Here is a 52,372-nt window from a genome sequence, read left to right on the forward strand (position 1 = left end):
TGAAGTTAAATAATTTTATACATATTAAATTTGTTGTTGGAGCTGCAAAACAAAGCCATTTGTAGGGTGTTTGTTCAAAAAATTTATTTAGTATAACTAAATTTTATAAAAAATAAATAGAAATTTAATAGAACTAAACTTATTTAGTTAATATTATTCATTTTTTTACGTATACAGGGAATTCTTGTCTTACAAGATCAAACAAGCATTAAACTTTTCCTTAAAATATAGGAAAAAAACAAATAGAAAGCATGGTTTTACGCAGAAAACTCTCGGAAAAATGCATTGACGGAATTCCACCAAATGTAGTAACTTTAGCATAAGCTTTTTGGTTTGTATTTATTTAAGTACAAACTTCGGTTTTTCTCCATTTTGAGTAGAGGGAAAAGGGAGAAAATGGAACTTATACTTTAGTGAAGGAGAGGATTATTTATGGAGAAAAAGAGTTTTTTTGAAGGCAATTTTGGCAAGTATCTCCTTCCCGGTGTTGTGTTACAGTCGGTATTAATTGGCGGTGGATATGCAACGGGGCGTGAGATCGTTGAGTATGGTGCAAAATTTGGTGCGATGGGTTGGCTTGCAGGTATTGGTACATTTATTGGGTTTGCCCTTGTGGCAATTTTGTCTTTTGAGCTGATTCGCTTATATAAGGCATATGACTATAAGTCTTTTATCAAAGAGATTGCTGGCCCTCTTTGGGTGGTTTTTGATATAGTCTATATTCTATTTATGATTGTAATTATTGCTGTTATGGCATCAGCCACGGGTTCCATTGTTGAACAAACATTAGGTTTGAATTACTGGGTTGGGGTTGTTGGAATCATTGTGGTTGTAGGTATTTTAAATTTTTATGGCGAACATTTGATAGAGCGTTTTGAAACCTATGGAACAATAGCATTATATGCTGGTTATATTATATTTGCAGTGTTGGTTATATCAGCTAACTATGATAATATGGGAACTGTTTTTGCAACAAGAGATACAAGCTTTGTGTCAGATGCATCTATTCCTACCATTATTTGGACAGGCATTCTCTATTGTGCGTATAATTTGGTTGTAGTTCCTGCATCATTCTTTACCTTGAAAAGACAAACCAAAAGAAAAGAAACAGTGATTAGCGGTTTGATTGCAGGTATATTAATGACAATCCCTTGGTTCTTAACTTATTTTGCGGTAATGTGTTACTACCCTGATGAGGCTGTATTGGGTGCATCTGTTCCCTGGCTTGCTATGATGCAGGGTGTTGCCGGACCAATGGTAATCAGCTTGTTTGGCATTGTTATGGGATGGACTTTAATTGAAACATCTACTGGTATTATTCATGCCTTAATTGAGCGTGTGAATAACGGCTTATCAGAAATAGGTAAAAAACGTATGACAAGACCTCAGCAGGCAGTTGTTACTTTCGTTGTTTTGATTGGTGCCATGGTTTTCTCAAAAATTGGTATTATTGATTTGATTGCAAAATTTTATAATGCTTTGGCCTATGCATTTATTGCAATTTACTTGTTGCCGTTGTTGACCGTTGGTGTATACAAAATTATCAAAAAAAGCAAGGAAGAAACAGCAAAAACAACAAATGCAGGGACAAAAGCCATTGTTGACTAATTAAAACTTAAGGTATAATTCAAAATTAAATCTCCTTGTGGTATATTCCGAAAGGGAATATTCCAAAAGGGGATTTTTTTATTAGAAAAAAGAAATTGGGGGAAACATAGTAAAAAAAGAATTTTTCGACTGTTTCTTAATTTCCATTTGTATTATGTCGAAAAAGATAGTATAATCTAATACCGTAATGAAAAAGGATGAGAGAATTTCGGGGGATTTTAGAGATGATGCGGATCGGTTTTGATAATGAAAAATATTTAAAAATGCAGTCTGAGCGAATCAAAGAGCGTATTGGGCAATTTGGTGGAAAACTGTATTTAGAGTTTGGCGGAAAGCTATTTGACGATTACCATGCATCCCGTGTGCTTCCTGGCTTTAAACCAGACAGTAAGGTGAATATGCTTGTGCAGTTGAAGGACGATGCGGAGATCGTAATTGTAATCAATGCTGGAGATATTGAGAAAAATAAGGTTCGTGGAGACTTAGGTATTACCTATGACATGGATGTGTTGCGTTTAATAGATGCTTTCCGTGGTTATGGTTTATTTGTTGGCAGCGTTGTACTGGCACAGTTTAATGGGCAGGCAGCTGCTATTGCCTATGAAAAGAAATTAGAGGCATTGGGGCTTAAAGTGTACAAGCACTATCCCATTGCAGGATATCCTTCAAATATCCCACTTATTGTTAGTGATGAGGGGTATGGTAAGAACGACTACATTGAAACAGAGCGTTCCTTGGTTGTTGTGACTGCCCCTGGCCCTGGCAGTGGAAAAATGGCTACCTGCCTTTCCCAGCTTTATCATGAAAACAAAAGAGGTGTCAAGGCGGGCTATGCAAAATTTGAGACATTCCCTATTTGGAATGTGCCTTTGCGTCACCCTGTAAACGTTGCGTATGAAGCAGCAACGGCAGACTTGAATGACGTAAACATGATTGATCCTTTCCATTTGGAGGCATATGGCGAAACAACGGTTAACTACAACAGAGATGTAGAGGTTTTCCCTGTTTTGAATGCCATGTTCGAGCAGATTTATGGGAAATCCTCCTATAAGTCCCCTACGGATATGGGTGTAAATATGGTTGGAAACTGCATTATCGATGACGAAGCGGTGCAAGAGGCTTCACGAAATGAAATTATTCGGAGATATTATAAAAGCCTTTGTGAATATAGAAAAGGTAATGTGGACGAAGAAATTATTTTCAAATTGGAACTTTTGATGAAGCAAGTGGGTATTTCTACTGCGGACAGACCGGTGGTTGAGGCAGCCTTAAAAAGGGCAGAAGAAACCAATGCACCTAGTGCCGCCATCGCCTTGCCGGATGGAACAATTGTAACAGGAAAGACCACGCCTTTATTGGGTGCATCTTCCGCCATGCTTTTGAATGCGTTGAAGAAATTAGCAGGCATTCCCAAAGAGGAGAAATTGATTTCTCCCACTGTAATTGAACCAATTCAAAAGTTAAAGGTAAACAACCTTGGAAATCATAATCCTCGCTTGCATACAGACGAAGTTTTGATTGCCCTTTGCATTAGTGCAACTAGGGATACTCAGGCAAACTTGGCATTACAACAGCTAGAAAAATTAAAATGCACAGAAGCCCATTCTTCTGTAATTTTATCTAATGTGGATGAGAATGTGTTGCAAAAGTTGGGGGTTAACCTCACCTGCGAGCCCAAGTATCAGACTAAAAAGCTGTTCCATGGCTAATATATTGAATGATTCAAAAAATTCCCTAACTCATTTTTGAGAAAGGGAATTTTTTTATATCTTTTTGACAGAAGGCGGAAAGTTCGGGTATGATATAAACACAGAATGTTTTCGTACTAAGGAGGATATTGATATGGCAAAATATAATTTACCCAAAATAGATTTACATTTACATTTAGATGGCTCTATATTGCCAGAAACAGCGTGGGAGTTGGTTCAGGCTCAGGGCATTGAAGTGCCTGCTTCGGATTTGGAAAGCTTTATCCCGCTAATTATGGTTCCTGAGGATTGTAAGGATGTGAATGAATGCCTAGAAAGATTTGAAATTCCTGTTCAGATTTTGCAAGATAAAGCATCTTTGCAAAGAGTGACCAAGGAGTTAATTGGTTGGTTGGTGAAAGAGGGGGTTGCGTATGCGGAAATTCGTTTTGCACCGCAGCTGCATACCAGAAAAGGATTAACGCAAAAAGATGCAATCGATGCCGTTTTGGATGGCAGAAATGATGGGTTAAAGGAAAACCCTGAAATCGGAATTGGGATTATTTTGTGTGCCATGAGTATTGGGCCAGAAACCGTGAATATGGAAGAAAACTTAGAAACAGTCAGGTTAACAAAAGAATATCTTGGCAAGGGTGTAGTTGCGTTAGACTTAGCGGGAGCAGAGGGCATCGTACCGCTATCAAACTTTGCTCCTATTTTTGATTTAGCAAGAGAAATGGAAATACCTTTTACTTGTCATGCCGGTGATAGCCAAGGCCCTGAAACAGTAGAAGATGCTATGAACTTTGGTACAAAAAGAGCTGGCCATGGCCACCATATCTATGAGGACCCAGAATTGTGCCAAAGAGCAATAAGAGAAGGGGTGACCTTCGAAATTTGTCCTACAAGCAATGTATGCTGCCAAAGCACTGGGGGTTACGGCGAACATTATGTAAAGAAAATGTTTGACTTAGGCATGCGTGTAACCATAAACACGGATAATATGACATTATTTGATATTACTTTGGATAAAGAATATGATCACTGCATCAATGACATGGGCTTTACAAAGGACGACATCATTCAAATGCTTGTTTATGCCGCAGAGGCAACCTTCCAAAGCGAAGTAAACAAAAAGGCATTGGTTGAAAGAATATTAGCTTTCAAAAATAATTTTTAATTTATTGTTGACTTTGACGTTATGTTAAGGTGTATCCTCTTCTTACAGTAGGAGGTGACGGTATGGAATATAGCATTAAGGAACTATCAGAATTGGCAGGAGTAAGCCCCCGTACCTTGCGATATTACGGTGAAATTGAATTGCTTTTACCATTCAGAACCAATGAGGCTGGTTATCGCTTTTATGGTGAAAAAGAAGTTGAGATATTGCAGCAAATCCTTTTTTATCGCGAAAGAGGACTGGGGTTGGAGCAAATCAAAAATATTTTATATCAAAATGACTTTGATATTCTTTTTGGCGCTATATAGTCACCTGAATGAGCTTGAGAATCAGAAGGAACGGTTAGATAGCTTAATCACCACTGTGAAAAAAACAATCTTAGCAAAGAAGGGAGAAGAGGAAATGAGCGACAAAGAACGATTTGAAATTTTTAAAGAAAATATGCTTCAAAAAAATGAAGATAAATATGGTCAAGAGGTTCGGACAAAATATGGCGATACTTCTATGGAACAGGCAAATGAAAAAATAAGAGATATGACTGCGGCTGACTACCAGCGTTTCCAAAAATTGGGGGATGAGATTCTCTTGTGTCTAAAAGAGGCGGTTACCCAAGGGATCTCTCCGAAAAGTGAAGAGGGCAAACGAATTGTTTTGCTCCACAAAGAATGGTTAGGGATGACTTGGAAAACTTATTCAAAACAGGCCCATGAGGGTTTGGCTCAGATATATGTCCTGGATCAACGCTTTATGACCTACTATGACCGGGAAGTGCCAGGCTGTGCAAAGTTTTTAAGAAACGCCGTAGGATTTTGGCTAGATAATATGTGAGAACTTCTAAATTAAAAGAGGGTTCATTATGTTTACATAATGAACCCTCTTTTTTTATATAGTTATCTCAATTTGATTTCCTTCGCCGTCCAAAACACAGCTTTCATAATAGCCGTCACCAGTGTTACGTGGGCCACTCAAAACAGTGTAACCATCTAGGCATAGGCGATTTGTCAGTGTATCTACGGCTTCTTGGCTGCCAACAGAAAAGGCAAGGTGGCAGTAGCCAGAACGGTATATGTGTTTTTCATTTTCAACCATATCATTTCTGTGCATAATTTCTATCCTTGCCCCATCTAAAAAGCTTAGGAAATAGGTAGAAAGTCCTGTGGTTGGGTTATGATACCCTTCGTTGGCGGTTGCCTGGAAATAACGCATAAAGAAAAGTTTTGCTGCCTCTAAATCATCAACATATAAAGCAATATGGCTAATTCTCATTTGTTTTACGCCTCCTCAACCCAATGCCAGTTGCTTTCAATTTGGCTCTTTGCATTTTCGTAGTCCTTTTTATAAACATAAAAAATATAGTCAATAGTTTGGGTTTGCAAAAGCTCGGGTGAAAGTGCAGGATAGAAACCCTTAGGGGCATTGATATCCATGGTAGATACAGAGTGTTCAACCCCTAATTGATCTAAGAACTGACGCATTCTTGCTTGCTCTTCTAAGGAATGAGCCGTATAAACTGCTAGGCTGTTGAAAGATGTGAACATAACCATCACCTCCATTTTTACAAAGTATAACATGAAAGGGAGGCAGAGAAAACCATTTGACGAAAACCCTACCAATTTTTTATTTATTAAACAGAGAAAAGATCACCATAGGCAAAAGGGAGATTATATTTTCAATGCCATATTTATACGCAAGAAGGAATATTTAATATGAACTGTTTATTCAAGTATGATGCGCTAAATTAAGCGAATCAATGCGATGAAAATCAGGATACCACCGGAGAGCGTGGTCCAAAGATTTTCACGAATTTTGGTAGATGCGGTTAGCTTTTTGCCTAGGAATGCTCCAATAGAAAGAAACATAATTTGAAATATAGCAGCAAACAGGGGAAGATTCCCTATTGCCATGCCTGAGGCTGCGGCGCTAATGCCCACACCTAATGAGTCCAGGGAAAGGATAAACCCAAGCAGGAGGGATTCCTTGGGATCCAGTGTGTGAGACGCGTCTTTGTCGCAGGCTGAAGGCTGATGAACCGTTGCCATAGGAGAGGGTGGTTCTTTTGCCTTCCGAAACCCCTGCAAGCAAAGCCAAATTCCGAACAAAAGCAGAAAGCAGGCGGCTAGGGTCTCGCCCGTTGCAGAGGGAAGTAACAGTGCAAGCCCGCGGCCTGCTAAAATAAAAACTTCCATCATCAAAAAAGTCTCTATGGCTAATAAAATGCGGGATGCAGTTGGGAAAGTGATGTGGCGCAATCCGTAAGAAATGCCGATGCCCAAAGCATCAATGCTGAGGGAAAAGGCAAGTAACAAACAAAAAACCATAAGGAAACACCTCCTGATTTACATAGTATGCAGGAGGAATTTTTTTGGGCATGACCTCATACATATGAAAAAGAGGACAAACTGAAAAAATAAATACAAAGGACGGGTGTGAGGATATGGACTGGTGGAATCAAGATTCAAAAGAAGTGGGTCAATCTTTGGGTACTTCTTTGGGGAATGGACTTTCCATAGAAGAAGCAAAAAAAAGATTATTGGAAAACGGACAGAATCTCCTTCAGCATGATGGGGCAGAAAAAGGAATTGTTAGAAGGTTTTTTGCCCAGTTTAATGATTTTATGGTAATGCTGCTATTGGTGGCTGCTGTAATCTCCTTTGCTGTTTCTTATTTAAACGGAGAGAAGGATTTTATCGATTCGATCATTATTATTGCCATCGTTGTGTTAAATGCGCTATTAGGGGTAATACAAGAAAGCAAGGCGCAAAAAGCTTTGGAGGCATTAAAAAAGATGTCAGCCCCAAAAGCTGTAGTGCTTCGAGAGGGGAAACGTACGGAAATTCCTGCGGAAGATGTAGTGATCGGAGATATAATGCTACTGGAAACAGGGGGCTACATATGTGCTGATGGCCGAGTACTTGAAAGCCGTGGCTTAAAAACAGAAGAAAGTGCAATTACAGGGGAATCCTTAGCGATTGAAAAGGAAACAATTACCTTTCCAAAAGAAACGGCTTTGGGGGATAGAAAGAACATGGTTCTTTCAGGTAGTTTTGTTCTGGGTGGCAGTGGACGCGCTATTGCTGTAGCTACAGGTATGGACACAGAAATCGGGCGCATTGCCAACCTTTTGGCAGAGCAAGATGACCAGGAAACACCACTGCAAAAAAAATTGGGACAAACAGGAAAAACCCTGGGAATGGGTGCATTGGTGATATGCGCCATCATTTTTGTAATGGGACTGATGCGCCATGAGGCTCCTTTTACAATGTTCATGACCTCTGTGAGCTTAGCTGTTGCTGCAATCCCCGAAGGATTGCCTGCCATTGTAACCATTGTACTGGCTATTGGTATGCAAAGAATGTCTAAAAAAAATACCATTATCCGGCGGTTGCCTGCAGTTGAAACCTTAGGGAGTGCAGCAATTATCTGTTCGGATAAAACGGGCACTTTGACACAAAACAAAATGAAAGTGGTAAAGATTTCTGACTATAGTAAGCAAAAGGACGAGGAAAAAAGACAGTTAATTCTTTCTTTATTCGCTCTTTGTAATGACTGCCGTAGGGAAAAAGGAAAGTTGGCAGGTGAACCTACAGAGCGGGCTTTGGCTGAAGCTGCAGAGGAGAGTGGGATTAAAATAGAAGACGTTCAAGCAGAAATGCCAAGAGTAGGAGAGATACCATTTTCATCAGAGCGTAAAATGATGACAACACTGCATGCTATGGATAACGGAACTTGGATGTCCGTTACCAAGGGAGCACCCGATATTTTATTTGACCGTTGCAGCAAGTGTTTGGAGGGACATGCTCAGGTAGCATTTGATGGCAATAAGAAGAGTAAGGCGCGTATGCAAAATGGAGAAATGGCTGCAGGTGCATTAAGAGTGGTGGCGGTAGCTTTCCGTGAATGGAAAGAAAAACCTGACCTCACGAAGGAGAACAGAGTGGAGCGGGACATGGTTTTTGTTGGTATGGCGGGGATGATAGATCCACCTAGACCGGAAGCGGCAGAAGCAGTTGCTCTTTGTAAAAAAGCTGGAATTCGTCCGGTAATGATTACCGGTGATCACGTGCTTACGGCACAGGCTATAGCTGGCCAATTAGGTATTTATGAAAAGGGAGATACTTGCATAACGGGGCAAGAATTAAGCAAGCTCACTGATGAAGAATTGGAGTCTGCCGTACCCCAGTGTACCGTTTTTGCTAGGGTTGCGCCTGAGCATAAAGTGCGCATTGTTAAGGCATATCAAAAAGATGGAAGTGTGGTTGCAATGACGGGAGATGGTGTAAATGATGCACCAGCTCTCAAGGCTGCAGACATCGGTTGTGCCATGGGGAAAAGTGGAACAGAGGTGGCAAAAGGTGCTTCGGATATGATTTTGACAGATGATAATTTTGCAACAATTGTTGAAGCGGTGCGTGAAGGGCGAGGCATATATGATAATATACGTAAGGCTGTACACTTCTTGTTGTCCAGTAATATCGGTGAAATTATAACAATTTTTGCGGCGATGTGTTTTGGCTGGGCGACACCCCTTTTACCCATTCAGCTTTTGTGGGTAAATTTAGTAACGGACTCGTTGCCAGCCATTGCCTTAGGTTTAGACCCAGTAGAAGATGACTGTATGGAAAGACCACCCAGAGAGCGGGAAAGCACCTTGTTTGGTGGAGGTTTGGGAAGTAAAATTATGGTTGAGGGAATGATGATTGGTATGCTGGCTTTGTTAGCATTTGGTATCGGCCATGTATATTTCGATCAGGAAAAAATGTATGTAACGGGCAGAACTATGGCTTTTGCAGTGCTTTCACTATCTCAGTTGGTGCACTCATTTAATATGCGCTCCGAGCACTCTTTGTTTGCTATCCATCCGTTAGAAAACCGATGGTTGGTAGGGGCTTTGATTGTAGGCATATTGCTTCAGGTTGTAGTCATTATGGTTCAGCCGCTAGCAACTGTATTTAAGGTGGCGCCATTAGGTTTGAAAGAGTGGATAATTGTGGCAGCTTTGGCATTGATGCCATTACCTATTGTTGAATTAGAAAAATGGAAAGATAGATTTTTGAGCCACAAATAAGTGAAAAACCAGCTGGCATAATGAATGAGTATTAAGGATTTAAATGACAGGCTTGGGGGTACCCTCAGGCCTGGTTTATGATCATGCCGCCAAAGTTCTGAGTGTTGAAAGAGGATTGTTTTAAGGGTTACTAAAATATAAATATGCCATGACAATCAAAGTAAAAATAAAGAGTAATGATTGGGATTTGAGGGGCGTTCGGTTGTTTCTATGGGGTTCATTTGTTATAATATAACAAAGTCTTTACCCGCGCCAAAGGGCGAGGCTGATTGGCAGTGGTTGTAGATAGCAAAGAAAGAGGGAGATCTTATGTACAGAACTGTTTATAGTCCCCAGGGGGCGCGTGTGAATTTGGATGGTCGTGAAGTAATTAATATGGCATCCAACAATTATTTGGGATTAGCTAGCCATCCGGACGTTATTCGTGCGGCGAAGTTGGCTTTAGATCAATATGGTGTTGGGCCTACGGCGAGTCGAAATATTGTTGGTAATTTTCCTGTGCATGATGAGTTGGAAAAAGCTTTAGCAAAATATAAGGGTGTTGAGGCAACTTTGGTGTTTAATTGTGGTGTTTCTGCAAACACAGGAGTAATTCCGTTTTTAGTAGGAAAGGGCGACATGATTTATAGTGATGAGTTGAACCACGGAAGTATTATTGATGGTTGCCGTCTTTCTGGAGCAACGGTAAAAGTGTATCGCCATAAAAATATGGAGTCTTTGGAAGAGAAACTAAAGGAACCTGTAGTGGGCAAAAAGCTTGTTGTAACGGATGGGGTGTTTAGTATGGATGGTGATTTGGCACCCCTTCCTGAAATAGCGGATTTGGCAGAAAAATATGGGGCAATGTTAATGGTTGATGATGCCCATGGCGATGGCGTAATGGGACCTATGGGTAAAGGTACCGTAGACTATTTTGAATTACGCCATCGTGTAGAGGTAGAAACGGGTTCATTGTCAAAGGCGTTTGGCTCAGCAGGAGGGTTTGTGGCTGGTTCAAAAGAGTTGATTGAATCCTTGCGCCCTAAGGCAAGAAGTTTTATTTTTACTGCCTCCCCAATGGCACCTTGCCTGGCAGCAGCTGCATTAAAGGTGATCCAGATGGTTTCGGAGGATGATACCTATGTAAAAAGGCTATGGGAGAATAGAGAATACTTCGCCAATCGAATTACAAAGCTGGGGCTAAATATAGGCACTACGGTAACGCCTGTCATCCCTGTGATTGTAGGTGATGGTGAATTGGCTCAGAAAATGAGTCAGGATTTGTTTGAAAAGGGAATCTTTGCCCAAGCAATACAATACCCAATGGTTCCGAAAGGGGCTGCACGATTACGGGTGATGATTTCAGCTGGGCACACAAAAGAAGATTTGGATTTGGCAGGGGATGCTATAGAAGAAAGTGCAAAGACAATGGGACTTATCTAAAATGGTTGCTAACGGTGTTTATTTATTGGTTACCGATTTCTATTCAAGGCGATTTCTATGGACTGTTGTAAATTGGAGCAACCCTTTTGGCTATATTAACAAGACAGAAATAAAAAACTAATTTTATTAGTCTTTCAAACATTTTGATTGAAAAGAATGTTTAGATTAAAACTAAAGCAGGCTCTTATGAAAATCCTTTTGTTCGTTAAAATAAATCTCCTTACAAGAATTTTCAGCATTTTAAAGGTTTCAATTGGAAATACTGAAAAAAAGGAGGCGAAGAAAATGTTAAGTGATGGATTATTTGAACTACTTGAAAAAGCAAAAAAAGATAGTAATCTTCGTAAAAAAATATTGGAAACAAGAAAAGCCAAAGATCCAGAATTGGCTTTGTGTGAGTTGGCAACGGAGTTAGGATGCGCTGTTACCGTAGGAGAAATTTATCAACAGGGACAGAGGTATCTATCGGATATGTTGGATGGTTGTCTTGGCGTTTCAGAACCATTTAAAAAATGGGGAGACACATACGAGCAATTTTTTGCGTCCATTGAAGGGTTAGAAAATCAAAAAAAATAACAATTTCATATGTGTTTTTATGAGAAAAACCCCTTTTGAATGTCAAAATGATTATTCAGAAGGGGTTCTTTATTAAAATTTGAGAAGTTGATTCGTAATTTCGTTTTTTCATGGGGCGTTGTAAAAATCAAAAAACAAATTATTCTCGAACAAGTGAAGATAGGATGTTTTCAAATAAATTAAAAAACCATAGAAATAATTAATTATTTGATGCAAAATATGTAAAATTAACTATAAGTTCTAAAGGTATAATTTTGTATTATACCTCCATTGACAGAGGTAAATTCAGATGATAACATGAAAATAATTCAAGGTATTTAAGTATTTTTTTAGTTAAGTTACTTCCGTTGAGAGGGCAAGTGAGGGGGCTAGGGCATGGTTGAATTTGTAAATGGTATGGTTAATTTGGACAAGCTAGAGGTGACTGACATCATAGAAGTGAACATATTACAAGATTTTTTGGATAATTTTGCTTTAGGTATGAACTGTGCAGCGGTTTCGGTTGATCGGGAAGGACGAGAGATCACTTCTCCCAGTTACTATCGGGAATTTTGTAGTAATTATATCCATATGTCGAATATTGGTGATGCTAGATGTGCTTCTTGTCATAATGAAATGGGAATAAAAGCTGTGCGGACGGGTAGACCTCATATTGGAAAATGTCATGCAGATTTGATTGATTTTGCCTGCCCTATTGTTGTAAGAGGACGACACTTGGGAACCGTATTGGGTGGGCAAATTTTGGATTCTCCCCCCAAGGAAAAGGAAATCAGAAAGGTAAGCAAGGAACTAAACCTGAATGGAGATGAATTATGGACTGCTGCGGATAAAATTGATATTGTTCCTATGAAAAATATTCAGGCGGCAGCAGAAGTATTACATATTGTTGTAAATGCCTTAGCTGAAAATGGATTCAACCGGCTTGAAACTGAAGTGTTGTCCAAAGAATTGGCAAACAATTTTAACCAAATATCTAAAACGATTGAAACTTTAACGTCATCTGCCCAGGACATGTCTGCAAGTCAAAACGAGCTGTCCCATAAAATCACTGAGGTAAGCAGTGTAACAAAGGAAATTTCAGAAATACTTAAGTCTATTGCAAAAATAATTAGTCAAACTAAGTTATTGGGGTTAAATGCCTCTATTGAGGCTGCTCGGTTAGGCAATGACGGAAGAACCTTTGCTGTGGTTGCAAAAGAAATTCATTCCCTGGCACAAAGCTCCAACGATACAGTTGTTAAAATTGATATTTTAAATGATCAGATTAGAGAAAAAATAGGTTATACCATTCAAGACTCAAATATAGCATTAAAAACTTCTCAACAGCAAACGGTGGACATGGAAAATTTACAAAAGATGGTTCAAGACTCCGTTGTCGTTGCAAAGAATTTAGAGGAAATGTTTTAGTCATTTGATTTTTCCCTACTTAGGTCACTTACATTTTAAAATAGTTGGGGTTTATTAAAACTACAACCTGAAATAACAACATGACCGGTCTTTCACAAAGCCCGGTTTTTTTATGGTCGGAACCTGTAAACAGCCACCTGAGCCTACAGAGGAAAAAGAGATGAAAATAATAAAACAGGCAGGAAAATCCCTACCTGTTAAAGTTTTACGCTACCAGGTATGATGGTGTAATTGACCCTCAGAAAGCATGCCAGGGAAACCTTGCTGACGCAATGCTTCATATATAATAATGGCTACTGAGTTAGATAGGTTTAGACTTCTGGCCTCAGCTAACATGGGAATGCGAATGGTATTTGCTTCATGTGCAATTAAAATATCCTCCGGTATACCAGCGCTTTCCCGGCCAAACATGACATAATCATCTTCTTCGAAGGCTACATCTGAATATACGTGTTTTGCCTTTGTGGTTGCCATCCAAAGACGAATCCCTTGATTTTTTGCTACAAAGTCTTCAAAATTCTCATAATAGCGAATATCAAGTAAATTCCAATAATCTAACCCTGCTCTTTTTAAATATTTATCATCGACTGAAAAACCTAGCGGCTTAATTAAATGTAATACAGAATTGGTGACAGCACAGGTTCTTGCAATGTTTCCTGCGTTTTGTGGTATTTCTGGCTCTAATAGGACAATATGCATGGTTTGTTCCTCCTTTTTACTTATAGTTCAAATTGTAGCACAAAGGTAGACATGAGACAACAGTGAGGAAAAAACAGTTTTTTTGCCTATATTTACTATTGACTATTTCATCTTTACGTTATATTATTATTATATAAAAATAGTTATCGTTTAGGAGTTTTGCTTATGAGAGAGACTGCACAAATTTTAAGAGAAAAAGGTCTTAAAGTTACACCCCAGCGTATTGCCGTATACAATATGCTTTTAAGTACCTCAGAGCATCCTAATGCGGAGACCATCTATAAAGCACTAGAACCTACAAATCCAACAATGAGCTTGGCGACGGTTTATAAAACCTTAGATTTTTTTAAGCAACTTGGGTTAGTACAGGAGCTGAATGTTAGAGAGGGAAGCTCTCGTTATGATGCCGTTGTAAAGTGCCACCCCCATACAGTCTGTACGGAGTGTGGACAGGTAAGGGATTTATACATGGATGATTTGACAGAGATTCATAAAAAATTAGCCCAAGAATTAGATTTTGAAGTTGAATGTGAACAGTTAATTCTTTATGGAATTTGCGCAGATTGTCGAAAAAATCATATAGAAGGTTAATCCGTAAGGATTAACCTTCTTATTTTATTTGACAAAATCTGGATAAATTGTTATATTCAATAGGTACATTGATAGTATTTATCTACCTAAGATAAGGAGGTTTTCTATGGAAAAGCGACTTATTCCAGTAAATATATTTGACACAGTAACCCTGGAACAGTGGTTAACTCAAATGGCGGAGGAGGGCCTAATATTAGACTCCTTTTCCGGGAAAAAGGCCGTGTTTGAAGATCAGTATTGCCAAAGGATAAAATACCGTTGCGTTCCTACGGAAGAAAAGGCAGAGGAGCCACCTAGCCAAATGAAAGAGAATTTTCTGGAGGCGGGCTGGAACTACGTAGCCACTCTACAAGAGACATTCCATGTTTTTGCAAATCAGGAGGAATACCCCAAACCCATCCCTTTTACTATGAAAGAAGGGCAGCGTGTTTATACACAATTAAAGAAAAAAAAGCGCAATAGTATGTTTATATCTATTGGAGCTTCTCTTTTTTTGTTGGGATTTCAGACATTTCTGGTTTACTTGCGCCTAGAGGATTATGTTCTGGGTACTGAGGCATACAATAGCTATATTTACGTCATAATGTTTATTATAAATACGATGGGGGCTGTGCGCGAGTATCGATCCTATACATTAATTAAAGCAAAACTAGAGAGTATAGAACAAGGTGAAGAGGAGGAATCGCCATACATTCCAACAACTAAATGGATTCGGGCAGAAACGATTCTAAATATTTGTATATTTGCAATTATGTTGTTTCCGTTGATTGGTGGGATAAAAAATAATCATGAAGGGGCAAATGCTACAAAAATTCATGTGCCGTTTTCTTATGTATCATTAGAAGATATTGAAATGAAGGAGCCGAATGTGCAATATCGCAGAGAAAGTACTTATATAGACAAGAAAACGTCTCTCTTTGCACCCACGCAATATGAAATAAACCAATATGGCAAGACAACCTACAATTTAAATGAAAAATGGCAGGGATATGAAGCTCATATGAAGATGGTTTACCTAGAATTAAGATATGAAATCTTGGCAGAGCAGACACTCCACTCTATGATACGCCATTATGATGCCGCAGAGGTGGAGAAGGAAGGATTGGATCAGGTCTGGATTGCCAAAGCTACTAGTTCCACCAGTATTTTTTTACTAAAGGATAATAAAATACTGAAAATTGTATATTGGGGGGATGGAGATATTCTATCTCATTTTAATGAGTTTTCTGAAATTGTTCAGCAAACCCATAATACAAAAAGTGTATAGTTTACTGATTCATTGTCCATACATAGAAATAAAAAAGCGGCAGAAAATCCTGCCGTTTTTTTGATAGTATAAAGCATGGTTTGTGCTAACCGTAGAACTTACGACGTTGGAATTGAATTTTTGTTTTCGCCGGTATGCTGAATTTCTCTCCAGTTGTGTGCCTCTTTAAATAGGCTAACAACCTGCAACGGAATCCATGATGCCATAAAAATGGGAAACAATAAGATTGCGGCATACATTTTTTTGGGAATGGCTTTTTTGTCTTGATAATAACAGAGAAAGGCTGCTAATAAGCACATGAAAACGTAATAAAATACGAAATAAGCCCCCATTACCTGGAAAAAGTTTATGACTCCCTCTCTACCATCCAAAACTGCCGCAAGAAAAGTAAGGCTAATGGGGATCACAGAAAAGGCTTGGGCAAAGGTACCCAAGAGGAACATTGTAAAGTCGGCGGCATATGCCCAATTAGGTTTGGTCAAGCGTTTGACTAAGGCCTTAAAGTGCAATTTTCCTACCTGCATGATGCCACTACACCATCTATGTCGTTGAAATAAAGATACACAAAAGGAAGTAGGCTGTTCATCATAAGTGATGGCCTCAGGAACCCACCAAACCCGCTCACCAATTAAAGCACATTGGGCGGAGAATTCAGCGTCTTCTGCTATGGTTATAGTGTTCCATCCTCCTAGCTTTTCGAACACATCTTTATGAACAGCAAAGCCGGTACCAACTAATTTCGCGGAAAGACCACAGGCACCACGAGCTTTGTTAAAAAATAAGTGAAAAAGATTGAAGTAGATATTATAACATCCCGAAATCCATGAGGCTTGGGCATTACTTGCAAGTAGACGGCCTTTCACCACCTTTGCGCCAGCATCAAAGGCATCGTTTATTTTAAGAAGATAGTCTGACTTTACAATATTATCGGAATCGAATACACAAAAAGCATCGTATCCTTTTTTGTTTAGTTGCATCAATGCTTGATGTAAGGCATCCCCTTTACATTTGACTGGGAAGGGACATTGGATGATACCAGCGCCATAAGCCTTAGCGACGCCCTCCGTATTATCACTACAATTATTTGGGATAACAAAAATGTCAAACAGTTCAGGTGGGTATTCTTGTTTTTGAATACTTTCTATAAAGTTTCCAATTACGGCTTGCTCATTTCTAGCCGCAGTTAAAACTGCAAAGCGACGCAACTTTTTTGCTGGAGGGTACTGAACCTCCTTTTTCAATGCAAAGCAGGCAATTCCTCCAAAATATAAACTAATAAGTTTCAGAAGGACGCCTATGATAACTGCTACCCAAAGTAACTCCTCCACTTCTCAAACCACCTTTCAAATTGCTACAAATTTTTATTGTCTTCAACAAATATAAAGTATATATTTTAAGAAGAACTTAATAAAAATCTTAATAATAGCGAAAAAATAAATCTTAAAGGAAAATTAAAATTTTTGCTGATGGATTCTTAAGGCCTATTTTATACAATGATTTTACAGAATGACGGAGGTGTACGGTATGTACAATATTTTAATTTGTGACGATGAGAAGGATATCGTCTCTGCGCTATCAATTTATCTTTCTACGGAAAATTATAAAATTTTTACTGCATATACAGGCAAAGAAGCCTTGCAGGTGGTTGAGAATAATGATATTCACTTGATTTTGATGGATATAATGATGCCTCAAATGGATGGTATTTCTGCAACTGCAAAATTGAGGGAGTCTTCTAATATTCCAATTATTTTGCTGACGGCTAAGAGTGAAGACAGTGATAAAATCCTGGGGCTAAATATCGGCGCAGACGACTATATAACCAAACCTTTCAATCCCATAGAAGTAATGGCACGGGTACGCTCTCAATTAAGAAGGTATACTTCCTTAGGTGGTATGACCAAAAAAGCTTCCCACTTAGTGATTGGAGGAATTGATTTAGACGATGAATCCAAAACGGTTACGGTTGATGGCGAGCCCGTTTCCCTAACCCCCAGTGAATATAACATTCTTAAACTTCTTATGGAAAATCCAGGGCGGGTTTTTTCATCAACACAAATTTACGAGCTGATTTGGAATGAAGATGCCTATGGCTCTGGAAGTGTTGTAGCTGTACACATTCGTCATCTGCGTGAAAAAATAGAAATCAATCCTTCAGAACCCCGTTATTTAAAAGTGGTTTGGGGGCTTGGCTACAAAATCGAAAAGGAGGCTAAAGAATGACAAAGGTGACCCATAATCTTGGGTTTAAAGTTCTGGCTCTATTCCTTGTGGTAATTTCCGCAGTATCAGGTTTTATTAGTGTTTCCGCAGTGATTTTGGGGGGAGAGAGTGGTTTTTACAGCGATAATCCTCGTTCCTACTATGATACACCATGGTGCGATATGACAACCAATCAATATGTTCAAAGGGTTTTAGAAATGTACAAGTATGACCCTGTACAATTGGAGCAGTGGATTACAAGTGAGGATACAAACTTTGGGTTTGAAATTTTTGATGATGATGGAAATAAGATTAGGCAGGGAAAAGTACCTGAGCAGGTGGGACTAACCAAAGTATATTCATTTCGCGTTTATGAGCAATACGACACAAATGGAGAATGGCTAAGCTACGATGAGCCAATTGATATTCAATTAAAAGCTTATGTGCAAAGTCCGCTGACGGCTTCAGATGATTATTGGTTGACCCATCAGCTGTATGAAATGGCATTTAACCTTAGAATGTGGATGGTGGTTTTGGCTTTAGTCAGCTTGCTGATATTTTTTGCTTCGTTGATTTATCTATTATGTGCTGCAGGGCATAGAGGAAACTCAGAGGTGATTGTTCCAAACCTGCAAGATCGTATTCCGTTGGAAATATACCTAGGGCTGGTTATGATGTTGGCTTCCATCCCTGCAGTGGGACTGCATGCCATTTATCCTTTTAACAGCTTTGCTGATATTGTTTTAATATTAGCAGCTTTGATTTATTATGCCGCACTGGGGATTGCAATGCTGATGACAGCTACAACTCGGTTGAAATTGGGCAAATGGTGGAGAAATTCACTCATGTATTGGTTCTTCCATATTGGTTGGAAGTTTATTGCGGCAATTTTTACAACTTTTGGAGATGCCATGACTGCGTTGCCTCTGACTTGGAAAGTAGCAGTGACTTGGTTTGTGGTTTCTTGCTTTTATTTTGCAAATTCCTATAATAGTGGGGCTGTTTTTTTGGTCAACTGCATTATTATGGTATTTGTTCTTTCTATGGCATCGCAGCTTCAGAAGCTGAAAAAAGGCGGAGAACAGTTAGCCAGTGGAAATTTGGAATATAAGGTGGATACAGCTAGGATGTTTCGAACCTTTCGACGACATGGCAATAATTTAAATAGTCTTTCCAAGGGTGCATTAATTGCTATGGAACAAAAGATAAAAAGTGAGAGGTTAAAAACGGAATTAATTACAAACGTGTCCCACGACATTAAGACCCCCTTGACTTCTATTATTAACTATGTAGGCTTGTTAAGGAAAGAGGAACTATCTGGACAAGCACAAGATTATTTAGAAGTTTTGGATCGTCAGTCCAGGAGGTTGAAAAAGCTAACGGAGGACTTAGTTGAGGCTTCTAAAGCATCAACTGGTAATATCTCTGCAAATTTGACCCCAACGGATCTTTGTGAATTGGTGCACCAGGCAGTGGCAGAGTATGAAGAAAAACTTGAAAAATCAAGCTTAGAGGTTGTGATCTCTACAAAAGATGAACCTGTTTTTGGTTTGGTGGATGGAAATTTAACATGGCGAGTGTTGAGCAACCTTTTGAGTAATGCCTGTAAGTATTCTCAAACGGGAACCAGAGTCTATGTGGAAATTTCAAGAAAAGGAAAATTTGCCATGATAGCCATGAAAAATATTTCTAGGGAACAATTGAATATTGCGCCTGATGAATTAATGGAACGATTTGTTCGAGGTGATAGTTCTCGTTCTACGGAAGGAAGCGGCTTAGGGCTTAATATTGCCCGGAGTTTGGTGGAGCTTCAGAAAGGCAAGTTTAACCTATCTATTGACGGTGATTTATTTAAGGCGTTTGTTCAATTTCCTTTGGCAAAAGCGCCTAGTCCCCATGCTCCTGAGGATGAGGAACAGCCTGCCGATATTCAAAAAAACCCAGAAGATATGAAAGAGGAAAATTTAGAATAGCATAAAACCCCATTGGTACCAGATGGTTACCGATGGGGTTTTTATGTGAAAGAAGTTATTCAAAAATATAGGGTTAAAAAGGTATCCCATTGACGATACCTTCTTTTGTTGGGAATTAGAAATAGGTCTCTCTTTCCCACAGAACCACTCCGCCAGATTGGAAGGATTTTTTTACATCAATAATACGTTGGTTCTGACTACCGCAATAGAGAAGTTCTAAAGAGCGTTGGTCTTTTAGAAAAGGCCCATCAATTAAGACATCTATCTGCTGTAGGAGTTGCATGACATCTGGGTTGGCTGTTTTCAAAAGTTGTTCCCAAAGATAACCGGTGTATACCCACACGTTTAAGCCTAATTTTATTGCTTTTTCAGCGATTTGTTTACAGGCAAGGGGTTGATCCAAAGGCTCACCACCTGAAAGTGTAACGCCATCTAAAAGGGGATTTTCTGCCAGAGCGGCAACAATCAAGTCCGTTTCACCTACATAGCCACCAAGTGGATCGTGGGTCTGTGGGTTATGGCAGCCTGGGCAGTGGTGAGGACAACCTTGGGTAAAGACGGTAAGCCGGATTCCTGGTCCATCGACGATTGAATCATTCACTACACCGCTAAGTCTAATTTGCATAGAATCAGCCTTTCTTTGCATTCACTTTTACTTCTGCCACAACGGAGTGCTTAACTCTATCCTGCACCTCGGCGCGTTTTGCGTTGTTAAAGCGGTCTAAGGTACCAACCAGATAACCAGTAATACGGCGAATCCGCTGGAATCCTACCTCGCCATCATCCTCTTTTCTGCCGCATTTAGGGCATGTATCACCAATGATACCGTTATATCCACAAATAGGATCACGGTCAATGGGGTGGTTGATGGAACCATAACCAATATTTTGAGATTTCATATAACGGATAATTTTTTCAAAAGCATCCAAGTTTGTGCTTGGGTCGCCATCTAGCTCAACATATGTAATATGCCCTGCATTGGTAAGCGTATGATAGGGTGCTTCAAGCTGAATTTTTTTATAGGCACTGATAGGGTAGTATACAGGAATGTGGAAGCTGTTTGTATAGTACTCCTTATCTGTTACGCCTTCAATGACTCCAAATCTTGCTCGATCCATACGTATGAATCTGCCAGAAAGACCTTCTGCAGGAGTTGCAAGGAGTGTGAAGTTCATGCCTGTATTTTTAGAGTGCTCATCCATACGGTTGCGCATATGGCTAATAATATCAATGCCCAAATTTTGGGCAATTTCGCTTTCGCCATGGTGCACACCAATGAGTGCTTTTAGTGTTTCTGCCAAACCAATAAAGCCCATGGACAGTGTTCCGTGCTTAAGGACTTCTCTTACCTCCTCATTTTGTGCCAATTTCTCGCTATCAATCCAAACCCCTTCGCCCATTAAAAACGGATAATTATGTACTTTTTTCTTAGCCTGAATTTCAAAGCGCTCTGTGAGCTGAGAAATAACTAAGTCAATTTTGCTGTCCAATTCTTTAAAGAACCAATCAATATTCTTATTGGCAAGAATGGCTATGCGGGGCAAATTGATACTAGTAAAGCTTAAGTTACCTCGACCTGGGGTGATTTCCCTGTCACTATCATGGACATTTGCCATAACCCTAGTTCTACATCCCATATAAGCTATTTCGGTATCAGGATCTCCTTCTTTATAATATTTTAGATTATAGGGCGCATCCTGGAAGGAGAAGTTGGGGAACAAACGCTTTGCACTTACACGGCAAGCCAGTTTGAATAGGTCGTAGTTTGGTTCACCAGGATTAAAGTTAATACCATCTTTCACACGGAAAATTTGGATAGGGAAAATTGCTGTTTCACCATTTCCCAAGCCGGCCTCGGTGACTAAAAGCATATTTTTCATAACCATGCGAGCCTCTGTGGAGGTGTCCATACCATAATTTACAGAGGAAAAAGGGGTTTGTGCCCCTGCACGGCTATGCATTGTATTTAAGTTGTGAAGTAGGGCTTCCATGGCCTGATAAGTTGCCTTATCTGTTTCTTCCATTGCTTTTTTTGTAGAAAAATCTTTCGCTTTTTTATAGATTTCAGGGTTTACCCCTTCTTGTAAAAGCATTTCCCTTTCTGCTTTGTCGAAGACAGGGTTAGCATCGAGAGTCGGGAATAATCCTTTTTCTTTCAGTTTATCGAAAACATCTTTCGCAACCTTACCCATTTTGGGATCATCCATTACTTCTAGTAGGGATGACAGGTTGGAGTAATAGCGTTTTTTATAAGTTTTTGCTACACCTGGCGCCAGCCCACGGTCAAAATTAGAGATAGACTGACCGCCATGCTGGTCATTCTGGTTTGACTGAATCGCAATACAGGCCAATGATGCATAGCTTGCAATATCATTTGGTTCTCTTAATACGCCGTGACCTGTAGAAAAGCCGCCTTTAAATAATTTAAGCAAATCAATTTGGCAACAGGTTGTTGTAAGGGTATAAAAGTCTAAGTCATGAATATGTATGTCTCCGTTTCTGTGTGCTTCAGAATGGGCTGGATTTAGCACATAGGACTCATAAAAGTGCTTTGCACCCTCAGAACCGTATTTTAACATAGAACCCATAGCGGTATTGCCATCTATGTTTGCATTCTCTCTTTTTATATCACTGTCGTTGGCATCTTTATAGGTGATGTCCTCAAAGGTTTTCATTAATCTATCGTTCATGTTGCGCACGCGGGTGCGCTCAGCACGATATAAAATATAGGCTTTTGCAGTACGAACATAACCATGATCAATGAGTACTTTTTCAACCATGTCTTGAATTTGCTCCACAGTAGGAGAGATGACGCCCTCTTGTGCAAAACTTTGGGAAACTTCCTGGGCCAGATTTAGACAAGTTCCAAAATCCTTTGAGCCTACCGTTGCTTGAAAAGCTTTTTCAATGGCGTTGGCGATTTTGTTTAGGTCAAAATAGGCGGTTCTGCCATCGCGTTTTGTAATGGTTGTGATCATATGTGTATGCTCCCTTCATATTTTTATCTGCTTTCGTTCTTTTTTATTAAGCCATAAAGGCCATAACATTTTTGAAAAGAATTGATAAAAACACAATATATAGTTTTTTAATATTTTGTTTTCAGTACATATTGTAGTCTTTTCTAAATCCGACGTCAAGGAATTTTATTAAAAAAATGATTTTTGGCTAATATCACAATGGGCTGGCATAAACTGGTATAAATGTAATGGAAAGGGGAGACAAAATTCATGAAATGGGAACGATTTTCTTGTTTGAAAGAGAAAGAGGTTATCAATATTTGTGATGGTAAACGCTTGGGTTTTGTTTGTGACTTAGAAATTGATACACAGTCTGGTAAAATTTGCACATTGATTATTCCTGAAGATGGTGGTAAGTGGAATTTTTTTTGCAAAGAACAGGCATATTTTGTACCATGGAGGTGTATTAAGCGCATTGGAGATGATATAATTTTGGTAGAGGTAGATGCCTCAGAAGTTTTGGTAACAGATGAATGAAACCTTGACCAACAGGGGGTTCTTACCGTATAATTGTACATAAAAGGGTAAGAATATTGACTAAGGGGGATACCATTTTGAAATGTCCTTTTTGCGGCTATGCAGATACAAAAGTAATTGATTCAAGAGGGCAGGATGACAATGCAGTCATTCGTCGCCGTCGTCTTTGTGAAAGTTGTGGAAAACGGTTTACAACATATGAAAGAATTGACATGATCCCCATTACTGTAATTAAAAGAGACGGGACAAGGGAGATTTTTGACAAATCTAAGTTAGTTGGCGGTATCATGAAGTCTTGTAACAAGAGACCTGTCACAGCTAAGCAGATTGAAGAGCTGGTGGATGATGTGGAAAACACACTGATTGGTAGCGGTGAAAGGGAAGTTGAAAGCAAAACCATAGGCACCATGGTTATGGATCGCCTAAAGGAATTAGACGAAGTTGCATATGTTCGTTTTGCATCTGTATATCGTCAATTTAAAGATATTAATACATTTATTGATGAGCTTGAAAGAATGCTTAGTGAAAAGCGTGGTAATCTATAATCGGGTTAATGCACATAGTATTAGGAAGTCCCTTTGGGTTTTTAACTCGGAGGGAACTTTTTTATTGGATGAACAGTTTCACTATGGAGGGATAAGATGGAACAAAAGGTAAAAGCATTATTTGCTTGGCGTACAGCAGGCGAAAAAACAGCAAAGCATTTTGGCCAAAAATACGAGGCTGCAGGCATGGAGGTAACTCTTCATGGAGAAGCTGCCCGAGAAGAACTGAATTTGATTGGTAAAGATAAGGAAATTACTCATATATTGTATTTTTTAGACCATGAAAGGTTGCTTTTGGTTAGTCTCACTGATGAAATGGGGGGCTTTACGGTGGAGATTTCCGTAGGGGATTTGGTATTACCTTGCTAAACTTGTCCGGAATTTCCCGAGTTTTGTATGATTAAGAAAGAAAAAAGAATAAATATAGACAGGCAATATTTTACAAAATACCTCATAGGATAAAAATGTAAGCAAAACATATTTACTTAAGGAGGTATTTTAGTATGAGTGGATTTGGTTGTGGTTGTGGTAATGATAGTTCTTGGTTATGGATCATTATTTTGCTGTGCTGCTGTGGCGGAAACAACTTAGGTGGCAACAGTTGTGGCTGTGGCGGAAATGAAAGTTCTTGGTTATGGATTTTAATCTTACTTTGCTGCTGTGGTGGCGGATGCGGCAACCAGCTTAACAACTGTGGTACTTGCTAATTTCCAGTATGCAAAGGGCGCATGTTTTAGGCGCAAATGGTGTATCAAGTAGTTTATACAGTGGAGTATTGGTTTGAAGCAAAAAAACAAATCTGTTATCTTTGCTGTATATAGGAAAAAGTTTGTTGTACTAGGCTTTTTCCAAAGGTATAGATTCTGTCTCCACCTTAGGGCTTTCCCGATTTATGGGGAAGCCTTTCTTTTTTTGCGAGCGAAAAAGAAGGCATTTCTGGCATCCTTCCTTTACAATAAAGGAAATAGTGGTATTGAAAGGAGATTTTTATGATGTTAGAGCTAAATTTAAGAAAAGACGAGCGCTGCAAAGTGCTAATTGAATATTGTAAATCTTATTTCTTAGAAAGGGCTTATGAACTGGATAATCAGTTTTATAGTGCCTTTTATGTGCAGTGTGCAGAAAGCACAGCGGCGGATGCATATGAAACTTTTTTAGAAATGCCTATGGAGCATAACTATTTTAGGAGTAATCTACATCGTTTGGATGAAACGGTAATGGTGCGTTTTTTTAAATTGGTTGCCATATATCATACCATACGTGTGGTACGCAGGCGAAAGAAAGATTTGACATGGGATAGTATGAAAGAGGCAATGTTTTGGGTTTATGATTTGGATGAAAGTGAAAAAGAGATGGCAGAAATTTTGCAAAGGTGTGCTTTTATCTATCAAGGGGGATTTCAAGATTTATTTATAAAAACAACAGCTAGATATATTTTTGGTGACAAGGTTTTATCTGCATTTTCATTCGCTTTCATCGGGAATTTCTGGTATAATTCATACAGTAGCTTTATGGGATCGTTTACCGGATATGTTCCTTTTCATGTTCGTATGGACCGAGCCATGGGGCAATGAATGATGGAGGTTGAGAACCCATGGGTGAAAGCAGATGGACAAACGAGCAATTACAGGCAATTGAGGCAAGAGGCTGTGATCTTTTGGTTTCAGCTGCCGCGGGGAGCGGAAAAACAGCTGTTCTTGTAGAACGAATTATTCGGCGGATTACAACGGATACACCCCCCGCGGATATTGATCGATTATTGGTGGTAACCTTTACAAGTGCGGCGGCTTCTGAGATGAGTCAAAGAATAGGAACGGCCATTGTGAGGAAACTGGAACTAGAGCCTGATAATTTGCATTTGCAAAATCAGCTTACGCTCCTAGCCCGTGCTGATATTAAAACCATACATTCATTCTGCCTACAAATCATTCGTGAGTATTATCATTTATTAGATATAGATCCCGCGGTAAGAACGGGAGACCCTGCAGAGGTAAAGCTTTTGCAGCAGGAAGTGCTAGACGATTACTTTGAGGAGCTTTATCAAGAACAAGAGAATAACACATTTTTTATGTTGTTAGAGACTTTTGGAGAGGATACTGGGGACAGTAGGCTTAAGGATTTGGTTTTACAGCTTTATACCTTTGCCCAGGGGTACTCGGAACCATTAGAATTGTTAGAGGAAATGGCGGAGCAATTTAATTTGCGTGAAGATGAGACCGTGGATTCCTGTGTGTGGATTTCTTTCATTCGCCAAGGCATCAAAGATCATGTTGCTTATGCAAGAAATCTTTTGGAAAAGGCAATGAAACTGGCTTCTTCAACCTCAGGTTTTGAGGCTTATTTAGAGTGTTTGGAAAAAGAGTCCCAAGCAATGGAGGAATTGGAAGAAGCATTGATAAATGGATATGCTCAGTGGCACATGGCATATGTTCACACGGACTTTCCCAGGCTACCTGCCTACCGGGGGGAAGATAAGGAGCTGGCAGAACAGATTAAGGTGCTTCGCAATGAGGCAAAGGATCTGCGAAACAAACTGGGGGAAACCTATTTTTGTTTTGGAGAGGAGCGACAGGGCCAGTTTATACGTTCCTTATATCCAGTTGCCAAGGGCTTAGCTGAAGTTGTTAGAGGCTTTATCGTCCGCTTTGGCGAAGCAAAAAAAGAGAAGCTCATGATCGATTTTCATGATTATGAGCATTTTTGTATGCAAATTTTAGTGGAAAAAGGTAGCACAGTTGACCATGTGATCCCCACTATGGCTGCCAAAGAAATCCAAAAACGCTATGATGAAATTATGATTGATGAATACCAGGATAGCAATATGGTTCAGGAGATGATTCTAGCGGCTGTATCAGGGCAGGGGAATGGGAACAACAACCGATTTATGGTTGGGGATGTAAAACAAAGTATTTATAGGTTTAGGTTGGCAATGCCCCAGATTTTCAATTCAAAATACTTGACTTATCCGATAAAACAGGGTGACAAATCTCGTAAGATTATTCTCTCCAAAAACTTTAGAAGCCGTGAGAATGTGCTGGATGGAGTGAACTTTTTATTTCGCCAACTAATGTCGTTGGAGTTTGGCGATGTAGACTATAACGATGAAACTGCGTTATATCCAGGAGCTGTTTTTACAAAGACCCAGAAGCTTCATGGTGGTGAAAATGAAGTTATTTTGGTTGAAAGTGATAGTCTGCTTGACGAAGAAATGGACGAACTGGAAGATTTAAATCGTCGTCAGTTGGAGGCCATGGCTATTGCCAGCAAAATTAAGGAACTTATGGAATCGGGTTATTGTGTGGTCGATAAGGAAAGCGGAGAATATCGTCCCGTAGAATATGGGGATATTGCTATTTTGTTGCGCAGTATGAAGAATTGGGGCGCAGTGTTAGACGATACATTTGGACAAGAGGGGATTCCATATTATGCAGAAACGGCAGAGGGATATTATGATGTAGCGGAAGTGGATACGGTTTTAAACTTACTAAGGCTCTTGGACAATCCTAGGCAGGATATTCCCTTGCTCTCGGTTCTTCACTCTCCGTTGTATGGGCTGTCTGCTGATGACTTGATGCAGATGCGATTGACAGGGGGTAATGGGCTTTTTTTTGACTGTATTGAAGGGTATTTGTCTCAGGGGAAAGATGGAGAATTGAAGGATAAGCTTCTTCATTTTAGTAAGGACCTGGCAAAGTGGCGTAAACAAGTAAAAGAATTAACACTTCATGAGCTATTGCGCTATCTGTATGAGGAAAGCGGCTATTATGATTACGTGGGAATGACGGCCGGTGGCGGTTTACGTCAAGCAAACCTAAGGCTGCTATTAGAAAAGGCTGAACAATTTGAAAAGGGGAGTCACAAAGGACTGTTTTACTTTGTCCGATATGTGGAAGATATAAAGACCGCCCAGGCGGAGTCATCCTCGGCAAAGTTGCAAGGTGAGGCAGCAAACGTAGTGCGCGTGATGACCATTCATAAAAGCAAGGGCTTAGAATTCCCAGTTGTTTTTGTTGCCGATACAGGTAAGCAGTTTAACGAAATGGATATAAGAAGTACGGTCTTGACCCATCAACAGTGGGGATTTGGTATGGATTATAAGGATTTGGAGAGCAGAGCAGTGTATCGTACGTTGTCAAAAACGGCCTTGGCTGAGGCAATCCGACTAGAAAATCTGTCGGAGGAATTAAGGGTGCTTTATGTTGCATTAACCAGAGCCAAGGAAAAGCTGATTTTAACGGGAGCCGTTAAGGACTTGGAAAAGTCCATTAAAAAATGGGGTGTAGTGGCTGATACCAACCAGGGGCGGTTATCTGTATTTCGTTTGAGGAGAAGTAAAAACTATTTGGACTGGATAATGCCTGCACTACTACGCCATCCCCTTGCAAAGGAAATTCGAGATCAATATGAACTTTCCCATGACATTTCAAATAAATTATTTTCTCAAGAATCATCTTCATGGACGTTTACGTTTAAAAGCAGAGGTGACCTTCTACTGCAGGTGGTAGAGGAGAAGGCGGAGTTAGAGGCACAAGAGAATTACTTTGCTTCTTGGGATACAGAAGAGGATTATAGTGGCAAAAAGTCAGAAATTCAGCGCTTGTTAGAATGGCAGTATCCCCATTTTGCAGCCACAGATCTGCCATCAAAGATTTCTATTTCAGAAGTAAAGCGGAAGTATATAGAAGAAATCACAGGTGAGAGGGATATGCCTGTCATAGATTTAAAGCTTCCTAAAATTATTAAGGAAGAAATTCCATTAACACCAGCGGAAATTGGTACGGCGATGCATGCAGTTTTGGAAAGTGCTAATTTGCGAATGGAGTATGACGAGATAAAGCTGAACGGTCTAATAAATATGTTGCTTGAAAAGGGCAAGCTTTCTGAAAAAGAGGTCACGGCATTAAGGAAGGAAGAGTTGCTAGGATTTTTTACATCCCCTTTGGCAAAACGTATTAGAGAAAGCGATGCAATGGAAAAAGAGCGTCCGTTCGCAATGCTAATGGCGGCAAAAGATCTGCATATGGGCAAAGAGTATAAAGATGTAGACGATACAATATTAATAAATGGAATTATCGACTGCTATTTTATAGAAGGAGATAATATTGTTTTGGTTGACTATAAGAGTGATAGGCTTTTTCAAGAAGATGCTTTTCGTAAACGTTATGAAATTCAGCTAAAGCTTTATCAGGTTGCCTTAGAGCGATCTTTGAGCAAAAAGGTGACAGAAGTATATATTTATTCTTTAGCCATGGGAAAAGAGATTTTGCTATAAGAGAGGAGTACCTATGTCTTATTTGTGGATTATTATTGCTGGGGTAAGCTGGGGCTTAATTGGCATCTTTACGAAAGCAATTACCGCCTTAGGCTTCACAGAGATGGAGATGTTATTTGTAAAAGGGGTAGTGAGTACAATTTTTTTAGCTGTACTACTTCTAATAAAAGACCGCCAAAGCTTTCAACTGAAGGAGAAGAAGGATATTTTTAACTTTGTTGGTACGGGGATTTTAAGCTTTACTTTTTTTAGTTGGTGCTATATGAAAGCAATCAACCTAACAAGCGTTGGTGTGGCAGCAGTATTGCTTTATACAGCGCCAACTATAGTCATGCTCCTTTCAATTGTTTTGTTTCAAGAGAAAATGACAAAGAAAAAAATTTTGGTTTTAGTAATGACACTATGTGGGTGTGGGTTGGTAACGGGAATTTTAGAAGGAGGATTTGCCTTAACGCCAGTGGGTTTTTTGTTTGGTATGGGATCTTCTATTGGCTATGCATTATATAGCATTTTTGGTACATTTGCGCTACGCAGGGGCTATAACTCCATGACGGTTTCATTCTATACATTTTTGACGGCTTCAATATGTATGGCTTTTTGTGTAAATCCTATTTATGTGGTTCAAGAGATTACTAGGAAAGGGCAGTGGCCTCTATCCATTACCTTTGCCCTGATGACAACGGTTTTGCCATACCTATGCTATACCAAGGGTTTAAGTTGTTTGCCTGCAAGCAAGGCATCGGTTACAGCCACAATCGAGCCTGTGGTAGCCGCTGTGTTAGGCATTTTAGTGTTTCAGGAAAGTATTACTTTTTCAAAAATCGGTGGTATCATCTTGGTGGTTGGGGCTGTTATCCTCATGAACTTTGGTAAACTGCCAGAGGTAGTAGAAGTGGTTGAAGTTGAAGATCAACGGGAAGCATAAAAAAAAGATGGCTTAGCCATCTTTTTTTATTGATAATCCATTGGATCTTGATAAACACCATTTAAACTTACCTCATAATGGCAGTGGATACCAGTAGATTGACCAGTTGAACCAGTAGTTGCAATGGTATCTCCTTTTTTCACAATATCCCCAGCTGTTACTAGGTTTTCCGTGTTATGGGCGTAACGAGTTGTAAAACCGTTGCCATGATCGATGACTACATAGTAGCCAAATTCATTGTGGTATGATGATTCAATAACCGTTCCTGCTGCAGTTGCGGTAATAGGAAGAATCCTACTGCGAGTTGAAATATCAATTCCCTTATGGACTCTGCCATCGCTGATGGAGGAAAGGCCATTTGGATTAAATTTTGTGGATAAAATACCATTTACAGGCATTCCACTTGGGATATCGCTGTAAGCGGATAATGTTTCGGTCACATTGGTTGCAACTTCCGAAAAAGAAGTTCCGGTTTCACTTAGCCTTGAATCGATGCGCTCTAACTGTGCCGCTAAGGATGTAACCTTATTGAAAGATGTGGTTACAATAGGTGTAAAGCTAGGCGTCGCGGGTTGGGATTCCACAAAGCAACTTGCCACTGCATTATAGATTTCAGTAGAAGCGCTATCACTTGTACTAATATTGTTAAGCTGATCATTCAAGTTGTTCTTCATACTTTCCAATTCATTGATTTTTTGTTCTAACTCTGCTGCTTTGTTTTGCAAATCTTCAATGTTTTGGGTGTAGTCGTTATTCTCATTTTGCAATGCTTTTGAGTTCTGCTCAAGTTTACGATTTGTTCTCTCGATTTGTTGCAACTCCTGTTGGGAAGCCATCAAATCATTTTTCGCACTTAGGTAGGAACCTAAGCTAATGCCGCAGCTACCAATCAATACGCAGGCTGCTATGCAAATTGCCAATGTATGCCCTTTTTTTAAGTGAATTGATTTTTGGTTCCCTTTATGGGAAATGTGAAGGGATATAAAGTGTTTTGAACTTTCACTCTTTACTTTATTCTGTATAGATATGCTTTCATTGGGTTCCATGAAATTACCCTTTCTTATTAAATTTGTATGTTAGTATTATATTGTAAAACAAGGTAATTGTAAATAATTATTTCATTAAAAATTCAAATTTGTTAACAATTATTTAATAATTTGTGATTTGCTTTATTACAGAAACAAAATATGGTATTATGTGAAAGATTGATTGGGCATTTTTTTAGGTGGTTTTCTAGTAATTTTTGCACCTTTTATTATGATAAAAGAGAGAGAAAAAGGAATAATTCTTTTCATCACAAAGGCCCAATGTGTTTTTATGGTTTAAAAAGTGCGAAAAATACAGCTGATGATTTACTATAAGTAGCTGTGTATTCAAATACATTGAGCAGTTTATTAAAAAAATTACGGTGGAGGGGGTTTGCTATATGAACTTTGATCCAAAGGGAATGATTCAATATGGAAAAACAGGTCTTATGATGCTACGAGTAGGAAAAGGGGCTTTTTCTTTGCTTAGACAGCGTCTACATCAAAAACATAAAATAAAAAAATTACAAATGAAAAGAAATAAAAATAAAAGAAAACAACAACAAAAGAACGAGGGGTTTTTTTCTGCAATAAAGGGCGTAAAAATGCGGGCGAAAATTGGCCTTAAGGTATTATTTTTTATGAAAGAGAGATATCTATAATTTAAATTTGAAGGAGGTCTTTACGTTGGACGATAAAAGAAAAGAAGAGCAGGAGCTATCTGATGCTTTTGTGGACAAAGAAAAGAAAGATGGGGAAAACTTTGTGGATGAAAATAAAAAATATGTAGAAACAATGGGGATAAAACAAAACACATCAGAGGATAAACTTGAAAATGTGGATAATTCTGTGGAAATTGCAGAGAAGAACATAGAAAATCCTGTGGAAGCAACTGTGGAAACTGTGGATATTATGGATACTGATGGTGGAAACAGAACAAATGTTGTGGATGAAACTGTGGATAATGTGGATAAAATTGAAGATGCTGTGGAAAACAGTGATTTGCCTTCTAAAAATGAAGGTGGTGTTTGGTGGAAGGTTCTTTTAGGTTTAATTGCTTTTGTGGGATTTTTGGGCTACTGTTGGTATGCAACGGGCGGAGGGCTAACAAAATCTTCAGACATTGCCATTACCTATGCAAAAGACAACGGATTATATGTTTTTGACCTGAAGAACGATGCATATAAAGTAAACGACACAATTAGCAACGGTGGTGCCTACAACTACTATTACTCAGCATGGGGTGCCAGCGCATCAGAAGATAATGAGGATTTATATTATATTGCTGGAATTGATGCCGAAGGTATTGGTACCCTTTACTTCAAAGATTTGAAAAATAAAGATGCTGAACCAGTTTTAATTTCAGAAAATGTGAACCATTACATTAGCAGTGGAGATGGGAGTCGATGTGCTTACTTGGTTCAAAACAATGGTAAGGCGGATTTATATGTCTATCATGATGATCGAAGCCGAAAGGTGGCAGAGGATATTTTGCAGCTTAATGGCGCTTACGACCTAAGCAAAGATGGATCTTATGTGTTATACAAAAAGGGTAACACCGATGAAATGGCTCTTTATGTAAGTGCTGTTGCAACGGAAGAAGAACCAGTAAAGTTATCAGATAAAGTAGCGTTAAGTTTTATTGCAGAAAAAAATAATATTGCATACTACTTGGAACAGCAGGCAGATTCCTACTACCTTTATGAATATAACTTTAATGAGGAACCTACCTTGGTGGCAGAACAAGTGACCTATGTAGAATTAATGCCAAATGGTCAGGATGTTTTGTATTGTGCAATGAGGGCAGATGAAACCCCATTCACCCAGTTAATCGAAGATGACGTCACAGATATTTCTCAATATGATGAAAAGCGTCAGATCGCCATTGAAGAAATAAGAAGTAAAATGAAGGATGAAGAAAGCATGGAACCTATTTTTCAAGACTGCTATGTTTTAACTGCGGGAAGAAAAATGAAGATTCATGATACTGTGATTTCCGTAGCATCCTTACCAGGAGAAAGTGAATTCCTTGTTGGATATTCCATGGAATCACCAGCACCAGTCAAATTATCAGAAACCAACTCCTTTGATGAAGCAATGTATACTTACTATGCGAATTTAATGTATGGCGAAAAGGAAGTATTTATTGCAGATAAGGTTGGTAATGTGTATACTTTACAGGAAAAGAATGTGGTACCTACATCCATCCAAGTGTCTGGTGATGGAAAAAGTGTGGCTTATTATGTTCCAGATGAGACCACAGGTGCAAATGTATTAAAGAGTGAATCCCTTGACGGCAAGAAAGGGGCAATTGAGGTTCAAAAAGAAGTTGAGTTGATGGGCTTCCTAGGAGATAGCTCGGATTTGGTTTATTTCTATAATTACAATGGCGGTATGGGTAGTATTGGCGTATTAAAAGGTGATACTCCTACGGAAATTGATCAAAATACAACAGGTGTTTATTTCTCCGATGATAAAAAGGAAATTTATTACCTGGCTGATCCAAATACTACAACAGGCAATGGAACACTGATGAAGTATAATGGAAAAGAAATGAAGGAAATTGATAAAGATGTATTTAGCTTCCAGTATAAAGAGAATGGTAAGCTTGCTTATTTGAAGAACTATGACTTTGTGACGGGGCTTGGAGATTTATATTACTACGATGGCAAAACAACACGCTTCGTTGATTCTGGTGTGACAGCAATTTATATGTATTGAAAATGAGGTTGAGCTATATGAAAAAAGTTTGGGAAACCTTTTCTCCACATGAGACAGAAACCATTGGTGAAAAAATGGGGCAAGATGCAAAGCCTGGTCAAGTTTATTCCTTAGATGGTGACCTTGGTGTGGGGAAAACAGTTTTTACCAAGGGGTTTGCTCGAGGCTTGGGCATAACAGAGCATGTAACAAGCCCCACCTTTACCATCATAAATGAATATAAGGGGAGAATTCCCCTTTATCATTTTGATGCTTATCGCATTTCCTGCGAGGAGGAAATGGATGACACAGGGTATGAAGAATATTTTTATGGAGATGGGGTTTCTTTAGTGGAGTGGGCGACAATTATTCCAGGGTTGATGCCTAAAGAAACCATTCAAATTACCATTGAGAAAGACTATGAAAAGGGTGACGACTACCGTCGGATTACCATTTGTCAGGGGGAGGACGCATGAAGATATTGGCCATTGATACAACGGGGCAAACTGCCAGTGCGGCAATTGCTCAGGGAGATAAATTAATTGCAGAATTTACCCTGAACTATAAATTGACACATAGCCAGACGATCATGCCTATGGTTGCCGAAATTTGTGAGAAATCAGAAACAAAGCCTTGGGACGTGGACTATATTGCTTGTGCCAGTGGGCCCGGATCTTTTACAGGGCTGCGCATTGGTGCTGCGACGGCAAAAGGGTTGGCCTTGGCTTTGGAAAAGAAGATTGTTCCCGTTCCCACATTAGATGCTCTGGCATATAATGTGTTTGAAACAGATAAAATAATTTGTCCGATTATGGATGCAAGACGCAGTCAGGTTTACACTGCTTTTTACCGTTGGGACAACGGGATGTTACGCCGTTTGACAGAGATGATGGCGATAAGCATTGATGAAGTGATACAGAGGGCCCAAGGTTATGGACAAAAAGTTATATTTCTAGGGGATGGCGTTCCGGTGCATCAGGAAAAACTATCACTTTACCCTGATTTTATTTATGCTCCGGCACACTGTTCTTTGCAAAGGGCTGCATCAATTGCGGCTTTCGCTATGGTTTTAGCAAGGGAGGACAGGGCTGTGGCGGGCAATGCTTTTGAACCTATTTACCTGAGAAAATCTCAGGCTGAACGGGAAAGGGAGGAACGCTTGCAAGGAGAGGAGAAACAAAATGATTAAGGTTGTACCAATGCAAGAGGAGCATATCGATGGAGTTTTGGCCGTTGAAGAAGCTACTTTTTCTATCCCTTGGACTAGACAGGACTTTGAAAGAGAAGTGAAAGAGAACGCTATGGCAATTTATTTTGTTGCTTTGGATGGGGAAAAAGTCGTTGCCTATGCAGGAATGTGGCACGTAATTACGGAAGGGCACATTACCAATGTTGCAGTTTTACAAGAATACCGAAGACAGGGCATTGGTGATCTTTTAATGGAGAGCTTAGAGAGAGTTGCATTAGAAAGAGAAATGATAGGAATTACCCTTGAGGTTCGTATTCATAACGAGCCAGCTCAGCGATTGTATCATAAATACGGTTTCCGCCCAGAGGGAATACGAAAGAATTATTATTCTGACACTCATGAGGATGCTGTGATTATGTGGAAATATTATCCTTTTTATGAGGATTACGAGGAACATTGTAATAAAAGATAAGAGAGTGTCGGCAGAAAGGTGCATCTAGAAAGAGAACGCCAAATGCCGGCATTTTTGAAAGGAGGAGAGGAAGGATGGCGCAGGAATTAAAATATTCACAGCTAAAAAATGGCTGTTTCCCTGAGGATTTTTCATTTCGCACAACAGGTGAAATCTTGCCATTAGATGGGATTATTGGTCAAGAGCGTGCTGTTCGAGCTTTTGATTTTGGTTTGATGGTAAAGATGAAAGGGTATAACATTTATATGGCTGGGCCTTCGGGAACGGGAAAAACAACCTATGCTAGAAAAAGCACAGAAAAGCTAGCGGCAACTGAGCCAGTTCCTAGGGATTGGTGTTACGTTTATAACTTTCAAAATCCAAGAAACCCACTGGCGTTACGTTTTGAAAAAGGAATGGGGCGACAGTTTAAAGAAGATATGTCTGAGCTGGTACAGCTTCTTAAAACAGAGATTCAGAAAGTGTTTCGTGCCGAGGAATATGAAAAGCAAAAGAGCGACTTACTACGATCTTTTGATGAAAAAAGAAACTCTCTGATGGAAGATATGAGCAAAATGGCAGCGGAGCATGATTTCCAGGTTAAGACGACAAATTCTGGAATTTACTTTATGCCTATTGTCAATGGTAGCGCCATAGGCGAAGAAGAATATGATGATTTGCCAGAGGATGTAAAAAATACAATTGAAAAGAACTCCCAGGTGGTTCAAGAAAAAGCCGGTGCAATTATGAGGGATATTCGAGAGCTAGATAAGGTGTCTAAAAAACAGTTGGAGCAGCTTGATTATCAGGTGGGCATGTTTGCCATTGGGCATCATATCAGTGGTGTTCAGGAAAAGTACCAGGATTATAAGCGTGTCATTGATTACATCAACGATGTGCGAGAAGACGTCTTAGAAAACATTAGTCAGTTTTATGAAGATGAGGAAGAAAGTGAAGAGGGTCTTTCATCGTTGTTGCCGATGCTGGGCAAGAAACCCATGGAGGATGTTACCCTTAAATATAAAGTAAATTTAATAGTGGACCATGCTAAAAGCGAAGGGGCTCCAGTTGTTGTATCCTTTAATCCAACCTACTCAAACTTGATTGGCGAGATTGAATATGATAGTGAGTTTGGAAATTTGACCACAGATTTTATGAAGATTAAAGGAGGCTTATTTCATAAGGCAAATGGTGGGTACCTGATTGTGCAAGCTCAGGATATTTTGTCTTTGCCCCAGGCATGGGAAGCTTTGCGCCGTATTATGAAAACCAAAGAAATTAATATGGACAGCAATAGGGATCAACTTGGTGCAACGGTTGCACCTACTCTAAAACCTGAGCCTATCCCTGCGGATATTAAGGTGATTATGATAGGCAGTAATTATTACTATGAGTTATTAAGCGAGTATGATGAAGAGTTTGATAAATTCTTCAAAATAAAGGCTGATTTTGACTACGAGATGCCCCGCAATCACGAAAATATGTGGAAATTGGCAAGTTTTATCAAGGGTTTTGTTGAGCAAGAAAAAACCATAGATTTTGATGTGAGTGCAGTCTGTGCTATTGTGGAGCACTCCTCCAGAATGGTGGAGCGACAGAATAAATTATCCACCCGTTTCAATCAGTTAGCTGAAATTTTGTGTGAGGCTGTTACTTGGGCAAAAATGGAAGATGCAACGGTAGTTACTGCTGCCCATGTTGGAAAGGCCATTTTCGAAAAGGAGCAAAGGTTAAAGCTTTACGAAGATAAGCTTGGTGAAATGCTGAATGAAAATGTCATTATGATTGCTACTCAGGGCAGTGAAGTTGGCCAGATCAACGGCCTTGCTGTATTGGATATGGGGAGTTATGCATTTGGCAATCCTAGTCGAATTACTGCCACCACCTATGTTGGGAAAGCAGGCATTATTAACATTGAAAAGGAAGCCCGTTTGAGTGGTCATACCCACGACAAAGGCGTTCAAATTATCAGTGGTTTTTTAGGTCAAACCTATGCCCAGGAGTTCCCATTATCCCTTTCTTGCCGCATTTGTTTTGAACAAAATTATAATGGTATTGATGGAGATAGTGCATCTAGTACAGAACTATATTGTATCCTTTCTTCTCTTTCAGAGGTACCAATAAGACAGGATCTGGCCGTTACAGGCTCTGTGAACCAAAAAGGCGAAATTCAGGCAATTGGGGGAGTCACCTATAAGATTGAAGGGTTTTTCCAACTTTGTAAAAAGAGAGGATTAACAGGAACACAAGGTGTTCTTATTCCTGCTTCTAATATTAACGATTTGGTTTTAAATGATGAAGTAGTAGAAGCTGTTAAAAACGGTAAATTTCACATCTACCCTATTAGTAAAATAGAAGAAGGTATGGAACTTCTAATGGGAATGCCTGCCGGTAAAAAAGATAGTAGCGGAAATTATCCCCAAGATAGTATAAATGGTTTGGTTATGAAAAAATTACGGAAATTTGACCGTTTGGCTCAGGGAAAAGAAAAAGATTAATCAAAAACTCCTTTACCTTACTAAAATAGGGTAAAGGAGTTTTATTTATTAAAATTATATTTCAATTGGAACTTTTCTCTTTAAAATACGACAAAATTTGATATACTAATTAAGAATTACTATAAAAATGAACCCCAAGGCATTTGCCTTTATATAAAAAATTTCGGGAGGTTACTATGAAATCTAGGAGGAAGCGACTATTACTTACCACGCTAGCCGTTGGGATGCTAATGTCAAGTGTTGCATATGCAAAAACCATTAGCATGAATTTATTTTATAATGGTAAAAATCATGCCTATAACGCAAAAGAGGTAAAGATCAAAATTGATGGAAAAGAGTTAGAGCCAACGGATATGCCTCCTGTTATTATTGATGGAAGGACTATGCTTCCAATGCGTTTGATTACCCAAGAGTTGGGATGCGAAGTTCTTTGGAACGAGGGAACCAAACAGGCATTTGTAATCAATGATGAGTATACAGTAGCATTTACCTTAGGGAGCAACAAAGCAATCAAAAACGGAGAAGAATTTACCCTTGATGTGCCAGCTACGATTGTCAACGACAGGACTATGCTTCCGGTTAGGGCACTGGCTAAGGCATTGGATTTGGATATTACTTGGGATGACCCTAATAGAACGGTGTATATTGGCGAAGGTGGGAATTCAACCACAACGCCAACCAATCCAACAAAACCTACAACACCCACAACACAAGCCATAAAAGTATCAAAGGTTTCAGTTCCGTCGGGAACAACAGCAACACAGGTTTTTTCCATAGAATCGGATAGCCCAATTTATAGTTATGATGAAATTTATGTGGATGATTCCAAAATTGTGATTGACATTCAAAATGCAACAAGCGGTCTTGCGGATAAGATAACGGCCACCAACAGTGGCATTGTTACGGCTATTCGCTCTGCACAGCATAATAATGGAGGAACACCTGTTACCAGAGTAGTGTTTGATTTGAGCGGTAAAAAGGGATATAACGTAACCCAAAGTTCGGATAAGAAAAAAATAATTGTAACATTTGACCGAGTTGTGGTGGATGAAATTTCCCTTACAAACCGTAACGGGGTAGATAAATTAGTGATTGGCGGTGATGCGTCCTTAGGCGCTAAGGTTTCTACATTGTCCAACCCTCGTAGGATTGTTGTTGATATTCCCAATGTTGAGGCAAAAGTGGAAAATGAGTTGAGTACAAAGGGGCTTTCCCTGGTTACTGCAGCCAGAACCGGAATGTACGATGCAAATACGTTTAGAGTTGTGTTGGAGGTTGGGCAGTTGGCAGATTATAGCTGGGGAGAAAAGAATGGGGAGTTAACCCTAGAGGTTAAAAAATCCACCTTGGAGCATTTTACCTATGATACAAGCTCAAATGTTATGATATTAGAAAACCTGGAAGAGATAGATATTGATGATATCGAAAAGAGAGATAGACATACAGAAGGGTATTATGAAATTGTATTACCTGGGGATTATGAAAGCGCTTATGGTTACGGTACATTAAAAATAGGTAACAATGTTATGGATAGTATTTCTATTTCCACTAAGGGTGGCAAAACTAGTATTCGCTTTACACAAAATCGTTATAATGAATACATTATGAAGGAAACAAAAAATGGCTACGAAATCCAAGTGAAAAACCCAAAGGATGTCTACGATAAAGTTTTACTATTGGATGCTGGACATGGGGGGAATGATCCAGGAACCAGTGGAAATGGTTTGACTGAGAAAACCCTGAATTTGGATTTGGCGTTGAAGGTTGCTGATTATTTAGAGAATTCCGATGTAAAGGTTTATCTAACCAGAGATGCCGACACCAGGCCGGATAACAATACAAGAGCAAAAATTGCAAATCAAATAGCGGACTTAATGGTTTCGATTCATTTTAATTCCGCTGGAAGTAATACAACAGCAAATGGTACAGAAACGCTGTACCAGGTACATAGCAACGATAACAATAGCATGCTGACTAGTAGAAAGGCAGCAGAGATTATGCAAGGACATCTAATCGGTGCATTGAACACCACAAACCGTGGGGTTAAGCAAAGAACAGATCTTTTAATTTTGAATGGAACCACTGTGCCTGCAATTTTGGTGGAGACTTGTTTTCTTTCAAACCCGGGGGATGCATTAAAAATTTCTTCCTCTGTAAACCAAGATATTGTGGCAAGGGCCATGGCTGATGCAATTGAAGAAATGATGGATGATTATCGAATTCGATAGGAATAGAAAGCATTACAAAGACAGGTCTTTGTAGTGCTTTTCATTTGTATTCAAAAATACAACAATTATGAAATGGTTATTCTACTTAATACTTTTTGATTTAGTAAACGGGAAAAGTATCCAATTGGAATGCATAAGAATAACCATATGATGCTATAAGATAAGCATATTTGTCCCAATAGATTGTGGGGCAAACGGGAATAGTCCCACACTTGCCATCCTAGCCATTTATTAACGATAATACCCACAAAAAATTCTATGGAGGTTACGATCATTGCTCCAGTGATACAACGTGTCCAATAAGGTAGTGGGCAGTTGGCAGTGAAAAGTAAAAACAAACACAAAAAGGCAAAGCCCCCCGTTAAAAACATAGTCCAATGGGAGTAGCCACGATAAATAATTTCTAATCCATAATATCCAAATCCACCAATCAAAAATATCATAAATTTACGAATGAAATGAACCACGGAATTCCTCCTTTCATAATAAAGTTAGTATTGTTTTTTTTATTTGAATTATTTGAAAGAATCATTTTTTGCTTTTGGTAATTTTTGATGAATTGTTTTCATTTTGAGGAAGAAAGATAGAGAGATAGGTGTAAAAAAGAAAATACTCTGTTCAAAAGAGGATAGAGGGGATATAATTAACAATAGATTTTTTAGAGGAGGTCAAATGAAAAATGAATAGATTTGATGGCAGAAAGAAAGATGAATTAAGACCAATTCATATAACAAAAGAATTTACCCGTTATGCAGAAGGGTCAGTTTTGATAGAGTGGGGGAATACAAAGGTTCTTTGTAATGCAACGATAGAAGAAAATGTTCCCTCTTTTAAAAAAGGCAGCGGAGGGGGCTGGGTAACAGCTGAATATGCTATGTTACCTCGTGCTACGCAAACCAGAAACAAACGTGATATTAATAAGTTAAAACTTAATCCTAGGGCAACGGAAATCCAAAGATTAATCGGTAGAGCACTTAGGGGTGCCGTTGATATGAAGCAGTTGGGGGAAAGAAGCATTACTGTTGACTGTGATGTGATTCAGGCCGATGGTGGAACAAGAACAGCATCCATTACGGGTGGATTTGTGGCTTTAGCTTTGGCATGTCAAAAGTTGGTGGAACAGGGGCTGATTGAAACATTTCCCCTACATCACTACATTACAGCCGTTAGCGTAGGTATTGTAGAGGGAGATGGGCTTTTGGATCTTTGCTACGAAGAGGACTCGGTGGCAGAGGTAGATATGAACATTATCATGAGTGATGCGAAGGGATTCATTGAACTTCAAGGTACGGGTGAAAATGGAACCTTCTCGTTAGAACAGTTAGAAGCGATGCTTGACCTTGGCAAAAAGGGAATATTAGATTTAATTGAAATTCAAAAAACGGCTTTAGGTGGCTTAGAATTGAACTAAGATAGGGGAGAAAAAAATGGAAACGATTATTTTCGCAACAAAAAACAAAGGGAAGATTAAAGAAATCAATGCAATTTTAGCAGATATGGATGTAAAAGTGATCTCTATGGAAGAGGCAGGAATTGATATTGATGTAGTGGAAGATGGCACTACCTTTGAAGAAAATGCTATGAAAAAGGCAGTAGAGGTTATGCAAGTAAGCCAGAAGATTACTTTATCTGATGATTCGGGTTTGGAGATAGATTATATGGATAAGGCACCTGGTGTATATTCCGCTAGATTCATGGGTGAAGATACGCCATACGTTGATCGCTTTGATGCCATTTTTGGGAAATTGAGGGGTGTAGAGGAAGAAAGGAGAACCGCTCGATTTGTAAGCTGTATTGCAGCGGCTTTTCCTGATGGCAGGAAACTGCTGAGCTACGATACCGTAGAGGGCATGATCGGCTGGGAAGCAAAAGGAGAAAATGGTTTTGGTTATGACCCTATTTTTTATGTTCCAGAAAAGGGAAGATATATGGCTGAGCTTTCACCAGAAGAAAAAAATGCAATTAGTCATAGAGGGAAAGCATTGCGTAAAATGAAAGTTTTACTGAAAAAGGAAATGGAAAAATGAAAATCTTAGTGTTTAGCGATAGCCATGGGCGAATTGATAATGCAAAAGCCGTGTTAGAAAAATTAAAACAGCAGGTAGATATGGTTTTTCACTTGGGAGATTATGACGAGGACGCGGTAGCTTTGCACACCTTATATCCCGATATTCCATTTCACTATGTAAAGGGGAATAATGATTTTGGTAGGGACACAGTTTCTCATAAGATTGTCTCTGCTGGAGGAAAACGATTTTTATTAACCCATGGGCATAAACAGCATGTGCATTATAACTTCAATACCATTGCTTATTGGGCAGAGGAGCAGGGTGCCGATATGGTTGTTTTCGGACATACACATATGCCAATGAACGCTGAAAGTGGAAGGGGATATTTGTTTAACCCTGGAAGCATCACTTTGCCCAGAGAAGGGGTAACGCCTACTTTTGGGATTATTACGATTGAGAACCAAAGAATCGAGGGAGCTATCATGGAATATACCCCAAAAGGTGAAATAAAGCGGAGGTAAAGGGGGAAGTGACTGCCTGAAATCTGAATAAAATCATAGGAAATGATAGGAGGAATTGACCGTTTTTTATTTAGGCATGGGTAAAAAACGGCCTAAAACCTCCAAGGAATTTAGTCCCTTGACAAGATTTAGATAAGAAAAAGACCAAGTTTTTAAAAAAAGTGTTGACGAAAGGGAAAAGTTGTGGCATAATAATTTTTGCGTAATCGCTTTGAATCAGTAGCTCAGTTGGATAGAGCAACGGCCTTCTAAGCCGTGGGTCGGGGGTTCGAATCCCTCCTGGTTCAGATTTTTGCGGGTGTAGTTCAATGGTAGAACGTCAGCCTTCCAAGCTGAACACGTGAGTTCGATTCTCATCACCCGCTTTTTATGGGAATCAGTAGCTCAGTTGGATAGAGCAACGGCCTTCTAAGCCGTGGGTCGGGGGTTCGAATCCCTCCTGGTTCATAGAGGGCTTGTAGTGCAAGCCTTTTTAGAATTTGCAACAATATATTCCTTGACAATCGTTTTGGTTAAGGTTAAAATAAATTCTATCATGCGGATGTGGCGAAATTGGCAGACGCGCTGGATTTAGGTTCCAGTGGGGTACCCCGTGCAGGTTCAAGTCCTGTCATCCGCAGCCAAAAAGCCCTATCTTTCTCTCAGTGGAAGATAGGGCTTTTTTTATACTTAAAAGTAAGATATCATCTAATATGGATAATTTATGTTTGATTTACCCTGCAAAAGGGGTGATTTCATGAATGGGTTTGTAGAAATTAATCTTTTAAGGGGTTCTTTTAGGATGGGTGGAGCTATAAAAAGTTAAAAAGGAGAGTTGAATACCAATGATATTCCCAAGATTCAAGCTGCATATGTGCACCATACTGCTATTTATCATAGCCTTATCGGGATGTGGTAACCAAGCTTTATATAATAGTTCCCAGGGCGGGTATATTCTTTTCACTGATGGAAAAGATGTATCATTGTTAGAAATTTCATTTGATGTAACGTATAACCGCTTTGCCATTACTATAATACCCCAAGATATCAATTTTTTGACGGGTACAAAAAAAATTAGTGAAGGAAAAGTCGCTGCTACAACAGATGATGGGCGGTTTACTTATGTTTTTCAAATCCAAGACAAGGATACACTATGTTTTGATGAAAATAATTCAAGCAGTCTTTCGTCTGTGAACAATGGTAGTGAGAGTGTGCAGTTAGTAGACGGAGCAAGGTTTGTTTTCTCTGATGGCAGCACATCATAACTTTTCTTTTGTGGGGGGTTATAAGCATAGCCTTCCTGAACTTGTAGCTTAAAATATTTACATTTTGAATAACTTTGTACAAATTATTGAATAAAAAGTCCTGTATGAGATTTTACCCGTATAGGGCTCTTTTCCCAGGTATGATCATGCAATTGTTGGCTAATATATCACATATGGATACTAGCTTAAGGAAACTTGGGTCATAGGTTTGTAGGTTTGTAGAGATAGCCATGAATTTTCTTCAATGTTGTGGGTGTTGACAATGCAAATAAATTGCAAAATTATATTGGAATAACTTTTAGTGGAATATACAATAATATATTTTGATAAAAGTTTGTAGGGAAATCACACTATCGTCCTTCAGTTTGCAGGGTAAATCGCTGGATTTTGGAATCTGGGAATGAAAGTTCTTTATAAACTTTGTGCACCACGATTTTCGATGGAAAGGTATTGACATAGCCATTGAAAAAACATTGATAAAACTAGGGGTGCTGTGAATGAAGTCTAAAAATAAAATATAATATTGCTATTGGCTTTGGTGATACCTTCTAGGTTTCATTTTTTAAAGGATTTGACATGTGAGCTAAAACAAAAAAATAAAAAGGATTTTTCCAATTATTGTTATAGAATATCTTAGGTGTGGCATACTTACCTTATAAATTAAAAAAAGTATTATAAGGAGAAAAGTATGAGGATACCAAAGCATATTGGTGTAATACCAGATGGGAACCGTCGTTGGGCGGTAGAGAATGGGTTGGAGAAGAAAGAGGGATATCAAAAAGGTTTAAATCCTGGATTGGAATTGTATAAACTCTGCAAAAAATTGGGTGTTGAGGAAATAACTTATTACGGATTTACGGTGGACAACACAAAACGCCCCACGGAGCAGAGAATTTCTTTTACGGATGCTTGTGTGGAGGCAGTAAAGCTTCTTTCTAAAGAAGATGCAGAATTACTTGTTTTGGGGAACATAAGCTCTAAAATGTTTCCTGAGGAGTTATTGCCCTATACTACTAGGAAGACCTTTGGTAAGGGAGGAATGAAGATTAACTTCTTGGTAAATTACAGCTGGGAGTGGGATATGGGCTTCGAAAAGAATGACATTATGGGTCCATTAAAATCTAAAGATGTTTCCCGCGTAGATATTGTTATTCGGTGGGGCGGGAGAAGGCGCTTGTCTGGTTTTTTGCCTCTTCAATCTGTCTATGCTGATTTTTATTTTATAGATGACTTTTGGCCAGATTTTCAGGAAAAGCATTTAGAAGATGCGGTTCGGTGGTATAATAAACAAGAAATATCCTTAGGTGGTTAATTATAGAGGCATCCTCTGATTGAGGGCGCCTTTTATTTTTTGCGTTTGGCTACTTCTTTTTTTAGGCATATTGAATGGAGGAGGGAGTATGTATCTGATTATATTAAGATCAGCGTTGGTAGGAGGTTGTCATGAGAAGTATGACGGAAAAGCGGAACTTCATTATTAGGTCAATGACCTTATCTTTAACATCCTCTAGTATTGCTTTTAGGTCATTCATTTTGGCAAAAAAAGTACCCCATTCGCTGAGATAGCATACATGATGTCTCACGAGTGGGGTATTGTTGCAAAAGAAATAGCTACTTTATTAACTACAGAGTTTCAAATTCATCTAAGAGTTCTTTAAACAGGGATAGAGCCTTTTCAATAGGCTCTGCCGTGGAAAGGTCAACTCCGGCACCTTTTAAAAGGTCAATGGAATATTCACTATCGCCCTTGGATAGAAAATTCAAGTATGCAGCAATGGCAGGCTTGCCTTCGTCCAAAATTTTACGAGACAGGGCAATTGCTGCACTGTATCCGGTTGCATATTGATATACATAAAAAGCGTTATAAAAATGGGGGATTCGTGCCCACTCAATATCAATTTCTTCATCAATGACGATGTTTTCACCAAAGTATTTAATGTTTAATTCCCGATAGATGCTATTCATGCACTCCCAGGTCAAAGGTTCCCCTTGTTCTACCATTTCGTGTGTGATCTTTTCAAACTCTGCAAACATAGTTTGGCGGAACAAGGTGCCACGGAACTGCTCCAGGAAATAATTGATTAGATATTTACGCATCTTTTTATCTTGGGTTGCATGCAACAAATGCTCCATTAGCAAGGCCTCATTGCAGGTGGAAGCCACCTCAGCAACAAAGATTTTGTGGCCACTATAAAGGTAAGGTTGTTTTTCCCAAGTAAAGTGGCTATGCAGAGCGTGTCCCATTTCATGGGCAAGGGTAAACATACTATTAATGGTGTCATTGTGGTTGAGTAGGACAAAAGGATGAACGCCATAGCTCCCCCATGAGTAGGCACCGCCACGTTTGCCTTTGTTCTCATAAACGTCAATCCAACCACTATTAAGTCCCATATTTAAGGCTTTGATATAATCATCGCCTAATACCTGTAGGGCTTTTGTTACGGTTTCTTTTGCTTCGTTATAAGAAATTTTTACATCTGCCTCAGATACCAAAGGTACATAAAGGTCATACATATGCAGTTCATCAACACCAAGTTCTTTTTTTCTGATGTCAATATACCGATGAAGCAAGGGCAGGTTTTTTTGAACTGTCTGAATAAGGGTGTCATAAACTGACAAGGGGATATTATCATCAGAGAGAGCCATCTCTATTGCAGAATTATATTTCCTTGTTTTTGCATAGAACACATCACTTTTTACCGATGCGCTGTAAGTTGCTGCAAGGGTGTTTTTATTGCTTAGATAAACACTATATAAAGACTTAAATGCTTCTTTGCGAACACTGCGGTTTTGACTTTCCAAAAACGTCACATAACGGCCTTTGGTTAACTCGGTTTTGTTTCCTTGAGAATCGGTAATCATGGGGAAACAAATGTCTGCATCATTTATCATGGTAAAAATATTTTGTGGTGCGCCACCTAATTCGGAGGTTTTGGCTAAAAGCTCCTCTTCTGCGGGAGAAAGGGTGTGATCCTTTTGTCTGAGTAGTGAATGAAAATAATGATCGTAGATTTTAAACGCTTCAGGTAGTTCTTTTCTGAATCCTGCCAATTTTTCTTCGGGGAGGCTGATGATTTCAGGGGGGATAAAGGCAGTCGTGGCCGAATACTGGATCAGCAAGGACTCTGCTTTTGATGCCATGCCTTGATAAAAAGCATTGGCACTGTCTTCATGAAGACGCATATTTGCATAGGTATAAAGGTGATCTAATATTAAAGAGAGTTTGCTGTTTTTATTCAAACAGTCCAAGAGTGTTTGGGCACAATCGCCCAAATGGCCTGCAAAGGACGTCATTTCAGACAGCTTATTCTGCAAAGATAACAAGGTTTCTTCCCACTTTGTATCATCTGCAAAATAGTCCTCTATGTGCCATTTATAATCGGGATTTGCCTCTTTTCTTTCTGGTAAAATATGATTCATAGTATCATCCTTTCTGAAGGGGAATATTAATATAATTCATAAAATTATCATGTGTCTTTACAAACGTTTATGTCTGTGTTAGTATACCACTTTTTGGGTGGTATATGAAGGAAAAGCGAAGATTTTCTTGCTAGGGATAAAAAATCATAGTATGATAGCAACAGAGGTGAGATAAATGAAAAAAGGTTTAAAGGTACTAATAGTTGCCTCTGAGGCGGCACCCTTTATTAAAAGCGGCGGCTTAGGGGATGTTGTTGGGTCGTTGCCAAAAGCATTACATGAGCAGGGAGTTGATGTTCGTGTGGTGATTCCCCGCCATATGTCTGTGAAAAATAGCGAGATGAATGGTGTGGAGTATCTTGGAGAGTTTGATGTGCATTTGTTTTGGCGTACTCAAAGGGCAAAAGTTTTAATTAAGCCCCAAGAGGTACCTATTTATTTTATAGAAAACGATTTTTATTTTGGGCGTGGCAGTCTTTACGGCTATGGTGATGACAATGAACGGTTTGCATTCTTTGGCAAGGCTGTTTTGGACATGATGGCCATGTTGGACTTTTATCCAGATGTGTTGCACTGCAATGACTGGCAAACTGGGCCTGTCTGTATGTACCTAAAAGAGATTTACAGCAAGATGGTTTACTATTCTAGAATAAAAACGCTGTTTACCATTCATAATTTGCAGTATCAGGGGAATTTTGACAAGAATACCATGGAGATACTTGGAGTTCCTTATCACTGTTATGAAAATGGTACTGTGGAGTTTTATAATAGTGTTAGCTATATGAAAATGGGTCTAATTTATGCAGATAGGATCTCAACGGTTAGTGAAACCTATGCCAAGGAAATTCAGACCTGGGAGTATGGCTACGGAATGGATGGCATTTTGCGAAGCCGCCAAAGGGTCTTAAGTGGAATTATTAATGGGATTGATTATCTTGCCAACGACCCTGAAAGGGATTCACGGATAGTGAAAAATTATAGTATTCATGATTTAGATGGAAAATGGGAAAATAAGCGAGCACTGCAAGAAAGATTGGGATTAGACCAGCGGGATGTGCCCATACTTTCAATGATAACCCGTTTGGCTGATCAAAAGGGGCTTGATATTTTGTCCCATGTTTTCCACGATTTGATGCAAAGGGATATCCAATTTGTTTTGCTGGGAACGGGTGAAACAAGGTTTGAATATTTCTTTAGAGAAATGGCCAATCGCTATCCATGTAGGGCTAGCATGAATATTTTCTTTGATGAAACATTGGCTCAGCAAATTTATGCTGGTTCGGATCTGTTTTTAATGCCTTCTCGATTTGAGCCTTGTGGTTTAGGGCAAATGTTTAGTTTGCGATATGGTACAGTGCCTATTGTTAGAAAAACGGGGGGGCTTGCCGATACCATTCTCCCTTACCATATGGAGACAAAACAAGGGAATGGATTCTTATTTGAAAATTATGATGGCGGAAGTATTCTTTGGGCCTTAGATCAGGCGCTTGTTGTTTACAACAAAGGCCAGTTTGAGTGGAGTAATGTAGTAAGAAATGCCATGACCAGTAACTATTCATGGGAAAGTTCGGCCTCTCAATATATTAAGCTTTATGAAACGCTAAAAAAAGAGGCAATGCCAATTGATTGAATGCGCTGTAAACCCAGTATTTGTAAATACTGGGTTTTTTGTATATTGCCATGTTGCCATGAAACTGAAAGGATTATGCTAATTTTGACTAGAAAGTTCGAAAAAAGAGCAATGTTTTTTGTGGGTAAAATTGCAAATAGAGGTGAAATATAGTATGATAAAATTTAAGTAATAAAGGCTTTACATGGGAAGGAGCAATCTATGCAAAAGGATAGCGAACAATGCAAGGAGAAAGACAAAGGGTTAATTACACTGCTTGTTGTGCTGACTGTGGTTGGTGCGGCGGCAGGGTTTATTTTTATGGATACATTTTATGGTGGGGGAAAGGTTCAGGGCTATTTTTCAACCGTATTTCAAAAAGAGGGAGATGGTTCTGAGAACGGCAGCTCTGTTGTGGCTCAGGGCAAAATGGCAATTGATGAAAGTAGCCGTTCAACCTTTGTAACTTTGGGGCAAAGCTTTTTGCTTTGTACAAAAGATGGGGTAAAATTTTTTAATGAAATGGGCGACCGTAAGTGGAACGATACTTTTAATATGACCACACCTCAGTTAATTCATGAAGGAGAATTTGCCGCAGTGGGTGATATGAGTGGCAAAACAGTAAGGGTTTATGATGAAGATGGTTTGTTATATACTGTTCAAACGGATGGAGAACTGATGCAATTTGCGCTTAACGTGAATGGCTACTTATCTATTGTTTCTAAAGAAAGTAATGCATACCGTATTCAAATATATAACCCAAGTGGAACTCTTTTAAAGGGGCGCGTGGAAGAAAGCCATGGAGTTTTTCCATTATCTTCTGATGTCTCTGATGATAACAAAGCATTTGTTGTAAGTTATATGGATACAACGGATGTTGAACCAATTGGACGAGTATTGTTTTTTTACATAAATCCTAATGATAGTGAAAATTATACGGATAGTATGTTTGCCGCAGTAGAAAAAAGTGGTGAGATTATCCCGATTATTGGGTTTATGCAGGGTGGAGTTTTGGTAGCCGTTTCGGATAAGGCCGTGTATGGCGTATCTTCAGGGGGACAGGAGGTTTGGAACTATCCATTGGATAACATGGTAAAACAGGTGTCCTTGTCTAATAAAAATTATGTGGTACTTGGCTTAGGCGAAGGAATAGCAAATAGAGATGGGCGTGCAGAAGGTTCTGTTTGTTGGATAGACAAGAGTGGTAGAGAAAGTGCATTTTATGAAGGAGAAGGCGACATTAAATATCTCAATGCTTCTGAGCAGGGGGTGGTAATAGGTGTAGACAAAATATATTTTGGGTTAAGGCATACTGGAAAAATGGCATGGAGTTATCGGGCAACTGCTGATGTAAGAGATATTCTGCCCATGGAAAGGTTGGAAACGGTGATGCTAGTTTCGAAAAATGAAGCTGTTATAACAGATATGAAAGGATTTCAGAAGGTTAGGCCTATTCTTGTTGAAGAAACAACAAATAAGCATGAGGTGGTTGGGGGAACGGACAATGGGAAAGAGAATATTCTTGGTGGGAACACGTTATCTAATCAAGCAGAACAAGAAAACGGAACAGAAGAAAATCAGGAACAACCCCATGTTGCAGAATAAATATAGAAAAGAATTGTTAGAGATGGAGTGAGTAAATGGAGCAGATGCCTTTGATACTAGATGTATTAGTAATAGTTGGGATTATAACCTGTATGGTTATTGGACACCAAAAGGGCTTTATTTCGGAGGCTTTAAGCTTTGTACCTATGGTTACTGCACTTGTGGCCGTAAAGTTTCTTACACCAGTTGTGGGAAGACTGTTGCGCCAGACACCAATTTTTGTCACATTAGCCAACTCCATTGAAAAATCAATGCAACTGGATACAGCAATTAACAATGCTGCTATGCAAACGCAAACGGAGATTATCCAAAACATGAAGTTACCGAATTTTTTGAAAGACTCTTTATTGGAGAATAATAATCCAGTTATTTATAATTTATTAAATGTAGAGGGACTGAAAGACTATATAGCTGGATTTTTGGCAAATGTATGTGTCAATATTGTAAGTGTAATAATAGTATTTATCGTTGTGTTGTTTGCTGCAAAATTTTTGTTAAAGGCCTTAAATCTTGTGAGCAAATTACCTATATTAAACTTTTTCAACCGTTTTTGTGGAATGCTAATTGGGGGTACAAAAGGAGTTTTTTGGATCTGGCTAATTGCAATAGGTTTAACCTTTTTTCAATGCAATGCAAAATTTGAACCTGCTTTTTTAGCGCTGGATCAGACCAAGGTGGCGTCGTTTTTATATGAGAATAATATATTATTATATTTAATTCTTACGATATTCACTTAGAAATTACAGAGTTTTCAAGGCTTATAAATTCTCTGCAAAAAAAAACGAAAAAAGTTGTTGACAAAGATGTTTATACATGATAGTATGTTTAGGCGGTCGCAAGAAGGCCGTAAATAACAGCTCAAAAAAATTGAGTAGTGCACCTTGAAAACTGAATACAAGAAAAAATAGAGTCAATCGAGAAATAAAAATTTCTTTAGAAATAAATGTAGTAAAAAAGTTAGCAGACGATGCTAACAAAAACCGTAGTATCGCTACTACGAAACATTCCAAAGAACAAGCTGAGATTTAGCAATAAATCGAAAGACTGGTCAAGCAAGAAAGAGCACAAGGAGAATGCCTTGGCACTAGGAGCCGATGAAAGACGTGATAAGCTGCGATAAGCTTCGGGGAGGCGCAAATAGCCATCGATCCGGAGATTTCTGAATGGGGAGACCTACTTGAGCAAACCTCAAGTATCCGTAGGTAAATACATAGCCTGCGGAAGGGAACGCTGTGAACTGAAACATCTAAGTAGCAGTAGGAGGAGAAAGAAAACTCGATTTCCTAAGTAGCGGCGAGCGAAAGGGAAAGAGGCCAAACCGAAGGACCTAGTTCTTCGGGGTTGCGGACTGTATAAGGCATTGGCAAGGGATAGTCGAAGTGTTTTGGGAAAGCACACCAAAGAGGGTGAAAGTCCTGTAGACGAAATTTCGAGCCAGCTGACAGTATCCAGAGTACCACGGGACACGAGAAACCCTGTGGGAAGCCGGGGGGACCACCCCCCAAGCCTAAATACTCCCTAGTGACCGATAGTGAAGCAGTACTGTGAAGGAAAGGTGAAAAGAACCCCGGGAGGGGAGTGAAAGAGAACCTGAAACCTTGTGCTTACAAACAGTCAGAGGGCTTTGTGCCTGATGGCGTACTTTTTGTAGAACGGTCCGGCGAGTTACTAATGCTAGCAAGGTTAAGTGGTCAGAAGCCACGGAGCCGAAGGGAAACCAAGTCTGAATAGGGCGTATAGTTAGTATTAGTAGACCCGAAACCGGGTGACCTATCCATGTCCAGGTTGAAGGAGCCGTAAAAGGCTTTGGAGGACCGAACACACATCTGTTGAAAAAGGTGGTGATGAGGTGTGGATAGCGGAGAAATTCCAATCGAACTCGGAGATAGCTGGTTCTCCTCGAAATAGCTTTAGGGCTAGCCTCGAGAGGAGTCTAACGGAGGTAAAGCACTGAACTGA

General features: G+C 39.3%; 45 protein-coding genes, 4 tRNA genes and 1 rRNA gene. 40 read left to right on the forward strand and 10 right to left on the reverse strand.

All coding sequences use genetic code 11. From position 1 onward, the window contains the following. Positions 1-432: 432 nt before the first annotated feature. The 5 genes from ABVZ64_RS05260 to ABVZ64_RS05280 all read left to right on the forward strand — a co-directional run bounded on the left by ABVZ64_RS05260 (position 433) and on the right by ABVZ64_RS05280 (position 5,304). Positions 433-1,608, forward strand: a complete 1,176-nt coding sequence (locus tag ABVZ64_RS05260) for a YkvI family membrane protein (protein WP_352400008.1) — start codon at positions 433-435, stop codon at positions 1,606-1,608. A gap of 227 nt (positions 1,609-1,835) precedes the next feature. Continuing rightward, positions 1,836-3,317, forward strand: a complete 1,482-nt coding sequence (locus ABVZ64_RS05265; protein WP_352400050.1) for a DUF1846 domain-containing protein — start codon at positions 1,836-1,838, stop codon at positions 3,315-3,317. Positions 3,318-3,450: 133 nt separating this feature from the next. Beyond that, positions 3,451-4,476 (forward strand): adenosine deaminase, encoded by a 1,026-nt coding sequence (gene add / locus ABVZ64_RS05270; RefSeq protein WP_352400009.1) that lies wholly within the window; start codon positions 3,451-3,453, stop codon positions 4,474-4,476. 62 nt (positions 4,477-4,538) lie between these two features. After that, positions 4,539-4,784, forward strand: coding sequence for a MerR family transcriptional regulator (locus ABVZ64_RS05275; RefSeq protein ID WP_352400010.1), 246 nt, complete (start codon positions 4,539-4,541; stop codon positions 4,782-4,784). 94 nt (positions 4,785-4,878) lie between these two features. Beyond that, a complete protein-coding gene (locus tag ABVZ64_RS05280; RefSeq protein WP_352400011.1) occupies positions 4,879-5,304 on the forward strand; it encodes a TipAS antibiotic-recognition domain-containing protein in 426 nt (141 codons plus the stop codon). Between the two features lie 54 nt (positions 5,305-5,358). On the opposite strand, the gene ABVZ64_RS05285 is transcribed toward ABVZ64_RS05280, so the two are convergent. The 3 genes from ABVZ64_RS05285 to ABVZ64_RS05295 form a co-directional block, all read right to left on the reverse strand. After that, a complete protein-coding gene (locus ABVZ64_RS05285; RefSeq protein WP_352400012.1) occupies positions 5,359-5,742 on the reverse strand; it encodes a VOC family protein in 384 nt (127 codons plus the stop codon). A 5-nt stretch (positions 5,743-5,747) separates the two neighbouring features. Then, positions 5,748-6,014, reverse strand: coding sequence for a hypothetical protein (locus ABVZ64_RS05290; RefSeq protein ID WP_352400013.1), 267 nt, complete (start codon positions 6,012-6,014; stop codon positions 5,748-5,750). 195 nt (positions 6,015-6,209) lie between these two features. Beyond that, complete coding sequence (locus ABVZ64_RS05295; RefSeq protein ID WP_352400014.1) at positions 6,210-6,794, reverse strand: manganese efflux pump; 585 nt, start codon at positions 6,792-6,794, stop codon at positions 6,210-6,212. A 116-nt stretch (positions 6,795-6,910) separates the two neighbouring features. Here ABVZ64_RS05295 and ABVZ64_RS05300 point away from each other — a divergent pair, with 116 nt between their 5' ends. The 4 genes from ABVZ64_RS05300 to ABVZ64_RS05315 all read left to right on the forward strand — a co-directional run bounded on the left by ABVZ64_RS05300 (position 6,911) and on the right by ABVZ64_RS05315 (position 12,946). Further along, the gene (locus tag ABVZ64_RS05300; protein ID WP_352400015.1) at positions 6,911-9,541 is read left to right on the forward strand and encodes a calcium-translocating P-type ATPase, PMCA-type; all 2,631 of its coding nucleotides are present in this window, start codon (positions 6,911-6,913) and stop codon (positions 9,539-9,541) included. A 309-nt stretch (positions 9,542-9,850) separates the two neighbouring features. Then, positions 9,851-10,963 (forward strand): aminotransferase class I/II-fold pyridoxal phosphate-dependent enzyme, encoded by a 1,113-nt coding sequence (locus ABVZ64_RS05305; protein WP_352400016.1) that lies wholly within the window; start codon positions 9,851-9,853, stop codon positions 10,961-10,963. A gap of 285 nt (positions 10,964-11,248) precedes the next feature. Beyond that, on the forward strand, positions 11,249-11,539 hold the full coding sequence (locus ABVZ64_RS05310; RefSeq protein WP_352400017.1) for a hypothetical protein: 291 nt from the start codon (positions 11,249-11,251) through the stop codon (positions 11,537-11,539). Between the two features lie 375 nt (positions 11,540-11,914). Further along, the gene (locus tag ABVZ64_RS05315) at positions 11,915-12,946 is read left to right on the forward strand and encodes a PocR ligand-binding domain-containing protein (RefSeq protein WP_352400018.1); all 1,032 of its coding nucleotides are present in this window, start codon (positions 11,915-11,917) and stop codon (positions 12,944-12,946) included. A 210-nt stretch (positions 12,947-13,156) separates the two neighbouring features. Here the strand turns inward: ABVZ64_RS05315 and trmL are convergent, their stop codons facing one another. After that, positions 13,157-13,645: a tRNA (uridine(34)/cytosine(34)/5-carboxymethylaminomethyluridine(34)-2'-O)-methyltransferase TrmL gene (gene trmL, locus ABVZ64_RS05320; protein WP_352400019.1), complete on the reverse strand. Its 489-nt coding sequence runs from the start codon at positions 13,643-13,645 to the stop codon at positions 13,157-13,159. 165 nt (positions 13,646-13,810) lie between these two features. On the opposite strand from trmL, the gene ABVZ64_RS05325 reads away from it, so the two are divergent. Together ABVZ64_RS05325 and ABVZ64_RS05330 are read left to right on the forward strand one after the other, a co-directional pair. After that, a complete protein-coding gene (locus ABVZ64_RS05325) occupies positions 13,811-14,236 on the forward strand; it encodes a Fur family transcriptional regulator (protein WP_352400020.1) in 426 nt (141 codons plus the stop codon). Positions 14,237-14,342: 106 nt separating this feature from the next. After that, positions 14,343-15,503 carry a DUF2812 domain-containing protein gene (locus tag ABVZ64_RS05330; RefSeq protein WP_352400021.1) on the forward strand — a complete coding sequence of 387 codons (1,161 nt, stop codon included), beginning with the start codon at positions 14,343-14,345 and terminating at the stop codon, positions 15,501-15,503. Between the two features lie 98 nt (positions 15,504-15,601). Here the strand turns inward: ABVZ64_RS05330 and ABVZ64_RS05335 are convergent, their stop codons facing one another. Then, positions 15,602-16,831, reverse strand: coding sequence for a glycosyltransferase family 2 protein (locus tag ABVZ64_RS05335; protein WP_352400022.1), 1,230 nt, complete (start codon positions 16,829-16,831; stop codon positions 15,602-15,604). A gap of 196 nt (positions 16,832-17,027) precedes the next feature. On the opposite strand from ABVZ64_RS05335, the gene ABVZ64_RS05340 reads away from it, so the two are divergent. Next, positions 17,028-17,726, forward strand: coding sequence for a response regulator transcription factor (locus tag ABVZ64_RS05340; protein WP_313528158.1), 699 nt, complete (start codon positions 17,028-17,030; stop codon positions 17,724-17,726). Then, positions 17,723-19,678, forward strand: a complete 1,956-nt coding sequence (locus tag ABVZ64_RS05345) for a sensor histidine kinase (protein WP_352400023.1) — start codon at positions 17,723-17,725, stop codon at positions 19,676-19,678. Before ABVZ64_RS05340 ends, ABVZ64_RS05345 begins: the two co-directional genes overlap by 4 nt. A gap of 115 nt (positions 19,679-19,793) precedes the next feature. Here ABVZ64_RS05345 and nrdG read toward each other — a convergent pair whose 3' ends face one another. Together nrdG and ABVZ64_RS05355 are read right to left on the reverse strand one after the other, a co-directional pair. After that, positions 19,794-20,303 carry an anaerobic ribonucleoside-triphosphate reductase activating protein gene (gene nrdG / locus ABVZ64_RS05350; RefSeq protein ID WP_352400024.1) on the reverse strand — a complete coding sequence of 170 codons (510 nt, stop codon included), beginning with the start codon at positions 20,301-20,303 and terminating at the stop codon, positions 19,794-19,796. A 4-nt stretch (positions 20,304-20,307) separates the two neighbouring features. Beyond that, a complete protein-coding gene (locus ABVZ64_RS05355; RefSeq protein WP_352400025.1) occupies positions 20,308-22,656 on the reverse strand; it encodes an anaerobic ribonucleoside triphosphate reductase in 2,349 nt (782 codons plus the stop codon). A gap of 249 nt (positions 22,657-22,905) precedes the next feature. On the opposite strand from ABVZ64_RS05355, the gene ABVZ64_RS05360 reads away from it, so the two are divergent. The 7 genes from ABVZ64_RS05360 to ABVZ64_RS05390 all read left to right on the forward strand — a co-directional run bounded on the left by ABVZ64_RS05360 (position 22,906) and on the right by ABVZ64_RS05390 (position 29,914). Next, complete coding sequence (locus tag ABVZ64_RS05360) at positions 22,906-23,172, forward strand: YlmC/YmxH family sporulation protein (RefSeq protein ID WP_313528150.1); 267 nt, start codon at positions 22,906-22,908, stop codon at positions 23,170-23,172. A gap of 77 nt (positions 23,173-23,249) precedes the next feature. Continuing rightward, the gene (gene nrdR, locus ABVZ64_RS05365; RefSeq protein WP_352400026.1) at positions 23,250-23,717 is read left to right on the forward strand and encodes a transcriptional regulator NrdR; all 468 of its coding nucleotides are present in this window, start codon (positions 23,250-23,252) and stop codon (positions 23,715-23,717) included. A gap of 96 nt (positions 23,718-23,813) precedes the next feature. Then, the gene (locus ABVZ64_RS05370; RefSeq protein WP_352400027.1) at positions 23,814-24,086 is read left to right on the forward strand and encodes a hypothetical protein; all 273 of its coding nucleotides are present in this window, start codon (positions 23,814-23,816) and stop codon (positions 24,084-24,086) included. Between the two features lie 134 nt (positions 24,087-24,220). Beyond that, positions 24,221-24,424, forward strand: a complete 204-nt coding sequence (locus tag ABVZ64_RS05375; protein WP_352400028.1) for a chorion class high-cysteine HCB protein 13 — start codon at positions 24,221-24,223, stop codon at positions 24,422-24,424. Between the two features lie 282 nt (positions 24,425-24,706). After that, positions 24,707-25,291: a hypothetical protein gene (locus ABVZ64_RS05380; protein ID WP_352400029.1), complete on the forward strand. Its 585-nt coding sequence runs from the start codon at positions 24,707-24,709 to the stop codon at positions 25,289-25,291. A 20-nt stretch (positions 25,292-25,311) separates the two neighbouring features. Continuing rightward, positions 25,312-28,989 carry a helicase-exonuclease AddAB subunit AddA gene (gene addA / locus ABVZ64_RS05385; protein ID WP_352400030.1) on the forward strand — a complete coding sequence of 1,226 codons (3,678 nt, stop codon included), beginning with the start codon at positions 25,312-25,314 and terminating at the stop codon, positions 28,987-28,989. 13 nt (positions 28,990-29,002) lie between these two features. After that, positions 29,003-29,914 (forward strand): DMT family transporter, encoded by a 912-nt coding sequence (locus ABVZ64_RS05390; protein ID WP_352400031.1) that lies wholly within the window; start codon positions 29,003-29,005, stop codon positions 29,912-29,914. A 26-nt stretch (positions 29,915-29,940) separates the two neighbouring features. Here ABVZ64_RS05390 and ABVZ64_RS05395 read toward each other — a convergent pair whose 3' ends face one another. Beyond that, positions 29,941-30,834, reverse strand: coding sequence for a M23 family metallopeptidase (locus ABVZ64_RS05395; RefSeq protein WP_352400032.1), 894 nt, complete (start codon positions 30,832-30,834; stop codon positions 29,941-29,943). A gap of 506 nt (positions 30,835-31,340) precedes the next feature. Between ABVZ64_RS05395 and ABVZ64_RS05400 the strand changes: the two genes are divergently transcribed. The 7 genes from ABVZ64_RS05400 (at position 31,341) to ABVZ64_RS05430 (ending at position 40,005) form a co-directional block, all read left to right on the forward strand. Next, complete coding sequence (locus tag ABVZ64_RS05400) at positions 31,341-31,601, forward strand: hypothetical protein (protein ID WP_352400033.1); 261 nt, start codon at positions 31,341-31,343, stop codon at positions 31,599-31,601. A gap of 25 nt (positions 31,602-31,626) precedes the next feature. After that, positions 31,627-33,660, forward strand: a complete 2,034-nt coding sequence (locus tag ABVZ64_RS05405) for a TolB family protein (protein ID WP_352400034.1) — start codon at positions 31,627-31,629, stop codon at positions 33,658-33,660. Between the two features lie 17 nt (positions 33,661-33,677). Then, positions 33,678-34,115, forward strand: coding sequence for a tRNA (adenosine(37)-N6)-threonylcarbamoyltransferase complex ATPase subunit type 1 TsaE (gene tsaE / locus ABVZ64_RS05410; RefSeq protein ID WP_352400035.1), 438 nt, complete (start codon positions 33,678-33,680; stop codon positions 34,113-34,115). Then, complete coding sequence (gene tsaB, locus ABVZ64_RS05415; RefSeq protein ID WP_352400036.1) at positions 34,112-34,828, forward strand: tRNA (adenosine(37)-N6)-threonylcarbamoyltransferase complex dimerization subunit type 1 TsaB; 717 nt, start codon at positions 34,112-34,114, stop codon at positions 34,826-34,828. Before tsaE ends, tsaB begins: the two co-directional genes overlap by 4 nt. Further along, positions 34,821-35,300, forward strand: coding sequence for a ribosomal protein S18-alanine N-acetyltransferase (gene rimI / locus ABVZ64_RS05420; protein ID WP_352400037.1), 480 nt, complete (start codon positions 34,821-34,823; stop codon positions 35,298-35,300). Before tsaB ends, rimI begins: the two co-directional genes overlap by 8 nt. A gap of 74 nt (positions 35,301-35,374) precedes the next feature. After that, complete coding sequence (locus ABVZ64_RS05425) at positions 35,375-37,777, forward strand: Lon protease family protein (protein ID WP_352400038.1); 2,403 nt, start codon at positions 35,375-35,377, stop codon at positions 37,775-37,777. Between the two features lie 176 nt (positions 37,778-37,953). Further along, positions 37,954-40,005: an N-acetylmuramoyl-L-alanine amidase family protein gene (locus ABVZ64_RS05430; RefSeq protein ID WP_352400039.1), complete on the forward strand. Its 2,052-nt coding sequence runs from the start codon at positions 37,954-37,956 to the stop codon at positions 40,003-40,005. A 65-nt stretch (positions 40,006-40,070) separates the two neighbouring features. On the opposite strand, the gene ABVZ64_RS05435 is transcribed toward ABVZ64_RS05430, so the two are convergent. Continuing rightward, positions 40,071-40,472: a putative ABC transporter permease gene (locus tag ABVZ64_RS05435; RefSeq protein ID WP_352400040.1), complete on the reverse strand. Its 402-nt coding sequence runs from the start codon at positions 40,470-40,472 to the stop codon at positions 40,071-40,073. Between the two features lie 212 nt (positions 40,473-40,684). Here ABVZ64_RS05435 and rph point away from each other — a divergent pair, with 212 nt between their 5' ends. The 9 genes from rph (at position 40,685) to ABVZ64_RS05480 (ending at position 45,091) form a co-directional block, all read left to right on the forward strand. Then, positions 40,685-41,416, forward strand: coding sequence for a ribonuclease PH (gene rph / locus ABVZ64_RS05440; RefSeq protein WP_352400041.1), 732 nt, complete (start codon positions 40,685-40,687; stop codon positions 41,414-41,416). A 16-nt stretch (positions 41,417-41,432) separates the two neighbouring features. Further along, a complete protein-coding gene (locus ABVZ64_RS05445) occupies positions 41,433-42,032 on the forward strand; it encodes an XTP/dITP diphosphatase (RefSeq protein ID WP_352400042.1) in 600 nt (199 codons plus the stop codon). Then, positions 42,029-42,535: a metallophosphoesterase gene (locus tag ABVZ64_RS05450; protein WP_352400043.1), complete on the forward strand. Its 507-nt coding sequence runs from the start codon at positions 42,029-42,031 to the stop codon at positions 42,533-42,535. Before ABVZ64_RS05445 ends, ABVZ64_RS05450 begins: the two co-directional genes overlap by 4 nt. Before the next feature lie 213 nt (positions 42,536-42,748). Further along, positions 42,749-42,822 (forward strand) — tRNA-Arg (locus tag ABVZ64_RS05455). Positions 42,823-42,829: 7 nt separating this feature from the next. After that, a tRNA-Gly gene (locus ABVZ64_RS05460) sits at positions 42,830-42,900 on the forward strand. Positions 42,901-42,908: 8 nt separating this feature from the next. Further along, a tRNA-Arg gene (locus ABVZ64_RS05465) sits at positions 42,909-42,982 on the forward strand. Between the two features lie 90 nt (positions 42,983-43,072). Then, positions 43,073-43,154, forward strand: a tRNA-Leu gene (locus ABVZ64_RS05470). A gap of 205 nt (positions 43,155-43,359) precedes the next feature. Continuing rightward, positions 43,360-43,779: a hypothetical protein gene (locus tag ABVZ64_RS05475; protein WP_352400044.1), complete on the forward strand. Its 420-nt coding sequence runs from the start codon at positions 43,360-43,362 to the stop codon at positions 43,777-43,779. Positions 43,780-44,467: 688 nt separating this feature from the next. Continuing rightward, positions 44,468-45,091: an undecaprenyl diphosphate synthase family protein gene (locus tag ABVZ64_RS05480; RefSeq protein ID WP_352400045.1), complete on the forward strand. Its 624-nt coding sequence runs from the start codon at positions 44,468-44,470 to the stop codon at positions 45,089-45,091. A gap of 311 nt (positions 45,092-45,402) precedes the next feature. Here the strand turns inward: ABVZ64_RS05480 and pepF are convergent, their stop codons facing one another. Continuing rightward, positions 45,403-47,199 (reverse strand): oligoendopeptidase F, encoded by a 1,797-nt coding sequence (gene pepF / locus ABVZ64_RS05485; protein ID WP_352400046.1) that lies wholly within the window; start codon positions 47,197-47,199, stop codon positions 45,403-45,405. Positions 47,200-47,374: 175 nt separating this feature from the next. On the opposite strand from pepF, the gene glgA reads away from it, so the two are divergent. The 4 genes from glgA to ABVZ64_RS05505 all read left to right on the forward strand — a co-directional run. After that, positions 47,375-48,829 (forward strand): glycogen synthase GlgA, encoded by a 1,455-nt coding sequence (glgA, locus tag ABVZ64_RS05490; protein ID WP_352400047.1) that lies wholly within the window; start codon positions 47,375-47,377, stop codon positions 48,827-48,829. Positions 48,830-49,030: 201 nt separating this feature from the next. Continuing rightward, complete coding sequence (locus tag ABVZ64_RS05495; protein WP_352400048.1) at positions 49,031-50,413, forward strand: DUF5711 family protein; 1,383 nt, start codon at positions 49,031-49,033, stop codon at positions 50,411-50,413. 35 nt (positions 50,414-50,448) lie between these two features. After that, positions 50,449-51,150 carry a CvpA family protein gene (locus ABVZ64_RS05500; RefSeq protein WP_352400049.1) on the forward strand — a complete coding sequence of 234 codons (702 nt, stop codon included), beginning with the start codon at positions 50,449-50,451 and terminating at the stop codon, positions 51,148-51,150. A gap of 309 nt (positions 51,151-51,459) precedes the next feature. Further along, positions 51,460-52,372 (forward strand): 23S ribosomal RNA (locus ABVZ64_RS05505); the annotation flags it as partial.

It is taken from the genome of Anaerotignum sp. (genome assembly GCF_040307045.1).
In the GTDB taxonomy this organism is placed as follows: domain Bacteria; phylum Bacillota; class Clostridia; order Lachnospirales; family Anaerotignaceae; genus Chakrabartyella.

Coding starts and splice junctions, on each gene's coding strand:
- ABVZ64_RS05260 (WP_352400008.1), top strand. CDS start 433: ATGGAGAAAAAGAGTTTTTTTGAAGGCAATTTTGGCAAGTATCTCCTT.
- ABVZ64_RS05265 (WP_352400050.1), top strand. CDS start 1,836: ATGCGGATCGGTTTTGATAATGAAAAATATTTAAAAATGCAGTCTGAG.
- add (WP_352400009.1), top strand. CDS start 3,451: ATGGCAAAATATAATTTACCCAAAATAGATTTACATTTACATTTAGAT.
- ABVZ64_RS05275 (WP_352400010.1), top strand. CDS start 4,539: ATGGAATATAGCATTAAGGAACTATCAGAATTGGCAGGAGTAAGCCCC.
- ABVZ64_RS05280 (WP_352400011.1), top strand. CDS start 4,879: ATGAGCGACAAAGAACGATTTGAAATTTTTAAAGAAAATATGCTTCAA.
- ABVZ64_RS05285 (WP_352400012.1), bottom strand. CDS start 5,742: ATGAGAATTAGCCATATTGCTTTATATGTTGATGATTTAGAGGCAGCA.
- ABVZ64_RS05290 (WP_352400013.1), bottom strand. CDS start 6,014: ATGTTCACATCTTTCAACAGCCTAGCAGTTTATACGGCTCATTCCTTA.
- ABVZ64_RS05295 (WP_352400014.1), bottom strand. CDS start 6,794: ATGGTTTTTTGTTTGTTACTTGCCTTTTCCCTCAGCATTGATGCTTTG.
- ABVZ64_RS05300 (WP_352400015.1), top strand. CDS start 6,911: ATGGACTGGTGGAATCAAGATTCAAAAGAAGTGGGTCAATCTTTGGGT.
- ABVZ64_RS05305 (WP_352400016.1), top strand. CDS start 9,851: ATGTACAGAACTGTTTATAGTCCCCAGGGGGCGCGTGTGAATTTGGAT.
- ABVZ64_RS05310 (WP_352400017.1), top strand. CDS start 11,249: ATGTTAAGTGATGGATTATTTGAACTACTTGAAAAAGCAAAAAAAGAT.
- ABVZ64_RS05315 (WP_352400018.1), top strand. CDS start 11,915: ATGGTTGAATTTGTAAATGGTATGGTTAATTTGGACAAGCTAGAGGTG.
- trmL (WP_352400019.1), bottom strand. CDS start 13,645: ATGCATATTGTCCTATTAGAGCCAGAAATACCACAAAACGCAGGAAAC.
- ABVZ64_RS05325 (WP_352400020.1), top strand. CDS start 13,811: ATGAGAGAGACTGCACAAATTTTAAGAGAAAAAGGTCTTAAAGTTACA.
- ABVZ64_RS05330 (WP_352400021.1), top strand. CDS start 14,343: ATGGAAAAGCGACTTATTCCAGTAAATATATTTGACACAGTAACCCTG.
- ABVZ64_RS05340 (WP_313528158.1), top strand. CDS start 17,028: ATGTACAATATTTTAATTTGTGACGATGAGAAGGATATCGTCTCTGCG.
- ABVZ64_RS05345 (WP_352400023.1), top strand. CDS start 17,723: ATGACAAAGGTGACCCATAATCTTGGGTTTAAAGTTCTGGCTCTATTC.
- nrdG (WP_352400024.1), bottom strand. CDS start 20,303: ATGCAAATTAGACTTAGCGGTGTAGTGAATGATTCAATCGTCGATGGA.
- ABVZ64_RS05355 (WP_352400025.1), bottom strand. CDS start 22,656: ATGATCACAACCATTACAAAACGCGATGGCAGAACCGCCTATTTTGAC.
- ABVZ64_RS05360 (WP_313528150.1), top strand. CDS start 22,906: ATGAAATGGGAACGATTTTCTTGTTTGAAAGAGAAAGAGGTTATCAAT.
- ABVZ64_RS05370 (WP_352400027.1), top strand. CDS start 23,814: ATGGAACAAAAGGTAAAAGCATTATTTGCTTGGCGTACAGCAGGCGAA.
- ABVZ64_RS05375 (WP_352400028.1), top strand. CDS start 24,221: ATGAGTGGATTTGGTTGTGGTTGTGGTAATGATAGTTCTTGGTTATGG.
- ABVZ64_RS05380 (WP_352400029.1), top strand. CDS start 24,707: ATGATGTTAGAGCTAAATTTAAGAAAAGACGAGCGCTGCAAAGTGCTA.
- addA (WP_352400030.1), top strand. CDS start 25,312: ATGGGTGAAAGCAGATGGACAAACGAGCAATTACAGGCAATTGAGGCA.
- ABVZ64_RS05390 (WP_352400031.1), top strand. CDS start 29,003: ATGTCTTATTTGTGGATTATTATTGCTGGGGTAAGCTGGGGCTTAATT.
- ABVZ64_RS05400 (WP_352400033.1), top strand. CDS start 31,341: ATGAACTTTGATCCAAAGGGAATGATTCAATATGGAAAAACAGGTCTT.
- tsaE (WP_352400035.1), top strand. CDS start 33,678: ATGAAAAAAGTTTGGGAAACCTTTTCTCCACATGAGACAGAAACCATT.
- tsaB (WP_352400036.1), top strand. CDS start 34,112: ATGAAGATATTGGCCATTGATACAACGGGGCAAACTGCCAGTGCGGCA.
- rimI (WP_352400037.1), top strand. CDS start 34,821: ATGATTAAGGTTGTACCAATGCAAGAGGAGCATATCGATGGAGTTTTG.
- ABVZ64_RS05425 (WP_352400038.1), top strand. CDS start 35,375: ATGGCGCAGGAATTAAAATATTCACAGCTAAAAAATGGCTGTTTCCCT.
- ABVZ64_RS05430 (WP_352400039.1), top strand. CDS start 37,954: ATGAAATCTAGGAGGAAGCGACTATTACTTACCACGCTAGCCGTTGGG.
- rph (WP_352400041.1), top strand. CDS start 40,685: ATGAATAGATTTGATGGCAGAAAGAAAGATGAATTAAGACCAATTCAT.
- ABVZ64_RS05445 (WP_352400042.1), top strand. CDS start 41,433: ATGGAAACGATTATTTTCGCAACAAAAAACAAAGGGAAGATTAAAGAA.
- ABVZ64_RS05450 (WP_352400043.1), top strand. CDS start 42,029: ATGAAAATCTTAGTGTTTAGCGATAGCCATGGGCGAATTGATAATGCA.
- ABVZ64_RS05475 (WP_352400044.1), top strand. CDS start 43,360: ATGATATTCCCAAGATTCAAGCTGCATATGTGCACCATACTGCTATTT.
- ABVZ64_RS05480 (WP_352400045.1), top strand. CDS start 44,468: ATGAGGATACCAAAGCATATTGGTGTAATACCAGATGGGAACCGTCGT.
- pepF (WP_352400046.1), bottom strand. CDS start 47,199: ATGAATCATATTTTACCAGAAAGAAAAGAGGCAAATCCCGATTATAAA.
- glgA (WP_352400047.1), top strand. CDS start 47,375: ATGAAAAAAGGTTTAAAGGTACTAATAGTTGCCTCTGAGGCGGCACCC.
- ABVZ64_RS05495 (WP_352400048.1), top strand. CDS start 49,031: ATGCAAAAGGATAGCGAACAATGCAAGGAGAAAGACAAAGGGTTAATT.
- ABVZ64_RS05500 (WP_352400049.1), top strand. CDS start 50,449: ATGGAGCAGATGCCTTTGATACTAGATGTATTAGTAATAGTTGGGATT.